This is a genomic window from Kitasatospora sp. NPDC096077 (assembly GCF_040303245.1).
Lineage (GTDB): Bacteria > Actinomycetota > Actinomycetes > Streptomycetales > Streptomycetaceae > Kitasatospora.
Genome location: NZ_JBEOSV010000036.1, coordinates 1 through 57,671 on the forward strand (window position 1 = coordinate 1; position 57,671 = coordinate 57,671).

Below are 57,671 nucleotides of genomic sequence, written 5' to 3' on the forward strand. Positions count from 1 at the left end.
GTGATTTTCAGACTGCCAACGGCGGTCGGGCATAAGCGGACAGGGTCGGCAGTCCGAAAATCACCCAGCCCCCGGAGCACCCACCCCCGGAACCGCCCCCGGCGTCACCCACCCTCCCGAGAGCCCCCCGAAGAAGACCCCCGCAACGCCCGCTCCAGATCCCGAAGGGCCACCCCCACCAACCGCGTCCCCGCCCGCACCACATCCCGCTGCACCCCTGCCGCCCCCGCCTCCAACCCCGCCTCCAACCGCGCCTGCGCCTCCCGCACCGCCCCGAACTCCACCGGCCGCCCCGTCAGCAACGCCCCCGCCGCCAGCGCCGTCGCCAACCGCAGCTCCTCCGCGTACTCCGCCGCCCCCGGCACGGGCTCCGCGTCGGCGGCCGGCAGATGCGCCTCCAGCAGCACGGCCGCCCGCCCCAGGTGCCCCACCGCCGCCCGCGCCCGGTCGATCTGCCGCCGGCTCACCCCGGTCAGCCCGGACTCGTGCCGCCCCGGTTCGGCGTCCGCCCGCTGCATCGCCTGGAGCAGCTCGGACCGCGCCTCCCGCGAGTCCAGCAGCGCCGACCGCACCACCCGCCCCCGCGGCGTGGCCGGCTGCTCGTAGCAGGCGACGACGGCCGCCGCGTACCGTCCGGCCGCCGCCAGCCACTCGGCGAGCCGCTCCCCGAGCCGGGCGGTCTGCCAGGTCGGGAACAGCGCGTACGTCAGCAGCGCCAGCGATCCGCCGAGCAGGGTGAGCCCGACCCGTTCGAAGGCCGTCTGCAGCGGGTCCCCGGCCTGCAGCCCGAGCAGGAACACCACGTACGAGGAGATCCCGACCGTGGTCAGCGCGTACCCGGTCCGGAACGCCAGGTAGGCTCCGCCGATGCAGAGGACGGCCAGCGCGGCGAGCACCCATTCGCCGGGGTGGGTCAACTGCACCACCAGCGTGGAGACGGCGACCCCGACCACCGTCCCGGCCAGCCGGGCGACGCCCCGGCTGTAGGTCTGGGCGAAGTCCGGCCGCATCACCATGGCCGCGGTCATCGGCGCCCAGTACCCGTGGTGGAACCCGGCCAGCCGGGCCAGCAGGTAGGCGCCGGTGACCACCGCGGCCAGCCGGACGGCGTGCTGGAAGATCGCCGAGCGCGGCCGCAGCTGCCGCCGCACGGCCCGCAGCGCGACCGGCAGCATCCGGGAGATCGACGGCTTGTGCAGCGCCCCGCCGGCCCCGACCACCGGCGTGGTGATGGTGTCCTCGTCGCCGCGGTCCAGGGTGTCCGCGGCCTTGCGCAGCAGGCCGCCCAGCCGCCGGGCCGAGCGCCGCGCCGCGCCCTGGAGCTGCACGCCCTGGTCCGGCCGGACGAGGGTCAGCGTCGGCGCCGAGCGGGGGAGTCGGACCGGGTCGCCGGTGCGGACGGCCCGGGCGAGGGCGTCCATCACCTCGGCGGCGGCGGCCAGCACCTCGCGGGCCCGGTCGCGTTCCGGGCCCTCCTCGGGGGCGCCCACCTTGGGGTCGGCGAGCGCGGCGAGGGTGGGGCGGATGCGTTCGGCGATGCCGCGCAGGCCGCGCAGTTCGGGCGGCCGGTGGCGGTCCTGCCAGGGGGTCACGGCGGAGGCGTGCCGGGCGGTCATGAACGGTTCGGGGTCCACGTGCGCGGTCGGGTCCTGCCGCAACCGGCGCGCGTAGTCGGCGAGTTCGGCGTAGGTGTCGGCGAGGGCGGCCCGCTGGGCGGTCCAACTCCCGATCGGCCAGAGGGTGATGACGACGGCCTGGACGACCCCGCCGAGCGTGGCGACCAGCCCGTGGCCGAGCGCCGCGGTCGCGCTGACCGGGAGTTGGACCACGATCAGCATCACCGAGAGGGTGTTGGCGGTGACCACTCCGGCGGTCGGCCCGATCGCCCAGGCGAGGCCGGCGCCGAAGGCCCACACCGCGAGCAGCACCGGGAACAGCCCGTACACCCCGGCCGCCAGGTAGCCGAGGAAGGTGCTGACCCCGAGCCCGACCCCGGCGGCCACGGCCAGGCTGGCGCGGGGCCGGAAGCTGCGCTGGAAGGTGGCCGAGCCGGCGATGAACGCGCCCATCGCGGCCGAGGTGGCGAGCCCGACCCCGCCCAGGGCGAGGGTGGGGAAGAGCACCAGCGCCACGGCGACGGCGCCGCGCAGCGCCCGCTTGGGGTCGGTGAGCGCACGGTCCAGGGTGAGTCCGGTCCGCGCGGTGTCGCGAAGGGCGGCGAACCAGGACATACCGACATCCTAGGCGGCGGGTGCCCGCACCATCCGCCGCCGTACCCGGTCGAGCCGCGCCGCCGCCCAGAGCAGTGCTCCGGTCGGCAGGAACACCGCGTCCGCCGCGACCATCGCGAGCGAGAACACCGGCAGCCCGAGCACCACCGCTATCCCGAGGTGTTCGACCATCAGCACCGCCAGCAGCACGTTCTTGACCCGCCGGTTGAGCAGCGTGAACGGGAAGCCGACCTGGAGGATCACCGTGCCGTACGAGATCAGGAAGACCGGCAGCAGGGCCGCGCCGAACAGCCCGGACAGCCCTGGCCAGGGGGTGAAGTAGTCCAGGTGCAGCGGGTAGTACAGCGCCGTGCCGTCCTGCCAGCGCGAGCCCTGCACCTTGTACCAGCCGGCCGTGGCGTAGACCAGCACCACCTCGACGACGATCACCAGCATCGCGCAGTTGTGCACCATGTTCGCCAGCGCGTCGAGCACCGCCCGCGGCTCGCCCTCCGGCCGCAGCCGGCCGAGCACCCACCAGAGCCCGGCCACCGCCCAGAGCCCCCAGAACAGCGGCGCCCATCCGAGGTACGGGAAGGTCGGTGCGGTCCAGGTGAGGCTGTCCCCGGAGAAGTCACCGGCCTGACAGACCGCCAGCGCCGCACCGAGCACCACCCAGAGCACCGCTCCGGCCCGGCCCGGCCGGGGCCGTCGCGCGTCCAGCGACCAGACCTCGGCGCAGCGGGTGAAGACCAGGTAGACCGCCATCAGGTGGACGATGTTGTCCCCGCCGTCGCCGAGGAAGACGTTGCGGTTCTGCAGCGACAGCACGGTGACCAGGAACAGCACCGTGGCCGCCCTGGTCCGCCAGCCCAGCAGCACCGCCAGGGCGGCCAGCAGGGCCAGCAGGTAGACCAGTTCGAACCAGGGCCGCCCGCCGAACCAGGGCAGCACGGTGAACGCCCCGTTGTCGGCCAGCAGCTGCCGGGCGAGCCCGGTCGACCAGGGCGAGCGGTCGCCGTACAGCACCCGGCGGTTGGGCCACTCGCGCAGCAGGTAGGCGAGCCAGACCAGCCCGAAGCCGATCCGCACCGCCGCGGCCTGGTGCCGTCCGAGCGCCCGCCCGGTGAACGCCGCCATCGCCCGCCCGAGGACCGCCACCGGCCCGCGCGCCGACGGCACCGCGGCGGGCGGCACCGCGACGGCCGGCGCGGCGGCGGACCACGGCCCGCCCTGCCGCGGGATCCCGTCCACCGTGCTCGCCGTCACCGGCCCGACCGGCCCGACCGAATCAACCGGCCCGACCGGATCGACCGGATCGACCGGCGCCGAAGCCTCGTTCACCCCAACCCCCGGTAGTCCTCGTCCCCGACCGGCCACCACGGCAGCTCCCGCACCGTGGGCGCGGGCGGCGCGGCCTCCCCGCTCCAGGCCGGTGGCGGCACGATGGCGGTGGTCACCCGGAACTCGATCTCCAGGACCCGCTCGCCGTCCACCGTCCGCCCGATCCGCTGCAGCGCGATCCGCTTGAGGTACTCCTCGGCGAGCCGGCCGCGCGGGTTGGTGAGCCGCTCGTCCTGCGGGTCGTGCGAGCCGTCGTAGAAGTCCCAGGCGCGGCGCAGCAGGTTCTGGTCGACGTGGCTGGGCGCCGGGTTGTCCCGGATCGCGGCGATGTCCCGGGCGGTCAGCCCGATCCAGTCCCGGGTCCGGGTGGCGCCGCCGTCCGCGACGGTGCGCACCCGGGCGTCGACGTACGCGTTCTGCTGCAGCGGGTTGGGCGCGAACAGCTTCCAGTTCTGCTCGAACTCCGGGTACACCACCCCGTCGACCTCGGCCTGGTACTGCCGGGACAGCGTGTTGGCGGGCGCGACGTGCAGGAACACCGCGGCCAGGAAGAGTCCGGTGCCGGTCGCCAGCACCGCGGCGGCCAGTCCGAGGACCAGCTGGGCGGGCCCCGACCAGACGCGTCCGGGGGCGGCCCGGTCCGTACTCTCCGTCATGGGCCCCCGCCCGATCGGCGCGCCGCCGGCCGGCACCGGCGCGTCGCGCGCCCATCCTGCCCTACCCGTCACCGGACGGGCGCCGCGCCCTACAGGACGAAGGCCGCCTGACCGGTGCTGCTGACCATCGGACGGCCCGCGCCCTCCCAGGCGTACATCCCGCCGTCCACGTTCACCGCTTCCCGGCCCTGCTGCACCAGGTACTGGACGACCTGCGCGGAGCGGCCGCCGACCCGGCAGAGCACGTACAGCTTCTCGTCCGGCAGCTCACCGATCCGGGCGATCACCTCGCCGATCGGGATGTGCAGCGCGCCGTCCACGTGGCCGGCGTCCCACTCGTCCTGCTCGCGCACGTCCAGCAGGGCGGCGTCGGCCGGCACGGAGGCGGCGTCGGTGGTGGGGATCTGCGCGAACATCGTGTGGCTCTCCTGGGCTCGGTACGGATCGGTGCCATTCTCGCCCACCGTCGGCGCCCCGTGGGCACCGAGCAGCCGCTCCAGCTCGGCCTGCTGGGCGGCGGCCTTGGCCAGCAGCTCCTCGGCGAGCTGCTCCAGCAGGCGGTCCGGGTCCTGCGGGGCGAGGAGGAGCAGTTGGCCCATCGGGGTCTGCTCCAGCCGGACCTGCTCGGTGGCGGTCTCGGTGATCTTGGCGGTCAGCCAGTCCAGCCGGCGGCGCAGCCAGCCCAGCCGGTCGGGGGAGTCCACGGCGGGCGCGGCCTCCGGTGCGGTGGACCACTCGGCGGACAGGTCCGCCAGCGCGGCGGTGTCCCCGTACGCGTAGGCCTCGTTGACCCGGACCAGGAAGTCCGCCCGGCGCTGCTGCTCGTCCCGGTCGGTGGTCAGGTCCGGGTGGGCGCGGCGGACCAGCTCGCGGTAGATCCGCTGGGCCTCCTTCCCCGGCCGGACCCGGGCCGGGGCCGCGGGCGGCGGCGGGGCGACCTCGTCGGCCCCCTCGCCGGACCGCTTCTCCCGGTTCTCCCGGACGGAGTCGAACAGCGCGTCCAGGTCGGGCAGTTCCTCGACCTGCCGGCGCGCCTCGGCGGCCCGGCGCCGGTCCTCGGGGTCGCCGGTGCGGGCCGCGACGGCCTCGGCGACCAGCGCGTCGAGCTCGTCCAGCCGGGCGTACAGCGGGCCGAGCAGCTGGTGGTGGATCAGGGCGAAGTTGTCGATCTCGACCCGCAGCGTCTGCACGTCGACGTCCATGGTCAGCCAGGCGAGCTCGGCCGCGGCGACCCGCTCCTCCAGCTCCTGCTGCTCCGGGTCCGTCCAGCGAACGGGGCTCTCCGCGGTCACGATCTCGCCTCTGTCTCGTCCGGCCGGCTGGGTCCTGCGGAGCCGCCGCACGGGCGGCCCGGCCTGCCACCCTACCGCCGCGTTCCGGGGCTCCGTCCGGGTGAAGCGGGCGTACGAACCGGCGCGCGGCACGTGACACGCAACCGATCCTGATGAATCTCCCCGTTTCGGTGTCGAGCCCGGCCCGGTCCGTGCTTCGCTGGTATCCGCACAGCGTGCCTTCCTCCGGAGAGACGGTCGCCTCCAGGCGTGGCGGCCAGGCGGGAGCAGACCGAATCCATGGTGGCCGAGTCCAACTCCACACCGCTGCCGGCGGGCGCCGGGACCGCGCCGGGCGACCCTCCGACCGGAGTGGCCGCCCTGGTCCGCCTCGCCCTCGTACTGGTCGACCGGAGCGGCCGGATCGCCCTGTGGAGCCGGGCCGCCGAGGAACTCTTCGGGCACCGCGCCGAGGCCGTCACCGACCGCCCGGCCTCCGGCCTGCTGCCCGCCCTGGAGTCCCGGGTGCTCGACCGCTGCGCGGTCCGCCGGCGCTGCGACGCCCTGGACACCCTGGCCGAGCTGACCGCCGCCGGCCGCCCCTGGGCCGGTGGGCTGACCGTGACCGACCGCGAGGAGCACCGGCGCGACGTGCTCTGGTGGGCCTACCCGCTGCCCGGCCCGTCCGGCGGGCTGCTCGCCCTCGCCGCGGACGCCCGTCCGCTGCGCACCACCGGGCCCCGGCTGGCGCTCGGCGAGCGGCTGCTGCCGTTCGCGGCCGCGCCCGCCGCCCGGGGCGGCTTCCACGGACTGTCCGCCGCCCTCACCCGGCCCGTCGCCGAGCTGCCCGAGCCGCTGGCCCGGCTGCTGCCCGCCGCCCACCGGGCGGCGCTGCGCGCGGCGGTGGCCCCGGGCGGGCTGCCGGCCCTGCGGCTGGACCCGGTCACCGTGCTACCGGTGCTGCCCTCCGACCCGCAGACCGGCACCGCACACGTGGCCGCCGGCCTGGGCCGCCGCTACCCGACGCCCCAGCAGCGCGCCGCCCGGCTCGGTCCGCCGCCCCAGGCCGAGCACTCCGCACCGGGCCGCCGCCCGCTCGGCCCACTGCCCGCCCAGCGCGAACCGGTCCCGCCCGAACCGGCCGCCCAGTCACCGGCCGGCCAGTCGCCGACGGCCCAGACACCGACCGCCCCCGAGTCGAGACGGCGCGAAGCCCCCGCCCGCCCCGCCCCGTCCCCCGCCCCCGTCCGGGAGGCGCCCCCACGCACCGGAGGAGGAGCCGCCATCGAGCAGCAGGCCGCCGTCGAGTCGTCCGTCCACGGCCTCCCGCCGCGCCGCGCCGACCAGGCCCCGCCCGGCACCGTCCCCGCCGGTGCCGAGGCCCCGTCGAGCGGCCGGCTGAGCCCGTTCCTCACCAACGGGCAGGCCGGCGAGCAGCTGGCCCTGCTGAACGAGGTCGGCGGCAAGGTCGGCACCACCCTGGACCTCGGCTTCACCGCCCACGAGCTGTGCCAGGTGCTGGTCCCCCGGGTCGCCGACTTCGCCTGCGTGGACCTCGTCGACGGCCTGATCTCGGACTCCGAGCTGCCGGTCGCCCGCCCGGACGACGACACCATGCTGCGCCGGGTCGCCCTGGTCTTCAACGAGGCCGGCGGCGCCTGGGACCACGTGCTCTCCGAGGGCTCGCTGGTCAGCATGCCGCGCCGGACCCCGCCCGGGATGGCCCTGCAGCTGAACCAGCCGGTGCTGGTCCCGGTGGTCAGCGCGGACGTCGCGGTCGACTACGCGATCGCGCTCGGCGGCGCCCGGCTGGCCCCGGTGGTCTCCGGCCGCTCGATGCTGGTGGTCCCGCTGTCCGCCCGGGGCACCGTGCTGGGCATCCTCAAGCTGCTCCGGCTGCCGGACCGCGCCCCCTTCGACGAGAGCGACGCCGCGACCCTGAAGGAGCTGGCCGTCCGGGCCGCGCTGTCGCTGGACAACGCCCGGCTGCACCGCGCCGAGGCCAGGGTCGCCACCACCCTGCAGCGCTCGATGATCCCGACCCGGCCGCCGCAGATCCCCGGCGTGCAGATCGCCCACCGCTACCTGCCCGGCGATCCGAAGGCGGAGGTCGGCGGCGACTGGTTCGACGCGATCCAGCTGCCCGGAAGCCGGGTCGCCCTGGTGGTCGGCGACGTGATGGGCCACGGCATCCACTCGGCCGCCGCGATGGGCCGCTTCCGCACCGCGATGCAGACCCTGGCCGCCCTCGACCTGCCGCCCGGCCAGCTGCTGCGGCACCTGGACAACCTGGCCCAGAAGCTCGGCGACGACCACCTGGCCACCTGCCTGTACGCGGTCTACGACCCGATCAACCGCACCTGCGAACTGGCCAGCGCCGGCCACGTCCCACCCGTCCTGGTGCACCCGGACGGCACCGGCGAGCTGCTGGAGATCCCGGCCGGCGCCCCGATCGGCGTCGGCGGGGTGCCGTTCGTCGCCAAGACCATCGACGTCTCGGACGGTTCGATGCTGGTGCTCTGCACCGACGGACTGGTCGAGGTCCGCGGCGGGGACATAGGAGCCGGCCTGGCCGCGCTCTGCGGCAACCTGATCGACCCCCAGCAGAGCCCCGAGCAGGCCTGCGACGAGGTGCTGCGGCGGCTGCACTCGGACGACCGCAAGGACGACGTCGCCCTGCTGGTGGCCCGCTTCGACGGGGTCGCCCCGTCCGAGGTGGCCACCTGGGACCTCACCGTGGACCAGCGCGAGGTCCGCCGGGCCCGTTCACTGGTCCGCGAGCAGCTGGCCGCCTGGCACCTGGAGGCGCTCAGCGACACCACCGAGCTGCTGGTCAGCGAGCTGGTCACGAACGCCGTCCGGGTCGCCCGGGACCGGGTGCAGCTCCAGCTGATCCGGGTGGACAAGCTGATGGTCGAGGTCAGCGACGACAACCACAACCTGCCCTCGCTGGAGCCGGCCGAGCAGCTCGGCGAGACCGGCCGCGGCCTCACCCTGGTCGCCAAGCTCGCCGAGCACTGGGGCACCGCCCGCAAGGCGGTGGGCAAGGTCGTCTGGTTCGAGCTGCCCCTCCCGCACGCGTGACGGCCGCGCACCGGAGACATCCGGTACGCGGCCGACGGACGGGAGGGAGCGCGGCTCAGGGGATGAGGGCCCCCGCCGAACGGCGCCGGGCCTCCGCCGCGACCTCCCGGGAGGCGGCGGTGGCCACCGAGGTGGCGGCGCCGACCCCGGCCAGCACCCGCGGCCAGAAGTCCCCGAAGACCTCGACCGAGACGGCGATCAGCAGCGCGGTGATCACCGCGACCACGTGCTCCAGACCGGCCAGGTTCGGCAGCACGACCGCCTCGCCGACCATCAGGACGACCACCGTGCCGGCGGTGAACCAGGCCCGGGTGCGGAACGCGATGCAGATCGCCAGCGCCACCACAGCGGCCGACGGCCCGGTGTCCCGCACGTAGGCGACCCACTTCGGGAAGCCGAACACGTGGCCCGGCCCGATCGCCACCCCGACCCGGGCGAACAGCGTGCCCGCCAGGGTGCAGGCGTAGGCGACCACCAGGGTCATCCGCCGCCCGAGCACCACCTCGGCGATCGCGAACACCACGAACACCTGGGCCAGCGCCCCCCAGACCGGCAGGTCCAGCGCCGGCACGTACAGCGACAGCGGAGTGCGCAGCAGCGAGACGTCCAGTGGCAGCGAGGCCCGCACCACCCCGATGTGGTTGACGAAGCGCTCGCCGCCCGGCAGGTGCTGGACGATGCTGAACAGCAGGATCAGAAACGTCGCCACCGTGGCCAGCGGGAAGGCCGCGAACCGCTTGCGCAGCACCGCTTCCCGGACCGTCAGGTACAACGTTCCCCACTCGGCGACAGCGGCCGCTCTGACTCGCGTCAGCGGCCCCTTTCGCACGCCCCCCGCGTGGGTCCTGTGAATCACAACCGTTTCTCCTGAATCCCCGAACTCGTCAGCTACTCCAACATTAGAAGCCTGTTAACAAATCCACATCGGCATGGATGGGGATCGAGGTCATCCTCAGGAGGGAGAAGGATCCCCCCTCCGGACCCCCCTTATGGCCGATGGCCCCCCTCCGCCCCCCGACGGAGGGCTACCCCTTCCCGTCCCGCGCCGACACCGGCACCCGGGGCGCCACCACGGTGGGCCCGGCGTGCCGACGACGGAACAGGGCGGGCAGGCTCGGCGCGACGATGAATCCCTCGGCGCGCGCGCTCGCGATGCCGATCCGCGGAATCTCGCTGCTCTTCTCGAACAGCAGGTACCGCGGTTCCCAGATCGGCCGGTACTTGGCGTTCGCGCGGTACAGCGATTCGATCTGCCACCAGCGCGAGAAGAACCCGAGGACGGAGCGCCACAGCCGCAGCACCGGGCCGGCGCCGAGCCGCGAGCCGCGCTCGAAGACCGAGCGGAACATCGCGAAGTTCAGCGAGACCCGCTTCAGCCCGACCTCCTCGGCGCGCTGCAGCAGCTCGATCACCATGAACTCCATCAGGCCGTTCTCGGTGTCCCGGGCCCGGCGCATCAGGTCCAGCGAGAGCCCGTCCGGGCCCCACGGGACGAAGCTCAGCAGCGCCTTGAGCTCGCCCTCGCCGTCACTGCACTCCAGCATCACGCAGCGGCCGTCGCCCGGGTCGCCGAGCCGGCCCAGCGCCATCGAGAAGCCGCGCTCGGTCGCCCCGTCGCGCCACTCGTCGGCCTTGGCCACCAGCGCCGCCATCTCCGCCTCGGAGATGTCCTCGTGGCGGCGGATCCGCACCGTGTACCCGGCCCGCTTGACCCGGTTGTACGCCTGCCGGACCACCCGCATCGCCCGGCCGTCCAGCGAGAACTCGTCCAGCTCGACGATCGCCTCGTCGCCCAGTTCCAGCGCGTCCAGGCCGTGCCGGGCGTAGATCACCCCGGCCTCCTCGGAGGCGCCCATCACGGCCGGCGCCCAGGCGTGCTCGCGGGCCTCGGACAGCCAGGCCTCGATCGCCCCCGGCCAGGCCTCCGGGTCGCCGATCGGGTCGCCCGAGGCCAGCGAGACCCCGCCGATCACCCGGTAGGTCACCGCCGCCTTGCCGCTGGGGGAGAAGACCACCGCCTTGTCCCGGCGCAGCGCGAAGTAGCCCAGCGAGTCCCGCTCGCCCTGCTTGTCCAGGAGGCCGCGCAGCTTGGCCTCGTCCTCGGGGTTGAGCAGCTCCTTGCCGCGCGGGCTGCGGAAGGCCACGTAGAGCACCAGCAGGAACAGCACCGCGCCCATCGCGTTGATCGCCGCGTTCACCCAGGTCGGGGCGGCGATCACGGAGCGCAGGTGCTCGGTCGGGGTGATGGTGATCATCCGGCCGACCGAGTAGCGGAAGAGGTCCCACCAGCCGGCGCCGTCCAGCTCGTTGGTCAGCCAGACCAGCAGCGCGCCGACCGCGCCGCCGAAGAACAGCCCGCCGACGAAGGTGGCCGCCGCGGTCTTCGGGTTGGAGCGGTCACCCTTGGAGGTGAACTCCTTCCGCCCGATCAGCAGCGCCAGCACGAACAGGCAGGTCAGGATGGTGGAGATGTAGTTGAGCGGGTGCTTGTTGAAGCGCTCGCCGGGCAGCAGCATGACCGCCAGGTAGAGCACGGCGAAGAGGCTGCCGAGCGCCGCGTTGAAGATCCACGCGGCCCGCTTGCGGCGCCGCATCGCGACCGCGAGGAAGATCGAGAGCACCGCCGCGGCCAGACCGGAGGTCATCAGGTACGGGGTGAAGTACTCACCCTCGTTGTGCTCGGAGACCTGGTCGCGCCACGGCACCAGCAGCACGGTGGTCACGTTCAGCAGCGCCAGCAGCCGGAGGTACCAGACGGATGCGGCGGCGGCCCTGGGGCGCCAGCGGTCGAGCGGCCCGGTGGGACGCGGACCGGCGGAGGTTGCGGACGGCTCCGACTTCACAATGGACGACACAGCTCAATTCCAAACGATCAGATGGTGGGGCGCATCCGCACACGGCCCGGCGCCGGGCGCCCGCACGGGCCCGACGGACTGACCGGCCGCCCCCGCCCACCGACCGCCCGCTTCGAGCGGCAGGCCGGAAAAAGGCAGCCAACTCCATGGTTCCGCACCATTCCTGAGAATTGCGTGAACCGGGTAGCGGATTCCCACCCCCGCCGTTCGGCGGGGGTGCCGATCCCGCACGGGTTCGGCGCCCCGCACCGGCTACCCCTACCCTCAAAAGCGACCCCCGCGGACCGACCGAACCCGGCCGCCCGAACCGAGGAGGCACCATCACCACCACCCGCGTGCTGATCGTCGACGACGAGATCCTGGTCCGTTCGGGCCTCGGCCTGATCGTCGGGTCCGCCCCCGACCTGGAGGTGGTCGGCGACTGCTCCGGCGGGCAGGCCGAGGAGCACGTCCACCGCCTGCGCCCGCACGTGGTGCTGCTCGACATCCGGATGCCGGACCTGGACGGCATCTCCGTGCTGCGCCGACTGCGCGCCCTGCCCGACCCGCCCGCCGTCGCGATGCTCACCACCTTCGACAGCGACGAGTACATCGGCACCGCGCTGCGGGCCGGCGCGACCGGCTTCCTGCTCAAGGACACCGCCCCCGAGCAGCTGGTGCACGCCGTCCGGGTGCTCGCGGCCGGCGGCAACATCCTCTCCCCGACCGTCACCCGCACCGTGATCGGCGGCTACGTGGACGGCGGCGGCCCGGACGCCGAGGCCACCGTGCTGGCCCGCACCCTGACCGGCCGGGAGCTCGACGTGCTCGCCCTGCTCGGCGAGGGCCTGTCCAACGCCGAGATCGCCGACCGGCTCTTCCTCGGCACCGGCACGGTCAAGGACCACATCAGCGCGATCCTCGGGAAGCTCGGTGCCGCCAACCGGGTGCAGGCCGCGGTGCTCGCCCACCGGGCCGGCCTGGTGCGGCCCAAGCCCGGCGACGGGGCATGACGGCCGCCGACCAGCTGCCGTCCCGCCGGCTGCCGGCCTGGTGCACCGCCCCCTGGCTGATGCTGCTGCTGCCCGTCCTGTACTCCCTGCTGGACGCCGCGCTGGTGGCCCGGGACGCCACCTGGTGGCAGGTGACGCTCTCCACGCTGGCCGCCGTCGCGCTGTTCTGGCGCCGCCGCTTCCCGGTGGCGGTGCTGCTGCTCACCATGCCCGGCACCTGGGTCGAGGCGATCTGGCTGGCCCCGATCACCGCCGTCTACACGGTGGCCGCCGAGCGCCCCAGACCCCGGGTGCTGTTCCCCTGCGCGGCGCTGTTCACCCTGGTCGACTTCTTCCACTGGCCGCTGCCGAACCCACTGATCGACCTCAGCCGGAGCACCGCCCTGGACGCCATCCAGGCCGTGATGCTGGCCGCCGGCCCGGCCGCCACCGGCCTGCTCTCCCGCACCCGCCGGGAACTGGCCGCCCGCCTGGACGAGCTGACCCGCGGCCAGGAACGGGAGAGCCGGCTGCTCGCCGAGCGGGTGCTGATCAGCGAGCGCGGCCGACTGGCCCGGGAGATGCACGACGTGGTCTCGCACCAGGTCAGCCTGATCAGCATCCAGGCCGGTGCGCTCCAGGTGAGCACCGCCGACCCGGCCGCCGCGACCGTCGCCCGCACCATCCGCGAACTGTCCGTACGGACCCTGGACGAGCTGCGCCAGATGGTCGGGGTGCTGCGCGGCACCGGCGGACCGCGGCCGGACGCCCCGCTCGCCCCGCAGCCCCGGCTGGCCGACCTGCCCCGGCTGATCGAGGAGAGCGGCCTGACCGCCGACACCGAACTGAACCCGGGTGACCGCCCGTGGCCGGAGGCGGTCGAGCGGGCCGCCTACCGGACGGTCCAGGAGGCGCTCACCAACATCACCAAGTACGCGCCGGAGGCGGTGGTGCACGTGAAGGTCCGGGCGAAGGGCCGCCGACTGCGGGTCGAGGTCCGCAACGAGGCGCCACCGGTCAGCCCGGCCGAGATCCTGCCGGGCGGCGGCCACGGCCTGGTCGGCCTGCGCGAGCGCGCCCAGCTCCTCGGCGGCACCCTCACCGCCGGCCCCACCCAGGACGGCGGCTTCGAGGTCCGCGCCGAACTCCCGGCCAGCCCCTCCTGACCCGGTGCGATCGCCGGTCCGACCACCGGTCCGGGCGGCCGGCCGTCCGGACAACGAGAAAGCCCCGCAGATCCGAAGATCTGCGGGGCTTCGCTGTGCGCGAGGGGGGAGTTGAACCCCCACGCCCTTTCGGGCACTGGAACCTGAATCCAGCGCGTCTGCCTATTCCGCCACCCGCGCAAGGGTGTTGTCTTCGTTGCCGTCCGATCCTCGGAACCGCTCGGTACCATGTGGCCCTCGGCGCTTCCTCGGTCCGGCTCCCTTTTGGGCGGCCCTTCCGACGTGGAAAACATTAGCACGACCTGGGGGGCTGCTCCGAATCCGTTTCCCGGGGAGACCGACCACGTCCGAACGGCTGCGCGACGAACGGGCGACCGAACGGCGGCGGGCGGTTCCGACGGACACGCCTGGCGTCCCGCACCCGGAATGCGTCACCCTGTGTGTCCGAGCCCACCCCCCGGCACCACGCGGTCCGGGAACCGTACGGAAGGGCCCGGCGTGGATACGATCAGTACGGAAGTACCGCAAGTAGGCACGACCGGCCTCGCGGAGGAGCACTCCGCGGCGGGGCCGGACCGGCAGGCAGGCGAACGAACCCTGGAAGGGGGTGCCCCATGGGGATGCTGAAGAAGTTCGAGCAGCGGCTGGAGGGTCTCGTCAACGGCACCTTCGCCAAGGTGTTCAAGTCCGAGGTCCAGCCCGTGGAGATCGCCGGCGCTCTGCAGCGCGAGTGCGACAACAACGCGAGCATCTGGAACCGCGACCGCACCGTCGTGCCGAACGACTTCATCGTCGAGCTCAGCCCGCACGACCACGAGCGGCTCAGCCCCTACTCGGGACAGCTCGGCACCGAGCTCGCCGGCATGGTCCGCGAGTACGCCGAGGCCCAGCGGTACACCTTCATGGGGCCGCTCCAGGTGAACCTGGAGCAGGCCGACGACCTGGACACCGGCCTGTACCGGGTGCGCAGCCGCACCCTGGCGGCCGAGGAGCCCCAGCAGTACGCCCCGCCGCAGCCCGGCTACGACCGCCAGCCGGCCGCACCCGCCCCCGGCGCACCGTGGCAGCAGACCGGCGCCGGACAGTACGGCGCGCCCCCGCAGCCCCCCGCACCCCCCACGCCCCCGGCGATGCCCCCGGGCCCGCCGGCCGGCGGCAACGTCCGCGCCTTCCCGGGCGCCGGGCACGGCGCCTCGGTCCGCCGCTGGGTCGAGGTGAACGGCGCCCGCCACCAGATCACCGGTGCGGCCTGCGTGCTCGGGCGCTCGACCGAGGCGGACGTGCGGATCGACGACCCCGGGGTCTCCCGCAAGCACGCCGAGATCCGTCCGGGCACCCCTTCGATGGTCCTCGACCTGGGCTCCACCAACGGCATCGTGGTGGACGGACAGCACACCCAGCGCGCTACGCTCCGCGACGGCTCCCGAATCGTCGTGGGCTCCACCACCATCGTCTACCGGCAGGTCGAAGGGTAGTGTCCGAGTTGTTCGCGCGCCTCGCTCACCAACTGGCGGGACGGCCATGTCAGAACTGACCCTCACGGTCATGCGGCTGGGCTTCCTGGCCGTGCTGTGGCTGTTCGTCATCGTCGCGATCCAGGTGATCCGCAGCGACCTGTTCGGTACCAAGGTGAACCCCCGCACCTCCCGCCGCGGTGCCGGCGCGGGCGCCCCGGCCGGCAACGCCGCCGCGGCCACCGCGCCCCCCCGCCGGGCCGCCGCACCCGCCCCCGGCAACGCCGGCCCGGGGCAGACCCAGGGCGGCGGCGGCCGCCGCCGCGGCGCCCCGACCCAGCTCGTGGTCGTCCAGGGCTCGCTGGCCGGGACCACGGTCGCGCTGCAGGGGCAAACCATCACGCTCGGCCGGGCCCACGACTCCACCATCGTGCTGGACGACGACTTCGCGTCCTCCCGGCATGCCAGGATCTATCCGGATCAGACTGGGCAGTGGACGGTCGAGGATCTAGGCTCCACCAACGGCACCTATCTGGACCGGCAGCGCCTGACCGCGCCCACCCCGCTCCAGCCGGGCACGCCGATCCGTATCGGTAGGACCGTCATCGAACTGCGGAAGTAGTAGCGCATGAGGGACAGCATCCCGTCCATGACCCAGAGGGGGGCACAGGCCGCATGACCCTGGTGCTGCGCTTCGCCGCCGGCTCCCACAAGGGACTGATCCGGGAGGGGAACGAGGACTCCGGCTACGCGGGGCCGCGGCTGCTGGCCGTGGCCGACGGCATGGGCGGCGCCGCGGCCGGCGAGGTCGCGTCCTCCGAGGTGCTCGGCTCGATCGTCCGACTGGACGAGGACGTGCCGGGCGCCGACCTGCTGACCCTGCTCGGTGACGCCGTCCAGGGCGCCAACGACCGGCTCCGGCAGATGGTCGAGGAGGACCCGCAGCTGGAGGGCATGGGCTGCACCCTGACCGCCATGCTGTGGACCGGCCAGCGGATGGGCATGGTGCACGTCGGCGACTCCCGCGCCTACCTGCTGCGCGACGGCTCGCTGGTGCAGATCACCCAGGACCACACCTGGGTGCAGCGGCTGGTCGACGAGGGCCGGATCACGCCCGAGGAGGCCGAGACCCACCCGCAGCGCTCGCTGCTGATGCGGGCGCTGGACGGCCGCGGCCAGGTCGAGCCCGACCTGTCGATCCGCGAGGTCCGGGCCGGCGACCGCTACCTGATCTGCTCCGACGGCCTCTCCGGCCCGGTCAGCCACCAGACCCTCCAGGACACCCTCGGCAGCTACTACTCGCCCGAGCAGACCGTGCAGGAGCTGATCCAGCTCGCACTGCGCGGCGGCGGTCCGGACAACATCACCTGCATCGTGGCGGACGTCATCGACGTGGGTGCCACGGACACCATGAGCGGCCAGTTCAACGACGTCCCGGTGGTGGTCGGCGCGGTCGCCGACACCCCGCCGTCCTCGGCCGCCGACCACTCGATCGCGGACACCCCGGCCGGCCGGGCGGCCGGCCTGGGCCGCGGCCCGCAGGGCGCCTTCGGCCCGGCCGAGGGCTACGGCGCCGGCCAGGGCGGCTTCGGCCCCGCCGAGGGCTACGAGGGCGAGGACGGCTACGGCTACCCCGCCGAGCCCTCGGTGTACGGCACCGAGGAGTTCGACGAGGAGCAGCCCCCCAGGCGCAAGCGCCGGGGCCTGACCGTCTCGCTGGCCGTCCTGGTCACCCTCGGCCTGCTCGGCGGCGCCGGGTACTTCGGCTACCAGTGGACCCAGGACCAGTACTACGTCGGCGAGGACGGCGACCACGTCGCCATCTACCAGGGCGTCAACCAGAACCTGGCCGGGCTGAGCCTGTCCTCGGTGCACGACTCGTACACCGACACACCGCTGAAGTGGCTGCCGCAGGACCAGCGGGCGCAGGTGAACCGGACCATCACGGTCGGCAGCCTCGACGAGGCCAAGAAGACGGCGGGCGGCCTCCAGGACTGGGCCAAGCTGTGCCAGAAGGCCGCCACGGTCGGCAGCGGCGGCACGGCCCCGCAGGGCGGCCAGCCGGGCCAGGCCACCAAGGCCGCGTTCGTGGCCGCCACCCCGGCCACCCCGGGCGAGCGGGAGAAGCCCCGCAACCCGACGGCCGCGCCGACCACCTCCCCGTCCCCGACCGCCCCGGCCGCCGGCGCCCCGACGCCGAACGCCACCCCCCCGGCGGCCGCCGCCCCGACCGAGCAGCCCCAGCAGCCCCAGCTGTCCGACGACGAACGCAGTCGGGCCGAAGCCTGCCCGAAGCAGTGACGTCCGTGATCCGACATAGGTCCGCCCGGAGCGGGCCCGCCGGCCGGCAGGGAGCGGTCACCACGTGAGCAGCTACGACCTGAGCGGTGACACCGAGCACGTCGGCGGCCGACGCCGGGCGTCGGCCGGGCGTGCCGTGCCGCGGCGCCGGGCCAACACCACGATCTCGCTCCAGGGCGCCCCGAACCGGCGCAACACCGAGCTGGCCCTGCTGGTCTTCGCGGTCCTGCTGCCGATCCTGGCGTACGCCAACGTGGGCCTGGCGATGGACTCCCGGATGCCCGCCGGAATGCTCGGCTACGGCCTCGGCATGGGCTCGCTGGCACTGGTCGCGCACCTGCTGGTGCGCCGCTTCGCGCCGTACGCCGACCCGCTGATGCTGCCGATCGCCACCCTGCTGAACGGGCTCGGCGTGGTGATGATCTGGCGGCTGGACAAGGCCGGGCACCTGCTCAGCGGCAACTTCCCGGCGGCCCGCAACCAGCTGATCTGGTCCGCCCTCGGGGTCGCGCTGTTCATCGGCGTGATGGTCTTCCTGAAGGACCACCGGGTGCTCCAGCGCTACACCTACATCTCGATGGTGCTGGCGCTGGTGCTGCTCGCCGCCCCGGCCTTCTTCCCGGCCCGGGCCGAGGACTTCGGTGCGAAGATCTGGATCCGGATGGGCGGCTTCTCCATCCAGCCCGGCGAGTTCGCCAAGATCATCCTGACCGTGTTCTTCGCCGGCTACCTGATGGTCAAGCGGGACGCCCTGGCGCTGGCCAGCCGCCGCTTCATGGGCCTGTACCTGCCGCGCGGCCGCGACCTCGGCCCGATCATCGTGATCTGGCTGCTCAGCCTGCTGATCCTGGTCTTCGAGAACGACCTCGGCACGTCCTTCCTGTTCTTCGGCCTGTTCGTGGTGATGCTCTACGTCGCCACCGAGCGCACCAGCTGGATCCTGTTCGGCCTGCTGATGTCGGTCGGCGGCGCCGTGATGGTGGCGATGACCACCAGCCACGTCAAGGTCCGCATCGACGCCTGGCTCGACCCGATGGCCGCCTTCTCGGCGCACCCGCCGAAGGGCGCCACCGAGCAGATCGGCCAGTCGCTGATGGCGCTGGGCTCCGGCGGGATGACCGGCTCCGGCCTGGGCCAGGGCCGCTCCTGGCTGATCAACTTCGCCGCCAAGAGCGACTTCATCCTGGGCTCCTTCGGCGAGGAGCTCGGACTGACCGGCCTGATGGCGATCTTCCTGCTGTACGCCCTGCTGGTGCAGCGCGGCCTGCGCACCGCCGTCGCCGCCCGCGACCCCTTCGGCAAGCTGTTCGCCGTCGGACTCGCCTCGGCGATGGCACTGCAGGTCTTCGTGGTGGCCGGCGGGGTCACCGGACTGATCCCACTGACCGGTATGACCATGCCGTTCCTCGCACAGGGCGGTTCGTCCGTGGTCGCCAACTGGGCGCTGGTCGCGATCCTGCTGAAGATCAGCGACAGCGCCCGCCGTCCCGGGGTCGAACCGACCCCGGTCACCGAGGGCCAGGGAGGACCCGCCCGATGAACAAGCCGATCCGACGGGTCTCGATCTTCTGCCTGGTGCTGATCCTGGCACTGATGGTGCGCACCAACTGGGTGCAGGGCGTCCAGGCCGACTCCTGGGCCTCCAACGTGAACAACAAGCGCCAGCTGTACGACCGCTACGCCCACCCGCGCGGCAACATCATCGTCAGCGGCCAGCCGGTGACGAACTCGGACTTCGTGAACGGCCTGCGCTACAAGTACAAGCGCTCCTGGGTCGACGGCCCGATGTACGCCCCGGTCACCGGCTACTCCTCGCAGGCGTACGGCTCCAGCCAGCTGGAGAACCTGGAGGACGGCATCCTCTCGGGCACCGACGACCGACTGTTCTTCCGCAACACCCTGGACATGCTGACCGGCGAGCAGAAGCGCGGCGGCGACGTGGTCACGACCATCAACGCCAAGGTCCAGAAGGCCGCCTTCGACGGCCTGGGCGACAAGAAGGGCGCGGCGGTCGCGATCGACCCGAAGACCGGCGCGATCCTGGCCCTGGTCTCCACCCCGTCCTACGACCCGGGCACCTTCGCCGGCGGCGACAGCGGCGACACCAAGGCCTGGCAGGACCTCAACGCCGACCCCAACAAGCCGATGCTGAACCGGGCGCTGCGCGAGACCTACCCGCCCGGCTCGACCTTCAAGCTGGTCACCGCCACCGCCGCGTTCGAGAACGGCCTCTACCAGGGCATCGACGACGTCACCCAGACGCCGGACCCGTACACCCTGCCCGGCACCCAGACCGTGCTGAAGAACGAGAGCCCCAACGAGCGCTGTGAGAACGCCACCGTCAAGTCCGGGATGGACCAGTCCTGCAACACGGTGTTCGCCAAGATGGGCGCGGACCTCGGCAAGGACAAGATGCGCGCGCAGGCCGAGAAGTTCGGCTTCAACAGCACGATCGACACCCCGGTCCGCTCCGAGAAGAGCATCTTCCCGGACAGCCCCAGCAAGGACGGCACGGCCCAGGACTCGATCGGCCAGCACGACACCCGCGCCACCCCGCTGCAGATGGCCATGGTCTCCGCGGCGATCGCCAACAACGGCAGCCTGATGCAGCCGTACCTGGTCGACCAGGAGCGCTCGGCCTCGCTGACCACCATCTCCAAGCACACCGAGAAGCAGTTCTCCCAGGCGATGAGCCCGGCCACCGCGCAGAAGATGCAGGACCTGATGGTCTCCGTGGTCGAGAACGGCACCGGCGGCAACGCCAAGATCCCCGGCCTCCAGGTCGGCGGCAAGACCGGTACCGCCCAGCACGGCGAGGACAACGCCGGTCTGCCGTTCGCCTGGTTCACCTCCTGGGCCAAGACCCCGGACGGCCAGTCGGTCGCGGTCGCGGTGGTGGTCGAGGACGGTTCCCAGAACCGCGACGGCATCAGCGGCGGCCGCCTCGCCGCCCCGATCGCCAAGGCGGTGATGCAGGCCGCACTCGGCAAGTAGGGGTGAGGCGAAGGTCACGATCGGCACCCCGGTCCGGATACCGGTCTGATATCGGCCGACGGCTGACTCCGGTCCGGTGCGGTGCGACCGGTAGCGTATCCGCCAGCAGCGGGTGTGCCCGTTGCCGCCCGCGAGGCGGCGCACGGCCCGGCCGGAGAACCGGTCGGGGCTCGCGCGGCGTCACCCAGAGCGTGCGGGGACACCTACGTCACAACCTCACCGGCGGGTGAGGGAGAGGGTCGGAACTATGGAAGAGCCTCGTCGCCTCGGCGGCAGGTACGAGCTCGGCGGCGTCCTCGGGCGCGGCGGCATGGCCGAGGTGTACCTCGCCCATGACACCCGGCTCGGCCGTTCCGTCGCAGTGAAGACGCTCCGGGCCGACATGGCCCGGGATCCGTCGTTCCAGGCCCGCTTCCGCCGCGAGGCACAGTCGGCGGCGTCCCTGAACCACCCCGCGATCGTCGCCGTCTACGACACCGGCGAGGACTACATCGACGGGATCTCCATCCCGTACATCGTGATGGAGTACGTCGAGGGGTCGACGCTGCGCGAGCTGCTGCACTCCGGCCGCCGGCTGCTGCCCGAGCGGGCGCTGGAGATGACCATCGGCATCCTCCAGGCCCTGGAGTACTCGCACCGGGCCGGCATCGTGCACCGCGACATCAAGCCGGCCAACGTGATGCTGACCCGGCAGGGCAACGTCAAGGTCATGGACTTCGGCATCGCCCGTGCGATGGGTGACGCCGGGATGACCATGACCCAGACCTCGGCCGTGATCGGGACCGCCCAGTACCTCTCCCCCGAGCAGGCCAAGGGCGAGCAGGTCGACGCCCGGTCCGACCTCTACTCCACCGGCTGCCTGCTCTACGAGCTGCTGACCGTCCGCCCGCCGTTCGTCGGCGACTCCCCGGTCGCGGTGGCCTACCAGCACGTCCGGGAGGAGCCGCAGCCGCCGTCGGTCTTCGACCCCGAGGTGCGCCCCGAGATCGACGCGATCGTGCTCAAGGCGCTCGCCAAGGACCGCGACTACCGCTACCAGAGCGCCGACGAGATGCGCGACGACATCGAGCGCTTCCTCGACGGCCTCCCGGTCGCCGCCGCCCAGCAGGCCGCCGCCTACGGCATGGGCCCGGCCGGCTACGGCTACGACCAGAACGGCTACCCGCAGCAGCACGACCCGTACGGCCAGACCAACATGATGCCGCAGCAGCCCGGCGGCGGCCCGACCACGCTCCTGCCGCAGGCCGCGGGTTACCAGGACGACGGCTACGGCCAGACCTCCGGCGGTGCCCACGGCGGCGGCCACGACGGCTACGACGACGGCTACGGCCAGGGCGGCGGCCGGCGCGGCGACGACCGGCAGAAGAAGAGCAACACCTCCTGGATCGTGCTGGCGGTGGCCGCCGTGCTGGTCCTGGTCGGCACCTTCTTCGTGGCCCAGGCGATGTTCAGCGACAAGGGCACCAAGGACACCCCGAAGGTGTCGGCGCCGAACCTGGTCGGCAAGAGCCTGGCGGACGCCAAGACCGCCGCCGCCGCGGTCGGCCCGAAGCTCGTGGTCACCGAGGGCGACAAGATCGCCTGCCCGGACACCAACATCAAGAAGGACCAGGTCTGCACCCAGACCCCGACGGCGGGCACCTCGGTCTCCGAGGACGCCCACATCACCGTCCAGGTCTCCTCCGGTCCGGCCAAGACCCAGATCCCGGCCGTGACCGGCAAGACCAAGGACCAGGCGATGCAGGCCCTGGCGGCGGCCGGCTTCACCAACGTCGGCCAGCCCGACTACAAGGACGACGACACCGCCCCGCAGGACACCGTCCTCTCCCAGGACCCCGCGGCCGGCACGCCCGCCGACCCGAGCGCCCCGGTCAAGCTGACGATCTCCCAGGGCAAGGCCAAGCAGACCGTCCCGAACGTGGTCGGCGCGCAGAAGGAAGACGCGCAGAACACCCTGCAGACCGCCGGCTTCCAGGTCGACGCCTCCAAGACCACGCCGACCAGCGACCCCACCAAGATCAACACGGTCGCCCAGCAGTCGGTCACGCCGAACACCAAGGCCCCGGTCAACACCAAGATCATCCTGACCATCTACAAGGCGCCGGACAAGTCCACCGTCCCGCCGCTGCAGAACCAGAAGCTGTCGGACGCCGTCGCGGCACTGACCAAGGCCGGCCTCGGGTACACCGTGGTCGTCGGCCCGCAGGACAACAACGCGATCGTCATCCAGAGCGTCCCGGGGGCCGGCACCCAGCTGGACCCGAACACCCAGGTGCAGCTGATGACCCGGCCGGCCGATCCGGCCAAAGGGGGGGACACCAACACCACACCCCCCAACAAAGGGGGCAACAACTAAGCCCTTCTTCCCCTGGTTCTGAGACCGGGGCGCAGGAGCGGTGAAACGGCCCGAGGGCCCGTCGCGGTGATCGCGGCGGGCCCTCGGGCCGTTTCCGGCCCGTTCGGGTCAGCGCAGCTCCGGCGGCGGGGTCCGCCGGGCGTCCATGGCGTCCACCCGCACCAGGCTCCCCCAGACCGCCATCCGGTACCGCGAGGTGTACACCGGCGTGCAGGTGGTCAGCGTGATGTAGCGGCCGGGGGCGGTGTAGCCGGAGCTCACCGGAACGGGAGCGACGATGCCGGTGTCGTACTTGGACGTCTCCGGCAGGGTGTTGTCGACCTTGTAGACGTACCACTTGTCCTTGGTCTCGACCACGACCGCGTCGCCCTTGTGGACGGCGTCCAGGTCGTGGAACTTGGCGCCGTGGCCGTCCCGGTGGGCGGCCAGCGCGAAGTTGCCCGTCTCGTCCCAGGGCATCGCGGCCTTGTAGGGCTGCTCGTAGACGCCCGCCACGCCCTCGTCCAGGACCTCGGTGGAGGTGCCCATCCGGATCAGCACCTGGAAGTCCCGGCCCATCGCCGGGACGTGCAGGAAGCCCACGTCGTCCCCGATCGCGGGCGGGGCTGCGGTCGCCCCCGCGCCACCGGGGGGCGTCGGACCGGCGGTCGGGCCCGCCGACCAGGAGTTGCGCAGCTTGTCCCCGGCGGCCGCCGCGGAGCGGTCCGCCTGCACATTGGTCCACCACAGCGAGTAGGCCACGAACAGGCCCAGCACCAGGCCCAGGGTGATCAGCAGTTCGCCGAACACGCCGAGCACGGCCAGCGCCCGGCTGCGGCCCTTCCGCGCCCCCCGTCCGGGCGGGGGGAAGGCCTCCTGGCCCGGCTCGGCCGCCTGCACGGCCCCGTCGTCCTGCATCTGCGGTGCTCCCCCTCCGTAACCGGGCCCGCGGGCTGCTACCCGCCCGTGATCGCGGCCGGCTTGCCCTGGCTGCGCGGCCGGTCCTCGATCATCTTGCCAAAGAGGATGAGGCGGTACTTGGAGGTGAACTCCGGGGTGCACGTGGTCAGCGTGATGTACCGGCCGGGACCGGCGTACCCGGAGCCGTTCGGCACCGGCTTGATGACGCTCACGTTGCTGGGCGGGGTCTGCGGGATGCCCCCGGTGATCTCGTAGGTGTAGTAGCCGGCGGCGGTCTCGACCACGACCTTGTCGCCCTTGCCGAGCTGGTTGATGTACCGGAACGGCTCGCCGTGGGTGTTGCGGTGCGCGGCCAGCGCGAAGTTGCCCGCCTGGTCGCCGGGCATCGCGGTGCCGGGGTAGTGGCCGACCAGGCCCTTGTCGAGCACCGCCGCCTTGTCGGTGCCCTCGGCGATCGGGAACTTCAGCCCCAGCTTGGGCAGGTAGATGATGGCGAAGCCCTTGCCGGGCGCGAACGCCTCCGGCTTGTTCGGGTCCGTGGCGGGCTGGCCCGGGCCGGGCGGCGGCTGGGCGTCCCACTGCTGCTCCAGCTGGTCCCGGGCGCTGCTGGCGGCCGCGTCGGCCTGCACGTTGGTCCACCAGAGCTGGTACGCGACGAACAGCAGCATCACCACGCCGAGGGTGATGCACAGCTCCCCGACGCACCGGGCGGCCACCACGACCGCGGACTCCTTGGGGCGGGCCCCCGCCGCTCCCCGGCCCTTCGCCCGGCGCCGTCCGCCGCCCGCCCGGACCGAGGTCCGGCCCTGGGCGGCCCGGCGGCGCTCGGCCCGGCCGCCGGTGGGCGGGGCGGCCTCGACGTCCGGCTCGCCGCCGCCGTCGAGGGGCAGCCGCAGCTGGAGGGTCTGGTCGGGCAGCCAGGGGTACTCGGGCCCGTCCAGGACGGGCTGCTCGGCCTGCTCGTACACGCCCCAGGCGTCCTCGGCCCCGACCCGGGCCGGCTGCTCCGGCGGGTACGCCCCGCCGTGCTGCGGGGCACCGTACTGCGGGGTCTGCGGGGCGCCGTGCGGCCCGCCGTACTCGGTGCCCTGGTACTGCTGCGGACCTCCGTACGGCCCGGCCTCGGGCTGGTACCGCCCCTCCGGGCGTACCGCGGTCACGCCGCTCAGCCCCGGCCGATCACCGGGGCGAGCCCGGCCGACCGGTCCACGGCCTGCGGGAAGCCGCACTCCGCCAGCCAGTTGGCGAGCATCCGGTGCCCGCCCTCGGTCAGCACCGACTCGGGGTGGAACTGCACTCCCTCGACCAGGAGTTCACGGTGCCGCAGGCCCATGATCACGCCGCTTCCGGTCCGGGCGGTGACCACCAGTTCGTCCGGCACGGTGGCCGGGTCGACGGCCAGCGAGTGGTAGCGGGTCGCGGTCAGCGGCGAGGGCAGGCCCTCGAACACCCCGCCGTCCTCGTGCTCGACCGGCGAGGTCTTGCCGTGCAGCAGCTCCGGCGCCCGGCCGACCACCGCGCCGTACGCGACCGCGATCGACTGCAGGCCCAGGCAGACGCCGAACACCGGCAGCCCGATCCCCGCGCAGTGGTGCACCATCGCGATGCAGACCCCGGCCTCCTCGGGCGATCCGGGCCCGGGGGAGAGCAGCACCCCGTCGAAGCCCTCCTCCCCCGCACGGCGGACGGCGTGTTCGACGGTCACCTCGTCGTTGCGCACCACCTCGCAGGTGGCGCCGAGCTGGTACAGGTACTGGACCAGGTTGAAGACGAAGCTGTCGTAGTTGTCCACGACCAGGATGCGGGGCGGGGTCGACTGGGTGGTCATGCGCGCGTGGTCTCCGTGGGATGCGGTGCTGGGGGGTGTTCCGGGCCCGCCGGGTCAGCCGGCCGCGGCTCCGTCGCCGCCGTCCACTGTGACGTCGCCGAAGGGGAGCAGCGGTTCCGCCCACGGGAAGACGTAGGTGAAGAGGAGGTAGACGATCCCCAGGATCAGGAGCAGCGAGACGACGGCCCGCACCAGGGTGTTCCCCGGCAGGTGGCGCCAGATCCAGCCGTACATGGTGCTCCCTCTAGCTAGCGGACTGGGGACAAGAGTAGACCCGGGATCAACGGCCGCGAGGCCGGTCCGGCACTGCTGTCACCGCTGTCACGTCCGCCCGTCCGCTACTGTCCGCCCGCCGAGCGCAGTTCGGTGGTGCCGGAGTATCCGGGCAGCGTCAGGTCGCCGCTCTCCTGGACCTTCCAGCCCAGGCCGTACGCCTGGACGTACTGCAGGTAGTTGCGGATGGTCGGGTCGGCGTCGACGGCCGAGCGCAGGGCGTCGGTCCTCCCCACCGCCTTGACCACGTACGGCGGGGAGTAGACCCGGCCCTGGAGCAGCAGGGTGTTGCCGACGCAGCGCACGGCGCTGGTGGAGATCAGCCGCTGGTCCATCACCTGCACGCCCGCAGCGCCGCCCCGCCACAGCGCGTTGACCACGGCCTGGATGTCCTGCTGGTGGATGACCAGGTCGTTGACGCCGGGCTCGGGGACCCCGGGGATGCGGGCGGTGGCGTTCGGCGGGGCGTCGTTGAGGGTCACGGTCAGTCCGCCGCCCTGCAGCGGCTCCAGCGCCGCGCCGAGCCGCAGGCCGTCCAGTCGGGCCGCGTCGGCGGGGTCGTGGCCCTGCTGTTCGGTGAGCTCCTGCGCCCGGGCCTGGAGGTCGGCCAGCTGGGCCTGCGACTGCTGGTTCTGCGAGCTGCGCTGGCGGATCACGTCGCCCAGGCTGAGCAGCGAGTTGTCGGTCCGCAGGTCGGTGCCCCGGGCGGTCTGCGCGCTGATGTAGAAGAGCAGTCCGGCGAGCGCGAACACGGCACAGGTCAGGACACGTCCGACAATTCGGATGCCGGAACGGGGGGTGACGGCCTTCTCGGGGGGAATCGACAAATTAGTCACCGTACCCTTATCTCCTTGAGACCCGCCGAGCCACTACGCTAACGGACGCCGGTGGCAGGTCGGGGAGCGGTCCCAGGGCCCTCTCCACGTCCGACCGTCGGCGTCTCGCCCGCTGCACCTCTGCGCGGTCTCACAGCGCATCGACAGGAGAGCTCCTCGTGCCGAAGTCTCGACTCCGCAAGAAGTCCGACTACACCCCGCCCACGACGGCCGCGGTGAAGATCAGTTCGGGCCGCGGTTGGGTCGCACCGCTGATGCTGGCACTGTTCCTGATCGGCCTGGTCTGGATCGTCACCTATTACGTGACCAGCGGCAGCTACCCGGTCGAGAGCTGGCGGAACTGGAACATCCTGGTCGGCTTCGGCTTCATCGCGGCCGGGTTCGGCGTCTCCACCCAGTGGAAGTGACGCCCCGCGCGTCCTGAGGTTCGAATTCGAGCCTTTTCCGCCGCTTCGGATCGCGGGCCCCGGAGCGGCGGTCAGGCATGCCCGGAGCCGGTCGGCGATGCGGTCGGTTATCCCCACCATCACACCGTCAGGCTTATCCACATGGTTATCCACACTGGGGAAAAGTCCCCACCGCCTGTGGATAACTTTCCCGGCGCGAGTCGTCCACAGCTGTGCACAACCTTCCGGAAACGCGGAAACCGCACAGCAGGACACGCGTAGAACAACAGTCCACAGACCGGTCGGCGCACAGCCTGTGCACAACCCCGCACCCGCTGTGGACAAACGTCCGGGCCGTCACGCGCCGTAGAGGGCCATCCCGGTCAGCAGCACCGCCGCCTCCAGCACCAGGACCGCCGCCACCGTCAGCCCCTGGACCAGGCCGCGGCGCTCACGCGGGGCGTACATCAGGCCGAAAGCCGTCAGGGCGCCGATCACCAGGCCACCGAGGTGCGCCCGCCAGTCGATGCTGGGCCCGGCACCCCCCGGACCGCCCCGCGCCCCCGAGAAGGTGATCACCAGGTTGAAGACCAGCAGGGCCAGCACCGGGCCGAGCGGGCCCCGGTTCCGCAGCTGCAGCACGACCGTGGCGCCGATCAGACCGAAGATCGCCCCGGACGCACCGAGCGAGACCACCCAGTCGCCGGCCACCAGGAAGGTCAGGGTGCTGCCGCCCAGCCCGGCCAGCAGGTAGAGGGCCAGGAACCGCAGCCGGCCGAGCGCCTGCTCCAACGGCGGGCCGAGGAACAGCAGCGCCACCATGTTCATCCCGACGTGCCACCACTCCAGGTGCAGGAAGGTCGCGGTCAGCAGCCGGTACCACTGCCCGGGGCCGTCGGCGACCCCGTACGGGCCGCCGAGGCGGTCCCGCCCGGCGCTGGCCAGCGACCAGACCTCGCCCAGTCGCGGGGTGAGCACATAGGCGGCCAGGACCCAGACCACCAGGTTGATCCCGATCAGCACCCGGGTGACCAGTCCGCCGTCCCCGGTCGGCACCCCGCCGAACCGGGTGGTCGCCCGCCGCGCCCCGGCGTGCCCCTGACCGACGCACTCGGGGCACTGGAAGCCCACCGAGGCCGCCACCATGCACTGGGGGCAGATCGGCCGCTCGCAGCGGGTGCAGGAGATCCCCGTGGCCGTCCCGGGGTGTCGGTGACAATCGGGCAGCCCGCCCCCGTGGGACGGCTCCGTCGACTGCCGCGGCTCGTCCGGGAGCATCAGCGCGTTCCCCTTCCCCTACCCGACCACCGGAGCCGCCAGCCTACTGCGCCCCCGTTCCGACGCCCCGCTCCCGCAGGAGCCCGCGTACGGCCCACCCGGCGTGCCGGAGAACAAATCCGGATGCATGATCAGCATTCAGGTGGATATGTGCATAAAGGACGCCACCCAGGAGGAGAGACTCGTGAGCTTTTCGGACTCGGCCCGTGACACCGCCACCAGGACCCGGGACACCGCCGCACAGTTCGCGGACGGCGCCAAGCAGCGCCTCGGGCCCGCCCTGGACGCCCTCGGCCCCAAGGCCACCCAGGCCGCCCACCACCTCCGTGTCCACTACGACAAGCACCTCGCCCCGCAGTTCGGCCAGGCCTTCGCCGGCCTGTCGCCCGAGGCCCAGCAGAACGCCCTGAGGGCCTTCCACCGGGCCCAGGAGGCCGCCCTGGCGGCCCGCCTGTCCGCCGCCCGCGCCGCCGACCAGGCCCGCTGCACGGTCGCCCCCAGGGTCGCCCAGGCCGTCGAGGATGCCCGGGCCGCGGTCTCCCCGGTCGCGCACGAGGCCCACTCCCGCGGCGCCGCCGCGCTGACCGCCCTCCAGGGCCACGTCAGCTCGGCCGAGATCAGCGAACTCGCCGCCCGGAACGCCGGGCGACGGCAGCGGTGCGGCGGCTGGACGGCCGGCCTCGCGGTGGCCGGCGTGCTGGCGATCGGCGGCGGCCTGGTCGCCTGGCAGTGGTGGCGCCGGCACAGCAACCCGGAGTGGCTGGTCGAGCCCCCGGCCCCGCAGCCGGAGCGGCCGGCCGGCGCGACCGCCGCCACCGCCCCGGTGAACGGCACCGGTCCGCAGGACGCGGAGCCCACCGGGGACGACGGCCCGCAGTCCTGACCGGCGGGCCCGGAAACGCCGAACGGCGGTCGCCCCGTTTCCGGGTCGACCGCCGTTCAGGCGCTGTGGAGCATAGGAGACTCGAACTCCTGACATCTGCCTTGCAAAGGCAGCGCTCTACCAACTGAGCTAATGCCCCTCGACGGCACGGCGCGTGCCGACGGGCACTAGCGTACCGGGTTCCGGCGTCGTTCCGACCGCCGTCCCCGCGAGCAACCTGCCGGTCCGATCGGGTGAGCGGGCCGACCGGTCCGGGAGACGCTGATCAGCGCCTCCCGAAACCGTCGATCGTCGGATCGTCCGGGGTCAGCGACCGGCCGGAACCGGGTCGGTGGCCTCGGTCCACAGGTCCTGCTCGGCGCGGTCCGCCTGGACCTGACGGTAGACAAAGAAGCCGCCGAGGGCGACCAGGGCGACCAGGAGGAGCTTCTTCACCGCGGGACCTCGTCCTTCTTGCGTTGGCGGACTCAAGAGCCGGTGCTCCGGCCGGACGGACCGGGCCGACGAGTCCAGATGTGTTTCGAGCGCGAACGGGCTGCCGGGTGCCAGACTGCCCTTGCGGCCGATGATACACACCGGTGTCCCAATCGTGACCAGCCACCGGCGCCGTCAACCCGGCGGTCCGGGCCGAGGATTGACGCCGCACCTCCTGCCATACGGATCGTCCGCACGCGGTCGGCTCTGCCCGGGAACGCCGAAGGGCCCGGAGTGGATCACTCCGGGCCCTTCGGGGCGGTGGGCCTAACAGGACTTGAACCTGTGGCCTCTTCCTTATCAGGGAAGCGCTCTAACCGTCTGAGCTATAGGCCCTCGCTGCACAGCAGAGCGTACCGGAAGCCGCCCGATCTGCGAAAACAACGCCGAAGGGCCCGGAGTGGATCACTCCGGGCCCTTCGCGGTGGTGGGCCTAACAGGACTTGAACCTGTGGCCTCTTCCTTATCAGGGAAGCGCTCTAACCGTCTGAGCTATAGGCCCTTGCCGCACTGAAAGATTAGCGGACCGAGCGCCGATCCCCCAAATCCGTTCCGGCCGGGGTCGCGGCGGTGACCTCGACGGCCGGGCGCACCAGCCACTCCTCGCGGGTCGGCGGCAGGCCCGAGCCGCCCTCCTCGGTGCTGCGGACGGCGAGGATCTGGTTGACCCCGATCCGGTTCTGCTCGAAGGCGAGCGCGCAGGCGGCCATGTACAGCCGCCAGACCCGGGCGCGGCCGAGGCCGACCAGCCGGACCGCCTCCGTCCAGTGCGCCTCCAGGTTGGCCACCCACTCCCGCAGGGTCAGCCCGTAGTGCTCGCGCAGCGCCTCGACGTCCCGGACCTCGAAGCCCGCCTCCTCCAACCGGGCCATGGTGGAGCCGACCGGGGAGAGCTCGCCGTCAGGGAAGACGTAGCGGTCGATGAAGGGGCTGGTGCGGTGCGCTTCACCCGGGTGGTCGGGGCGGCGGGCGATCTGGTGGTTGAGCAGCCGGCCGCCGGGCGCCAGCAGCCCGTACAGGCCCTCGGCGTAGACCCGGTACTGCACCTCGCCGACGTGCTCGGCCATGCCCACGCTGGAGATCGCGTCGAAGGGGCCGTCGGTGATCTCCCGGTAGTCCTGGAGCCGGACCTCCACCCGGTCGGCCAGACCGGCCTCCTCGACCCGCCGCCGGGCCAGCGCGACCTGCTCCTCGGAGATCGACACGCCGACCGCGGTGACGCCGTAGTGCTTCGCGGCGTGCAGCAGCAGCGAGCCCCAGCCGCAGCCGACGTCCAGCAGCCGCATCCCGGGCCGCAGGCCGAGCTTGCGGCAGATCAGGTCGAGCTTGGCCTCCTGGGCGGCCTCCAGGCTCTTCGCCTCGGGGGTCCAGTAGGCGCACGAGTAGACCATCGACGGGCCCAGCACGAGGCCGTAGAAGTCGTTCCCGACGTCGTAGTGGTGACTGATCGCCGCGCGGTCCCGGCCGCGGCTGTGCAGCCGCCCCGGGGCCCGGCGGACCTCCTCCGGCGGCGGGGTGGGCTGCGGGCCGAGCGCCCCGGCCCGCAGCACGGCGGCGAGCGCCCGGCGGCCCTTGGCGCCGAGGGCGTCGCGCGGCCCGAGGGCCATGGTGCGGATCTCCGGGAGCTCGGCGAACTGGGCGACCGCGTTGAGCGTCTCGTACAGGTCGGTGCCGGGGGCGAGGTCCAGGTCCCCCGCGACGTAGGCCCGGGCCAGGCCCAGCTCGTCGGGCTGCCAGAGCAGTCGGCGCAGGGCCCGACGGTTGCGCAGGACCACGGTGGGCGCCCCGGGCGGCCCGGCGACGCTGCCGTCCCAGGCCTGCACCCGCAACGGGATCGGGACACCCAACAGCCCGTCCACTGCCTCGACCAGTTGACCTGCGAGCTTCGCCACCGCGCGCCTCCGTCCAGCCGTCCTGCGGAACCTCACCCGACCCGGTCGGCCGACCGGGGGCGGCCTGTGGCGCTCCCGGGGGCGGGAGCGGGCGGCGTCCAGCTAATCCCACCGCGGACGGCCCGATTCCGGGCGGCACGCCGCGGGGTGCCGGTGTCACCCGAATGCGACGGGCCCCGCAGGCTGCAACAGCCTGCGGGGCCCGTACATTCCGTCTGCGGACGGCGAACTGACCGGGGGTCAGGATCCGGCCGGGATCAGTCCTCCTCGGCCAGGGTCAGCTCGACGCCGCCGGTGAAGCCGGCCGCCGCGTTGTAGATGAAGGCGGAGAGCGTGGACAGCGCGGTCAGCAGGACGACGTCGACCACGGCGATCAGCGTGGTGAACATCATGACCTTGCCGAAGCCGATGTAGTCCATCAGGTTGAGCTGGCTGCTGGCGTTGTCCGCGCCGCCGCCGGTGACGTCCTTGAGCGTCTTGGTCAGCGAGTCGAAGACGCCGAGCGAGTCCAGGGTCATCCACAGCACGGCCGAGGCCACGATGATGATGATCCCGACGGCCAGCGACAGCAGGAAGCTGACCTTCATGACCGACCACGGGTCGACCTTGGTCACCCGCAGCCGGGCCTTGCGGGTCCGGCCGAGACCGCCCGTGACGGTGGCCGGCCCGCCGGCCGGGCGGCGCGCCGCACCGGGCACCGGGGTGCCGCCGGCCGGGGTGTTGCCCCCGGTCCGGGTGCCCCGGGGCGGGGTCGGCTGCCCCTTGGTGTACGTCGTCGGCTGCGAGAAGCCGCCCGCGCCGGAGGCCGGGCTGCCGGCCGGGGGCGGGGTCTGGCCCCCGTAGGTCGCACCGGCCTGGCCCGCTCCGCCGACCGGCGGCATCAGCGAGGTGGACGCGGCCGAGTGCTCGGTCGGCGGCTGTCCCGGCACGCCGTACGAACCCCCGCCCTGCGCGCCCGGACGGCCGCCGGAGGGTCCTCCCGCAGCACCCGTGGCTCCACTCACCTGGTCCTCCCGCACTTCCCACCAGGGCGGGGCCGCCCTGATCCGTCACTCGTCATCCAGCGCCCGGCGGGTTTGCCCGGTACTGGTGCGCCCGGTGCCGCCGTGTCCCTTCTCAGGACGCGACGGCACCGGTCTGCGGTTCGGTTCAGACCTCGGCGTCGCCGCCGACCGCCGTCCCCGTACCTTCGGTCTGCTCGGTGGAATCGGCGGACTCGGTGCCCGAGACCTCGTCCTCCGCCGTCTCCTCGTCCTCGGCCTCCGCGTTGCGGGCCATGCCCACGACCGCGTCGCGCTTACCGAGGTTGATCAGTTGGACGCCCATCGTGTCACGTCCGGTTTCACGAACCTCGGAAACCCTCGTGCGGATCACCCCACCCGAGAGGGTGATCGCCATGATCTCGTCGGTGTCGTCGACCACCAGGGCGCCGACCAGCGAGCCCCGGCCCTCGACGATCTTCGCCGCCTTGGTGCCGTAGCCGCCGCGTCCCTGGACACGGTACTCGTCGACGCCGGTTCGCTTGGCGTACCCGCCGTCCGTGGCGGTGAAGACGTACGTCCCCGGGCGGACGACGTTCATCGAGAGCATCTCGTCGTCCTCGCGGAACGCCATGCCCTTGACGCCGGAGGTGGCACGGCCGGTGGGCCGCAGCGCGTCGTCGGTCGCGGTGAAGCGGATCGACTGGGCCTTCTTGGAGACCAGCAGCAGGTCGTCCTCGGCGGAGACCAGCTCGGCGCCGATCAGCTCGTCGTCCCGGCCCTCCTCGTCCTGGCGCAGGTTGATCGCGATCAGGCCGCCGGAGCGCGGGGAGTCGTAGTCCTTCAGCGGGGACTTCTTCACCAGGCCGGCCCGGGTGGCGAGGACCAGGTACGGCTTGTCCTCGTAGGTGCGGACGGCCATCACCTGGGCGATGTGCTCCTCCGGCTGGAAGGCCAGCAGGTTGGCCACGTGCTGGCCGCGGGCGTCGCGCCCGGCGTCCGGCAGCTCGTAGCCCTTGGCGCGGTAGACCCGGCCCTTGTTGGTGAAGAACAGGATCCAGTTGTGGGTCGTCGTCACGAAGAAGTGGTCGACGATGTCGTCCTGCTTGAGCTGGGCACCGCGCACGCCCTTGCCGCCGCGCTTCTGCGAGCGGTAGAGGTCGGAGCGGGTCCGCTTGACGTAGCCGCCACGGGTGATCGTGACGACGATGTCCTCCTCGGCGATGAGGTCCTCGATCGAGAGGTCGCCGTCCGAGGGGATGAGGGTCGAGCGCCGCTCGTCGCCGTACTTCTCGACGATCGCGGCGAGCTCCTCGGAGATGATCTCGCGCTGGCGGACCGGGGAGGCCAGGATCGCGTTGTACTCGTCGATCTTGCGCTGCAGCTCGTCGTGCTCGTCGGTGATCCGCTGGCGCTCCAGGGCGGCCAGCCGGCGCAGCTGCATCTCCAGGATCGCGTTGGCCTGGAGCTCGTCGATGTCCAGCAGGCCCATCAGGCCGGTGCGGGCGGCGTCGGCGCTGGCCGAGGCCCGGATCAGCGCGATGACCTCGTCGATCACGTCCAGGGCCTTCAGCAGGGCGCGCAGGATGTGGGCGCGCTCCTCGGCCTTGCGCAGCCGGAAGGTGGTGCGCCGGACGATGACCTCGACCTGGTGGTTGACCCAGTGCCGGATGAAGGCGTCCAGCGACAGGGTGCGCGGCACGCCGTCGACCAGGGCCAGCATGTTGGCGCCGAAGTTGGTCTGCAGCTCGGTGTGCTTGTACAGGTTGTTGAGCACGACCTTGGCCACCGCGTCGCGCTTGAGCACGACGACCAGGCGGGTGCCGGTGCGGGACGAGGACTCGTCCCGGACGTCGGCGATGCCGGCGATCTTGCCGTCCTTGACCAGGTCGGCGATCTTCAGCGCGAGGTTGTCCGGGTTGACCTGGTACGGCAGCTCGGTGATCACCAGGCACTGGCGGCCCTGGATCTCCTCGACCTCGACGACGGCCCGCATGGTGACCGAGCCGCGGCCGGTGCGGTAGTAGTCGTCGATGCCGCGGCGGCCGACGATCAGCGCGCCGGTGGGGAAGTCGGGGCCCTTGATCCGCTCGATCAGGGCCTCCAGCAGCTCCTCGGCGGAGGCCTCGGGGTTCTCCAGGTACCAGAGCGCGCCGGAGGCGACCTCGCGGAGGTTGTGCGGCGGGATGTTGGTGGCCATGCCGACCGCGATGCCGGTGGCACCGTTGACCAGCAGGTTGGGGATGCGCGCGGGCAGGACGGTCGGCTCCTGCGAGCGGCCGTCGTAGTTGGGCGCGAAGTCGACGGTCTCCTCGTCGATGTCGCGCATCATCTCCATCGCCAGCGGCATCAGCTTGCACTCGGTGTAGCGCATGGCCGCGGCCGGGTCGTTGCCCGGGGAGCCGAAGTTGCCGTTGCCGTCCACCAGCGGCATCCGCAGCGACCACGGCTGGGCCAGGCGGACCACGGTGTCGTAGATCGAGGTGTCACCGTGCGGGTGGTAGTTGCCCATCACGTCGCCGACGACGCGGGCGCACTTGTAGTAGCCCTTCTCGGGGCGGTACCCGCCGTCGTACATCGCGTAGAGCACCCGGCGGTGCACCGGCTTGAGGCCGTCGCGGACCTCGGGCAGCGCCCGGCTGACGATCACGCTCATCGCGTAGTCGAGGTACGAGCGCTGCATCTCGGTCTCGAGCTCGACCGGCTCGATCCGCATCGTCGTCTGGACGGTGGCCTCGGCGGCCTCGGGAGTCTCGGGCTGGTCGCCTTCGGGACGGTTGTCGTCGACCACTGGTGGTCAGTTTCCTTTCACGCGGACTGGTACGTGCGGGGCCTGGGTCGCAGGCGTCACACGTCCAGGAAGCGGACGTCCTTGGCGTTGCGCTGGATGAAGGAACGGCGGGCCTCGACGTCCTCGCCCATCAGCACGGAGAACAGCTCGTCGGCGCGGGCGGCGTCCTCCAGGGTGACCTGGAGCAGCAGCCGGTGCTCGGCGTCCATGGTGGTGACCCGGAGCTCCTCGGCGTTCATCTCACCGAGACCCTTGAAGCGCTGGATCGCGTCGTCCTTGGGCAGTCGGCGGCCGCCCGCCACGCCGGCGGTGATCAGCGCGTCGCGCTCGCGGTCCGAGTAGGCGTACTCGAAGTCGTCCTTGCCCCACTTGATCTTGTACAGCGGCGGCATGGCCAGGTAGACGTAGCCGGACTCGACCAGCGGCCGCATGAAGCGGAACAGCAGGGTCAGCAGCAGGGTGCGGATGTGCTGTCCGTCGACGTCGGCGTCGGCCATCAGGACGATCTTGTGGTAGCGCAGCTTGGACTCGTCGTAGTCCTCCTGGATGCCGCAGCCGAAGGCCGAGATCAGCGCCTGGACCTCGGTGTTCTGCAGCACCTTGTCGATCCGGGCCTTCTCGACGTTCAGGATCTTGCCGCGGATCGGCAGGATGGCCTGGGTTCGCGGGTCGCGGCCCTGCTTGGCCGAGCCGCCGGCGGAGTCACCCTCGACGATGAAGATCTCGCACTCGGACGGGTCCTTGGACTGGCAGTCCGAGAGCTTGCCCGGCAGCGAGGCGGACTCCAGCAGGCCCTTGCGGCGGGTGAGGTCGCGGGCCTTGCGGGCGGCGACGCGCGCGGTGGCGGCCTGGATGGACTTGCGGATGATGTCCGAAGCCTCGTTGGGGTTGCGGTCCAGCCAGTCGTTGAGCTGCTCGTGGACGACCTTCTGGACGAAGGTCTTCGCCTCGGTGTTGCCGAGCTTGTCCTTGGTCTGGCCCTCGAACTGCGGCTCGCCGAGCTTGACCGAGATGATCGCGGTCAGACCCTCGCGGATGTCCTCGCCGGAGAGGTTGTCGTCCTTCTCGCGGAGCAGCTTCTTGTCCCGCGCGTAGCGGTTGACCAGGCCGGTCAGCGCGGCGCGGAAGCCCTCCTCGTGGGTGCCGCCGCCGTGGGTGTGGATGGTGTTGGCGAAGCTGTAGACCCCCTCGGTGTAGGAGGAGTTCCACTGCATCGCGATCTCCACCGAGATCGCCTTGTCCTTGTCCTCCGCCTCGAAGTCGATCACCGAGGGGTGGATGACCTCGCCCTTGCGGGAGTTGAGGTGGGCGACGAAGTCGGCGATGCCGCCGTCGTACTTGTACGTGACGGAGAGCGGCTTGCCCTCCTCGTCCACGTGCTCGGGGCGCTCGTCGGTCAGCGAGATGGAGAGGCCCTTGTTGAGGAAGGCCATCTCCTGGAACCGCCGGGACAGCGTCTCGAAGGAGTAGACGGTGGTCTCGAAGATGTCGGGGTCGGCCCAGAAGGTCACCGTGGTGCCGGTGCGGTCGGTCTCGGCACCCTTGACCAGGGCGGCGGTCGGCGCGCCCATCTTGTAGTCCTGGGTCCAGATGTGGCCGTCCTTGTGGATCTCCACCGCGAGCCGGGTGGAGAGCGCGTTCACGACCGAGACGCCGACGCCGTGCAGACCACCGGAGACGGCGTAGCCGCCGCCGCCGAACTTGCCGCCCGCGTGCAGGACGGTGAGCACGACCTCGACGGCGGGCTTGTCCTGGCCCGGGACGATGTCGACCGGGATGCCACGGCCGTTGTCGACGCAACGGATCGCGCCGTCGGCCATGATCGTGACGTCGATGGTGTCGGCGTACCCGGCCATCGCCTCGTCGACGGAGTTGTCCACGACCTCCTGCACCAGGTGGTGCAGGCCACGCTCACCGGTGGAGCCGATGTACATGCCGGGGCGCTTGCGGACGGCGTCGAGGCCTTCCAGCACCTGGATGTTGCTACCGGTGTAGGAAGCCTGGTCGGTCTGGTCTGGGGTCTGGCTGGGGTTGCCGGAATCGGCCACGAAGCGCCCTCTCTGGCACAGCACGGGCCGCATTCCCGCCCCGTGCGGGCAGGCGTGCGACCACAGCGTTTCGACTCGGTTGCCACTAGCAACAGTGTTTGGCTTTCAGTCTACCGGTACGACTGACAGAGATGGGCGTTTGGCAGCCCTTGAAGGCAGATATGCCGCCCTGAATCCCCTCGGGACATGTCCCGATACTCGCCCGGGGGGCCCGAGGCGCCTGGAAGGGCCGTCAGGGGTTCCGGAAGATCGTGGTCCGATCCCGGCCCGGCCCGGCCGCCGTCGGCCGGGCTCAGCCCCAGGTGTCGCCGGGGCCCTTGCTGCCCGGCGCGCGCAGCCGGCCGTAGCCGCGGGCCGGTGCGGCGGGGCCCAGCACCTTGATGGTCCGCACCGTGCCGTGGCCCAGCTCGTGGTTCAGACGCGCCACCAACTGGCGTGCCAACCACCGTAGTTGAGTGGCCCAGGCGGTGGAGTCGCACTGCACGGTGAGCACCGCCTCGGCCTCGTCGTAGGAGGAGGGGTGGCAGTGCGCGGAGATGTCCGGGCCGACGATCTGCGGCCAACGCCCCATCACCCCGCCGACCGCGGCCGAGGACTCCCAGCCGCGCTCGGTCAGCAGCCGGTTCAGCGCCGCGCCCAGCGGCACCGGGTCACGGCCGTCCGAACGGGCGCCGCTGCGCAGTCCGTGCCGCTTCGCCTCGCGCTTCTGCTGGACCTGCTCGCCGCGCTGGCGGGCCTGGGCCCGGGCCGCCCGCAGGGCGGAACGCGCGAGGTCGGCCCCGGTCGGCTCGCCGGCTCCGGGACCGGGGGAGGTCTCCGCCGAATCGCTCACGGCGATCTCCTTTCCCCAGCCTGTGGACAACCGATGAGCCGTCCAGCCTACGGGAGCGCGGGCACGCCGGACGTCGGCACCTGCCGTGCCGGGAGTAGGGGGAGCGGGTGGATCAGGCGTCGATCCGGCGGACGGCGCCGTCGGCGACCGCGAACCGGGCGCCGGCCAGCGCCTTCGGCACGTCCTCGGCCACCGCCGCGGTCACCAGCACCTGCTCGCCGTCGGCCACCAGCTCGGCCAGCCGGTCCCGCCGGGCGGCGTCCAGCTCGGCGAACACGTCGTCCAGGATCAGCACCGGCTCGCCGCCGTCGGCGCGCAGCAGCTCGTACGAGGCCAGCCGCAGCGCGAGCGCGAAGGACCAGGACTCGCCGTGGCTGGCGTAGCCCTTGGCCGGCAGCGGCCCGAGCTTGAGCCCCAGCTCGTCGCGGTGCGGGCCGACCAGGGTGATCCCGCGGTCGACCTCCTGCTTGCGGACCGTCCGGAGCGCCTCCAGCAACTGCTCCTCGGCCTGCTCCCGGCTGGTCGGCAGCTCGCCCTCGAAGGAACTGCGGTACTCCAGCGTGGTCTCGCCGCCGCCCGGGGCCACCCGGCCGTACGCGGCCGTCACCAAGGGCTGCAGCGCCGACACCAGTTGGATCCGGAAGGCCGTCAACTCGGCCCCGGCACGGGCCAGATGACCGTCCCAGACCTCCAGGGTGGACAGGTCGGCGCCCTTGCCGCCGCCGGCCCGGCGGGCCATCGCGGCGGTCTTCAGCAGGGCGTTGCGCTGCTTGAGCACCCGCTCGTAGTCCTGCCGGACCCCGGCCAGCCGGGGGGCCCGGGCGGTCAGCAGCTCGTCCAGGAAGCGCCGGCGCTCGCCCGGATCGCCCTTGACCAGGCTGAGGTCCTCGGGGGCGAACAGCACGGTGCGCAGCAGGCCCAGCACGTCCCGCGGGCGGACGTTGTCGGAGCGGTTGATCCGGGCCCGGTTGGCCTTGCCCGCGGTGAGCTCCAGCTCGACCAGGGTGGACCGGCCGCGGTCCACCACCGAGGTGCGGATCACCGCCCGCTCGGTGCCCAGCCGGATCAGCGGGGCGTCGGTGGCGACCCGGTGGCTGCCCAGGGTGGCGACGTAGCCGATCGCCTCGACCAGGTTGGTCTTGCCCTGGCCGTTGGGCCCCACGAAGGCCGTCACGCCCGGGTCGAGGGGAACCTCGGCCCGGGCGTACGACCGGAAGTCGGCGAGCGACAGGTGCGCGACGTGCATGGCTGTGGACTGCGCTCGCCTTCTGGTGGTGAGGGGACTACTTGGACTCGACCGCGTGGCCGCCGAACTGGTTGCGCAGCGCGGCGATCATCTTCATCTGCGGCGAGTCGTCCTGGCGGGAGGCGAAGCGGGCGAACAGCGAGGCGGTGATCGCCGGCAGCGGCACGGCGTGGTCGATCGCGGCCTCGACGGTCCAGCGGCCCTCGCCGGAGTCGGCGGCCCAGCCGCGCAGCTTGTCCAGGTGCTCGTCGTCGTCCAGGGCGCGGACGGCGAGGTCCAGCAGCCAGGAGCGGATGACGGTGCCCTCCTGCCAGCTGCGGAAGACCTCGCGCACGTCGGTGACCTCGGGGGCGGCCTCCAGCAGCTCCCAGCCCTCGGCGAAGGCCTGCATCATGGCGTACTCGATGCCGTTGTGGACCATCTTGGCGAAGTGGCCGGCGCCCACCGCGCCCGCGTGCACCGAGCCGAAGTCGCCCTCCGGCTTGAGCGCGTCGAAGACCGGCTGGACCTCGGCGACGTGCTCGGCGTTGCCGCCGTACATCAGCGCGTAGCCGTTCTCCAGGCCCCAGACGCCGCCGGAGACGCCGCAGTCCACGAAGCCGATGCCCTTGGCCGCCAGCGCCTCGGCGTGCTTGATGTCGTCGGTCCAGCGGGAGTTGCCGCCGTCGACCACCACGTCACCGGGGGAGAGCAGCTCGGCGAGCTCGTCGACGGTCGCCTGGGTCGCGGCGCCGGCCGGAACCATCACCCAGACCACGCGCGGGCCCTGGAGCTTGCTGACGAGCTCCTGCAGGCTCTCGACGTCGGAGATCTCCGGGTTGCGGTCGAAGCCGATGACGGTGTGGCCGGCGCGGCGGATCCGCTCGCGCATGTTGCCGCCCATCTTGCCGAGACCGATGAGGCCGAGCTCCATGACCAAATCCTTACTGTGGGGACGTGCCTGGCGGCGGCGCCGTTGCCGCACTCCCCGAGCCTACGCTTTCGGGGAATCCGGGCTCCCTGCGGTCGGGGCCGACCGGGGGAGACGTCCACAGGCTGTGCACAGCGGGTGTGCACAGCCTGTGGGAAACCTCGGCGGCCCCGGACCGTCGGCGGCCGGGCGCCGGCAGCCGACGGTCAGCCGTCAGCCGTCAGCCGGAGAGGCGGACCGGCATGATCAGGTACTGGTACGCCTTGTCCTCCTCGGCGTCCACCGAGACCTTGCCGCTGAGCAGGGCGGGCTTGGTCGGGGTGGTGAAGCTCAGCTGGGCGAAGGGGGAGTCGATGGCCTTGAGGCCCTCCTCCAGGTAGCCCGGGTTGAAGGCGATCGAGATGTCGTCGCCCTCCAGGTCGGCCTCGATCCGCTCGGTGGCCTGGGCGTCGTCGCCCGAGCCGGCCTCCAGGGTCAGCACGCCCTGCTCGAAGTTGAGCCGGACCGGGGTGTTGCGCTCGGCGACCAGCGAGACGCGCTTGAGCGCCTCCAGGAAGGGCTGGGTCTGGATCGCGGCGACCGCGCTGAACTCGGTCGGGAACAGGCTGCGGAACTTGGGGAACTCGCCCTCCAGCAGCCGGGTGGTGGTGCGACGGCCGGCGCCCTCGAAACCGATCAGGCCCTCGCCCGCGCCGCCCGAGGAGAGCGCGATGGAGACGGTGTCGCCGCTGCCCAGGGACTTGGCGATGTCCTGGAGGGTCTTGGCGGGCACCAGGGCGACCGCCGAGATGTCCGACTGCTCGGGCTTCCACAGCAGGTCGCGGACGGCGAAGCGGTAGCGGTCGGTGGCGGCCAGGGTGATCCGGTCGCCCTCGATCTCGACCCGGACACCGGTGAGCACCGGCAGGGTGTCGTCCCGGCCGGCCGCGACGGCGGCCTGGCTGACCGCGGAGGCGAAGACGTCGCCGGCGACGGTGCCGGTGGCGGTCGGCATCTGGGGCAGGGCCGGGTACTCGTCCACCGGGAGGGTGGGGAGGGTGAACCGGGAGCTGCCGCAGACCACGCTGACCCGCTGGCCGTCGGTGGAGATCTCCACAGGCCTGTTGGGAAGGTTGCGCGAGATGTCGTTGAGCAGGCGACCGGAGACCAGGACGGTGCCGGCCTCCTCGACGTCCGCCTCCAGCTCGACCCGGGCCGAGACCTCGTAGTCGAAGCCGGACAGCGCCAGGCTGCCCTCCTGCGCGGTCAGCAGCAGGCCGGCCAGCACCGGCACCGGCGGCCGTGCCGGGAGGCTGCGGGCAGCCCAGGCCACCGCCTCCGCGAGGACGTCACGCTCCACCCGGAACTTCACCGGTAACCGCCTCCTGGTTCGAGCGCTCCCGCTCGCACTCTGGTTCGTCTGATCTTGATCGTCGGTCCGCCTGTCCGCCGAGCGCTAGCACTCCGCTTCCAGTCGCAAAGGACAGTCTGACGTACTCCGCCGACAGACGGGGCAGACGGGCGGAAGCGAGGCCGAACAGATGTCGGGGAGCGCTTGTCCACAGATTTCGGGCCCACCCACTTTGAAAGCAGGTTCACGGTCTATCTGTGTAGCGGTAGTAGTAGGGCCTGTGGAAACCGTGGATAACCCCGTTTCCGCAGGTCAGCGCCCGAATTTTGTCCACAGTGGGTGTGGACGGCGGCTGTGGACGGACGGGCCGCGCTGTGGACAGCCGAGCGTTACCCACAGGGCACGCTGGGTATCCACAGGTTATCCCCAGGACTGTCCCCAGATCCGGGCCCGGTTATCCACGGGCGCCGGTCAACTTTACGTGACGCCTTTCACACCAGGGTATGAACGGGCGCCCAAGGTTGTCGAACTGTGGACCCGGCTGTGGACAACCTGGGGATAACCGCCCCGACCCTGGGGACAACCGGTGGATAACCCGGACGGCCCACTGGTGGCCCGTCAATTGTCCACACCCTGTGGATAACCGTTGTGCACAAGTCCACAGGCACCTGACCTGCGCGGAAGAGCGTAGCGGCGACGAGCCTGTGGACGAATTCTGGATAACTCCGGGCTCCCCGGCCTGTGGACTGTGCGGAAGGGGCCCGTCCTGTGGACAACTGCCCTGCGCGCCCTCGGTTTTCGAATCACCGGTCAGTTGTTCGGCGCCGGCTGTGGACCGGTGGGACGTCCGTCGGTCGGATTCCTGCCCAGCCGCCACCGGCGACACACCTGTGGATGCGCGAAAAGGGCGTCAGGATCGCTCCTGACGCCCTTTTCGCGGCCCTGCCGGACCGGCGCTAGCTCTTGATGCGGTTGGTGAGTTCGGTGACCTGGTTGTAGATCGAGCGCCGCTCGGCCATCAGCGAGCGGATCTTGCGGTCCGCGTGCATCACCGTGGTGTGGTCGCGGCCGCCGAACTGCGCGCCGATCTTCGGCAGCGACAGGTCGGTGAGCTCCCGGCACAGGTACATGGCGATCTGACGGGCTGTCACCAGCACCCGGCTGCGCGAGGATCCGCAGAGGTCGTCCACGCCCAGGCCGAAGTACGCGGCGGTCTGCTGCATGATGACCTGCGCGGTGATCTCCGGCCCGGCGTCCTCGTCGCCGCCGGGGATCAGGTCCTTGAGGACGATCCCGGCCAACTCCAGGTCCACCGGCGCCCGGTTGAGGTTGGCGAAGGCGGTGACCCGGATCAGGGCGCCCTCCAACTCCCGGATGTTGCGGGTGATCCGGGACGCGATGAACTCCAACACGTCGGCGGGAGCGTTGAGTTGCTCCTGGATCGCCTTCTTGCGCAGGATCGCGATCCGGGTCTCCAGCTCCGGCGGGGTGACGTCGGTGATCAGCCCCCACTCGAAGCGGTTGCGCAGCCGGTCCTCCAGCGTGGTCAGCAGTTTGGGCGGCCGGTCCGAGGACAGCACGATCTGCTTGTTCGCGTTGTGGAGGGTGTTGAAGGTGTGGAAGAACTCCTCCTGGGTGGACTCCTTGCTCGCCAGGAACTGGATGTCGTCCACCAGCAGGATGTCCATGTCCCGGTAGCGGCGGCGGAAGGTGTCCGCCTTGCCGTCCCGGATCGAGTTGATGAACTCGTTGGTGAACTCCTCCGAGGACACGTACCGCACCCGGGTGCCCGGGAAGAGGCTGCGCGAGTAGTGCCCGATGGCGTGCAGCAGGTGGGTCTTGCCCAGCCCGGACTCGCCGTAGATGAAGAGCGGGTTGTACGCCTTGGCCGGGGCCTCGGCGACGGCCACCGCCGCCGCGTGCGCGAAGCGGTTGCTGGCGCCGATGACGAAGGTGTCGAACAGGTACTTGGGGTTCAGCCGGGCGGCCGGCTCGTCCTTGCGGGAGCCGCCGGCCGGGGGAGCGCCGGGCGGGGCGGGCACCCCGGGGACGGCGGGGCGCTCGGTCGGCGGCTCGGCGGCGGACTTCTCGGCCGGGCGGCCGCCGGTGGGCCGGGAGCCGTGCCCGCGGCGGCCGGCGCCGGCGCGGGGCTGCTCGCCGGGACCGGGACCGTAGGCGCCGCCGAAGAGGTCGCCCTGGGTGGTCGAGGGCGGGCTGGGGAGCGGCCGCGGGGCCTGGCGGGGCGAGGGGTCCTCGGGCTCGTGGTACGGCGCCTGCGGCTCCTGGAAGCCGGGCCAGGGCTGGGCCGGCTGGCCGCCGTAGTGCGCGGGGCGCTGCTCGTAGCCGCCGGTGTCGTAGCGGGGGCGCTCGTAGTCCTGCTCGTACGACTGCCGCTGGTAGTCCTGGCCGCCGTAGTCGGCGTCCTCCTTGACCGGGCCCGGGTAGGGCTCGGCGGGGGCCTGGGGGGCGGGCGCGGGGGTGGTCGGCACGGCGTTGGCGTCGACCATCACGGCGATCCGGACCGGGCGGCTGAGCTCGCGGCTGAGCGCGTCGGTCAGCTGCGGCAGCAGCCGGCCCTCCAGCACCTGCTTGGCCCGCTCGTTCGGGGTCGCCAGCAGGGCGGTGTCGTGCATCATCCACATCGGCTGGGTGCGCTGCACCCACTGCTTGTCCATCTCCCCGATATCGGGGTCGTTGACCAGCCGCTCGACGACCCGAGCCCAGACCGGGACGAGGTCGCTGTTGCCATCAGCCACTGGTGCACGCTTTCCAAGAACAAACCAGACAAGTCCTGCAACGGTAGTCAGCGAACAGGAACGGATCAAGTCGTTGTCCACAGGCTGTGGGTAAGCGGCCCCCGAACGACCGGTTTGACCCTCGTGCCCCGTCCCGCGTACCGTAACCAGGTCGAGTTGTCGATGGCCGCTGCCGCATGTCCGCGGGTCCACCCGCTTCCATAAGGCGCGCAGCACGGGCGCCGTGGATTGCCCAAGACCCCAGCCGAACTGGGGCGATGGGCCGGATTTCCGAAACATAGGGAGATCACGCGGACGCACGGTGACGGCCAAGCGACCCCCCGTCATCCTACGATTCACCTCAGGAGCCCCCGAGTGAGCAAGCGCACCTTCCAGCCGAACAACCGTCGTCGCGCGAAGACCCACGGTTTCCGTCTGCGTATGCGTACCCGCGCCGGCCGCGCCATCCTGGCTGCCCGCCGTGGCAAGGGTCGCGCCGCCCTGTCCGCCTGATCCGCACCAGAGTCTGTTGTGCTGCCCTCCGAGAATCGGCTGCGGCGGCGCCAGGACTTCGCGACCGCGGTGAAACGCGGTCGCCGGGCCGGCCGGCCCCTTCTGGTCGTCCATCTCAGCAGAGACGGTGACCCGCAGGGGCAGACCGACCGGACCAGCGACTCCCGCCCGCACGTCGCCGAGGGGACTCCTTCGGCGCGTGCGGGTTTCGTCGTGAGCAAGGCCGTTGGCCCGGCGGTCGTTCGCAATCTGGTCAAGCGCCGGTTGCGCCATCTCATCCGTGATCGTCTGTCCAGGCTGCCCGCCGGTAGCCTGATAGTGGTGCGTGCGCTGCCCCAGGCCGCGACCGCCTCGTACCAGGAACTCGAACGGGACCTGGACGCGGCGCTCAAGCGGTTGCTGCGGGTGGAGCCCGCCACGACGGCGCCGACGGGAGCAGGGCGATGAAGTACCTGCTGATGGGTCTGATCAGGGTCTACCAGTGGACCATCAGCCCACTGCTCGGTCCGGTCTGCCGTTACTACCCCTCCTGCTCGCACTACGGCTTCGAAGCCGTGAAGGTGCACGGGGCGGTGAAGGGCGGCGGGCTGACCGTCTGGCGCATCCTGCGGTGCAATCCCTGGTCGCCCGGCGGGGTGGACCACGTTCCGCCGCGCAAGCACCCGGTGTGGCATCGCCGGCTGCGTGATCTGCTGAGCCCCAAGAGCGGGACCGCCGAGCCGGAGCCGGTGGCGAAGCCCGATGTCCAAGGAGTCTGACCGGTGACCTTCGGTTTTCTGAGTCCCCTCTACACAGCGGTGTCCTGGATTATCGTCCAGTTCCACTCGCTGTACAGCAACGTCTTCAACCCGGACGGCGGCTGGGCCTGGGGGCTCGCCATCGCCTCCATGGTGGTCGTCATCCGGATCTGCCTGATCCCGCTCTTCGTGAAGCAGATCAAGGCGACCCGGGCCATGCAGGCGATCCAGCCGAAGATGAAGGCCATCCAGGAGCGCTACAAGAACGACAAGCAGCGCCAGTCCGAAGAGATGATGAAGCTGTACAAGGATGCGGGTACCAACCCGTTCTCCAGCTGCCTTCCCATCATCGTCCAGGCGCCGTTCTTCACCGCCCTCTACGGCGTGCTGTCCAACGTGGCCAAGGGCCACGACATCGGTGTGATCCACGGTCCCCTGCTGGTGAGCGCCGGCAAGGCGCACATCTTCGGCGCCCCGCTCTCCGCGACCTTCGTCAGCAGCCCCGAGACCAGCGTCAAGATCGTCACCGCGGTGATGATCATCATGATGTCGCTGTCGCAGTTCGTCACCCAGCGCCAGCTGATGACCAAGAACGTCGACCTCACGGTGAAGACGCCGTTCATGCAGCAGCAGAAGATGCTGATGTACGTCTTCCCGGTGATGTTCGCCGTGATGGGCATCAACTTCCCGGTCGGCGTCCTGGTCTACTGGCTGACCACCAACGTCTGGTCGATGGGCCAGCAGCTGGTCGTCATCCACAACAACCCGACCCCGGGCAGCAAGGCCTTCTCGGAGCGCCAGGCGCGGCTGAAGAAGGCCGGCCGACTGCGCGCGGACGGCACGGAGATCAAGGGCCCGCTCTGGGGCATGCTGCCCCCGTCCAAGACGGCCATCGCCGAGGCGGCCTCCGCCGCCACCGTGGTCGAGGACGCGGTCCGGGCCAACCGCCAGCAGCCCCGTCGCCAGACCAAGGCCCAGCGGCAGCAGGGCGGTACCACCCAGGCCGTCGAGGCGGGCGAGGACACTGCGGTCGAGGCGCCTGCCGAGGAGGCCGCGGCCAAGCCCGGCGGCACCAAGCAGGGCACCCGGCAGCAGCCCAAGCGCGGCGGCCAGCGGCCGAAGAAGAAGTCCTGACCGACTTCTGCGAAGAGCTTCGTTCCCCGCCCGCCAGCCGGGCCCATCCCCGAAGGAGTCCATCAGTGACGGAAGGCACCACCTCCGCCATCGAGGCCGAGGCCGCCGGCAGCGCCGACGAGAGCATCATCACCCGCCTGGAGCAGGAGGGTGACATCGCGGCGGACTACCTGGAGGGTCTGCTCGACATCGCGGACCTCGACGGTGACATCGACATGGACGTCGAGGGCGACCGCGCCCTGGTCTCCATCGTCAGCGACGGCAACGACCGCGCGCTGCAGCGCCTGGTCGGCCAGGACGGCGAGGTGCTGGAGGCCCTGCAGGAACTGACCCGGTTGGCTGTCCACCGGGAGACCGGCGAGCGCAGCCGTCTCATGCTGGACATTGCCGGCTTCCGGGCCCGCAAGCGCGAGGAGCTGGCGGTCCTGGGCGCCGAGGCCGCGGAGCAGGCCAAGAGCAGCGGCGAGCAGGTCAAGCTGCGGCCGATGACGCCCTTCGAGCGCAAGGTCGTCCACGACGCGGTCGCGGCCGCCGGTCTGCGCAGCGAGTCGGAGGGCGAAGAGCCCCAGCGGTGCGTGGTCGTGCTGCCGGCCTGAGGCCGACGGACCGACGACCGGTCGCCGCGGCGGCCGGTGAGCCTTGCCTGACGCGACCCCGTCCGCCTCGTGCGGGCGGGGTCGTTGTTCCTTCTGGGATGTTTCACGTGAAACAGTGCGTTGAGCGGGTCGGTGGATCCGGAGATCGGAGAGGTCGAGATGGACACGGAGAGCGCGGCCACCGGCCGTCCGGGGGCGGACGTGAACCCTGACGCCGAGCAGCGGACCGAGGCGCCCGAGGCACCGGAGACGCCCGAACTGGACGTGCTGGCCGAGGCGCCGGCCGCCGCCCGGGTGGTCTTCGGCGACCGCTTCGACGCCGCCGTCCGCTACACCGAGCTGCTGGCCACCGCGGGGGTCCGGCGCGGCCTGATCGGGCCCCGCGAGGTGCCCCGGCTGTGGGACCGCCACGTCCTCAACTGCGCGGTGCTGGCCGAGCTGCTGCCGGCCGGCTCCACCCTCTGCGACGTCGGCTCCGGCGCGGGCCTGCCCGGCATCCCGGTGGCGCTGGCCCGTCCGGACGTCTCGGTGACCCTGCTGGAGCCGCTGCTGCGCCGGACCACCTTCCTGGAGGAGGTCGTCCGGGAGCTGGCCTTGGAGAACGTCACGGTGCTGCGCGGCCGGGCCGAGGAGATGGTCGGCAAGCTCGCGGTGGACGTGGTGACCGCCCGGGCGGTGGCGCCGCTGGACCGACTGGCCGGCTGGGGCATGCCGCTGCTGCGCCCGCACGGGCAGATGCTGGCGCTCAAGGGCGACAGTGCGGAGCAGGAGCTGGCCGACTCGCGCGCCGGGCTGGCCAAGCTGGGCGCCGTCGAGTGGTCCGTGATCTCGGTCGGTGAGGGCACCCTGGAGACCTCGACCCGGGTGGTCCAGGTCAAGGCGGGGGAGAGCCCCGGCGGGGTGAAGGCCGCGACCCGACGGGCCAAGATGGCCCGGGCCGGGCGCAACGCCGGTGCCAAGCCGGGCCAGGCCGGTGCCCGGGGTACGCGGCGCCGCAGCCGCTGACCCCGGCCCGCACGACGCCTGACGGGCGGACGGTTCCCCTTCTCGACGGGGGAGCCGTCCGCCCGTCGTCGTTCAGGTGACCGATCGGCCTCCGGCGGGAAACCGGAGTGTCGCAACGTCAGATTTCCGGCATAGCGGGCATGGTGTTTCACGTGAAACGTCGCTCCCTGCTCTCCGGAATCCTTGGTCGTGGTCGGGCGGCGACTGTTGCCGCTCCGGTTTCACGTGAAACACTGAGCCCCATGCAGGACTCGGAGACCATCGACCAGATCGATGACACGCCCATCGCGCGGGCTGCCCAGGCTGCGGTTCAGGCGATCGGCCGAGCGGGGGAGGGGCTGCCCCGGCCCGCGGCCACCCGGGTGATCGTGGTCGCCAACCAGAAGGGTGGGGTGGGCAAGACCACCACCACCGTGAACATGGCCGCTTCGCTGGCCATGCACGGGCTGCGCGTCCTGGTGGTCGACCTCGACCCGCAGGGCAACGCGTCCACCGCTCTCGGCATCGACCACCACGCCGAGGTGCCGTCCATCTACGACGTCCTGGTCGAGGGCAAGCCCCTGGCCGACGTGGTCCAGCCGGTCGTGGACGTGGAGGGGCTCTTCTGCGTCCCCGCCACCATCGACCTGGCCGGCGCCGAGATCGAGCTGGTGTCGCTGGTGGCCCGAGAGAGCCGGCTGCAGCGGGCCATCGCCGCCTACGAGCAGCCGCTGGACTACATCCTGATCGACTGTCCGCCCTCGCTGGGCCTGCTGACGGTCAACGCCCTGGTGGCCGGGCAGGAGGTGCTGATCCCGATCCAGTGCGAGTACTACGCGTTGGAGGGCCTCGGCCAGCTGCTGCGCAACGTCGATCTGGTGCGCGCCCACCTCAACTCCTCGCTGCACGTCTCGACCATCCTGCTCACCATGTACGACGCCCGGACCCGGCTGGCCGCGCAGGTCGCCGAGGAGGTCCGGACACACTTCCAGAACGAGGTGCTGAGCACGGCGATCCCGCGTTCGGTGCGCATCTCGGAGGCGCCCAGCTACGGGCAGACGGTACTGACCTACGACCCGGGTTCGACCGGGGCGCTCTCGTACCTGGAGGCCGCCCGCGAGCTCGCGCTGCGCGCGGTGGGCCAGGGCGGCGGCTCGCTGGTGGGTCAGCAGCGGGACGGCAGCGGTACGGGGCACGGCGCCCCGATGGCACAGCACGGTACGACGGAGGGTCATCAGTGAGTGGTCGCAGCAGGGGTCTGGGACGAGGGATCGGGGCGCTGATCGGCCCCGCCGCGCCGGCTGACGGCGGGTCGGCGCAGCCCGCCGCGGCCCCGTCCGCGCCGACCTCGGTGGTGGCGACCGGCACGACGTCGCCGGCCTCGGTGCCGGTGCTGCCGGGTGGTCGCGGCACGGTGGCGGCCCGGATCGCGGGGTTGAAGCGGGCCGAGCAGCTGCAGCCGGTCCCCGGTGCCTCCTTCGCCGAGCTGCCGGTGGACGCGATCACCCCCAACCCACGTCAGCCGCGCGACGTGTTCGACCCGGACAAGCTGGAGCAGCTGGTCAACTCCATCAAGGAGGTGGGCCTGCTCCAGCCGATCGTGGTGCGTCAGGTCGAGGCCGAGCGCTACGAGCTGATCATGGGTGAGCGCCGCTGGCGGGCCTCCCGGGAGGCCGGGCTGGAGCGGATCCCGGCGATCGTCCGGGCCACCGAGGACGACAAGCTGCTGCTGGACGCCCTCCTGGAGAACCTGCACCGGGCCGAGCTGAACCCGCTGGAGGAGGCCGCCGCCTACGACCAGCTGCTGCGCGACTTCTCCTGCACCCACGAGGAGCTGGCCGACCGGGTCGGCCGCTCGCGCGAGCACGTCTCCAACACGCTGCGGCTGATGAAGCTCACGCCGTCTGTCCAGCGCCGGCTGGTGGCCGGAACGATCATGGCGGGGCACGCCCGGGCCCTGCTCGGCGTGCCGGACGCCGAGGACCAGGAGCGGCTGGCCGCGCGGATCATCGCGGAGGGTCTCACGGTGCGCAACATCGAGGAGATCGTCAAGGTGATGCGGCTGGAGCAGAAGCCCAAGCGCCAGACGCCGAAGGCGGGCAAGATCATCTCCCCGGCCTTCAACGACCTGGCGAGCCGGCTGTCGGACCGCTTCGACACCCGGGTCAAGGTCGAGGTGTCCCAGCGCGGCGGCAAGCTCGGCAAGGGCAAGGTGGTGCTGGAGTTCGGTTCGGTGGAGGACCTCAACCGGATCCTGGACAGCATGGCTCCGGGCGAGGACGGTCTGCGGCTGTCGCAGGGCTAGGCCCTGTCCGGCCGATCTCGCCGGTCCACCGGATCGAGGGCAACGACCCGATGGGTGCATGTGCCACGTGAGCGCCGTTTCACGTGAAACATGCACCCATCGGCGTTCGTGGGGGAATGCTCGACCGTGAGAGGGAGGAGGAGGGAGGGCCATGGGACGCCGGATCGCTCCGCTGACGTTGGACAACCTCGTGGACCTGCCGACGGGCTGCCGCTCCTGCGTGTTCTGGGAGCTGGACCCGGTCAGCGGGAAGGAGGCGGTGGAGTCGGGGAAGCCGGAGCTGGAGAAGGAGGGGTGGATCTCTGCGGTGCTGCTGGAGTGGGGGTCCTGCGGACGGATCGCCTACGTGGACGACCAGCCCGCCGGTTTCGTGCTGTACGCGCCGCCCGCCTACGTACCCCGCTCGCAGTCCTTCCCGACCAGCCCGGTCTCACCGGACGCCGTGCAGTTGATGGTCAGCCGGGTGCTGCCGGGCTACCAGCGCCAGGGGCTGGGCCGGGTGCTGGTGCAGGCCGTGGCCAAGGACCTGCTGGGGCGTGGGGTGCGGGCGATCGAGGCCTTCGGCTCGGCGGGCCGGGTGCCGACCAGCTGCGTGCTGCCGGCCGACCACCTGCTCGCGGTCGGCTTCAAGACCGTCCGGCCGCATCCGCGCTACCCGAGGCTGCGGCTGGAGGCGCGGACCACGCTGACCTGGCGGGAGGACGTGGAGGGGGCGCTGGAGCGGCTGCTCGGCGGCGGGCGCAAGGAGCCCGCGCTGCGGCCGTTCTGAGCGGGGCCGCGGCACCGACCCCGGATGCACGACGGCGGCGGTGCTCCCCCGTCGGGGAGCCCCGCCGCCGTTCGGCCGCCGACCGGACGGGACCTAGATCAGGCCGTCCAGCTCGCGCAGCAGCGCGGCCTTCGGACGGGCACCGGTGATCTGCTTCACCGGCTGGCCGCCCTTGTACAGGATCAGGGTCGGGATCGAGATGACGTTGTACTCGGCGGCGGTCGCCTGGTTGGCGTCCACGTCGAGCTTGGCGATGGTCAGCTTGTCGCCCTGCTCGGCCGCGATCTCCTCCAGGACCGGGGCGACCTGGCGGCACGGGCCGCACCAGGTGGCCCAGAAGTCGACCAGGACGGGCTTGTCGCTCTCCAGGACGTCGGACTTGAACGTCGCGTCGGTAACGGTGGTGGTGGCGCCGGCCACGGGAACTCCTCGGGTTCGGACGGAGGGGGCTGCTGCCAGGTGAACAACGGGCGGGCCCGTTCTGTTTCTGCCTGGCCGGGGCGGGGGCGTTTCACGTGGAACACCCCCGCGGGGTTCGGTCGGTGGCGGGGAGGTCAGACCGCCACGGCGGCGGTCTTGTGCTCCGCGTCGTCCAGCGCGGCCAGGTAGCGCTCGGCGTCCAGCGCGGCGGAGCAGCCGGTGCCGGAGGCGGTGATCGCCTGGCGGTAGGTGTGGTCGACGACGTCGCCGGCGCCGAACACGCCCTCGATGTTGGTCCGGGTCGAGGGGGACTCGACCTTCAGGTAACCCTCGGCGTCGAGCTCCAGCTGGCCCTTGAAGAGGTCGGTACGCGGGTCGTGGCCGATCGCGATGAACAGGCCGGTGACCGCCAGCTCGCGGGTCTCGCCGGTGGTGGTGTCGCGCAGGGTGACGCCGGTCAGCTTCGGGTCGCCGTGGATGGCCTCGACCGCGCTGTCCCACTCGAAGCGGATCTTCGGGTCGGCGAAGGCGCGCTCCTGCATCGCCTTGGAGGCGCGCAGGCTGTCCCGGCGGTGGATGATCGTGACGCTCTTGGCGAAGCGGGAGAGGAAGGTCGCCTCCTCCAGGGCGGTGTCGCCGCCGCCGACCACCGCGATGTCCTGGTCGCGGAAGAAGAAGCCGTCGCAGGTCGCGCACCAGGAGACGCCGCGGCCGGAGAGCTTGTCCTCGTTCGGCAGACCGAGCTTGCGGTGCTGGGAGCCGGTGGTCACGATCACGGCCCGGGCCCGGTGCACATTGCCCTCGGAGTCGGTGACGGTCTTGATGTCACCGCTGAGGTCGACCGAGACGATGTCGTCCGGAATCAGCTCGGCGCCGAAGCGCTCGGCCTGCGCCCGCATGTTGTCCATCAGCTCGGGGCCCATGATGCCGTCCCGGAAGCCGGGGAAGTTCTCCACCTCGGTGGTGTTCATCAGCGCACCACCGGCGGTGACGGCTCCCTCGAAGACCAGCGGCTTGAGGGAGGCACGGGCCGTGTAGAGCGCGGCCGTGTACCCGGCCGGGCCGGAACCGATGATGATCACGTTACGGACGTCGCTCACTGCTTCTCCTGGTTCGCATCGCGACCCGCGTTTGCTGCGGGGAGGGCGGTCCTGCTCCGCCGCCCGGGACAACGACTGACCAGTCTCTCGCATTCCCAGGCGGATCAGTACCAGGCGCCCGGACTCCGGAAGCGGCGTGGCGTCCTGGTCGTCGATCGCATGGGAACGGCCGGTCAGTGGCCGGGGACGGTCCGGTGCAGCAGGACCGGGCCGCAGTCGGGGGAGCGCAGGTAGACGTCCACGAAATCGGGTCGGCCGGGTGTCGGGTAGACCAGGACCTCGACCGGGGAGCCCAGGTAGCTGCCCCGGTCGGTGGCCAGCGGAGTGCCCGGGGCGGGGGCCTGGCAGCCGGCCGACGGGGCGCTGGGGGAGGCCGTGGGGGAGCCCGGACCGGAGAGCTCCGGGCGGGCGCCGTCGACCGGGGCGGCGTCGGACTTGGCCGGGCCGGTGGCGCGCAGCCCGGGCTCGGTGCGGGCCAGCAGCTGCTGGACCTGTGCGGCGAGCCGGTCCTCCTGGTAGACGGTGCCGGGGCCCGCCGACTGCGGGGTGCGGGCGTTCGGGGCCCCGACGGCGGCGGAGGCGCCGGTGGCGGCCGAGACCGCGGCGGAGCCGGAGCTGTCGGACCGGTTCAGCAGCAGGGCCCCGCCGAGGCCGACGGCGGCCAGCGCGGCGGCGGCGCCGAGCAGCAGGGCGAACCGTCGGCGGCGGGGCCGGGGCCGACCGGGTCCGGAGGCCGCGGCGGGGCGGGACGGCGGCGCGGACGGGGCAGCGGGCGCGGACGGCCCGGAGGGGGCCGGGGCGCTCCGGACGGGCGTGGCCCGGGCCGGGCGCGGGCGCTCCCGGCCCTCCTCGGTGCGGTCTTCGGTGCGGTCCTCGGTGTGGCTCTCGGCGCGGCTCTCCTCGGCGGCGAGGGCGGCCCCGGCCAGGGCGGCGTCCAGCCGGGCGGCGACGTCGGCGGGCATCGGCTCGGGCTCGACGGTGCCGAGCAGCGCCTGCACCCCGGCCAGGGCGTCGACGGTCTCGCGGCACTCGGCGCAGCCGTCCAGGTGCCGGTGCAGCGCCCGGGCGGCCTCGGCGGGCTCGACCAGGCCCTCGGCGAGGTCGGCCAGCTCATCGACCGAAGGGTGGCCGCGGTGGGGATCGTGGCTGTGGTCGGGGTCGGGGGAGGAGAGGTGGGCGGTCATCGCGTGCTCGCGTCTCCTTCCAACATCGTGCGGCCGGTGCTCGGGCCCGTCCCTGTGACGGTGCGGGGGCCCGTCGGGTTCCCCTGGGCGTCGCGGTGCGGTGGTGGCGCCCCGCCGGACGCGCCGGTCGGCGAGCCCGGGGCCCCGCGTCCGGGCGTCCCGCGCCGCGGTGTTTCACGTGAAACGTTCCGTCCGTCGCCCGCCTCGCCGTCCGCCTCGCGCAGGTGCCGGACCAGCGGGAGCAGCCGGGCCCGGCCGCGCGCGCAGCGGCTCTTCACCGTGCCGACCGGTACGCCCAGCAGCTCTGCGGCCTCGGCGACCGGGTAGCCCTGCATGTCGACCAGGACCAGGGCGGCCCGCTGCTCGACGGGCAGTTCGGCGAGCGCGGCCGCGAGCTCCCGGTTCAGTTCGGCCCGGACCACCGGGGAGTCGGCCGGTTCGGCGGTGCCGACCAGTCCGTCCAGCCGCTGCGGGTCCTCGTCCAGCGGGGTGGTGCGCCGGGTGGCGCTGCGCCGGGCGCGGTCCAGGCAGGCGTTGACCACGATCCGGTGCAGCCAGGTGGTGACCGCCGAGCGGCCCTGGAAGCCGGCTGCGGCGCGGAAGGCGGAGACCAGGGCGTCCTGGAGCGCGTCGGCGGCCTCCTCGCGGTCGCCCAGGGTGCGCAGCGCGACGGCCCAGAGCCGGTCGCGGTGGCGGTTCACCAGGAGGCCGAAGGCGTCCGGATCGCCGGCGACGTGCCGGGCGAGCAACGCCGCGTCGTCGTCCGCCACTGTCACCCCTTGTCGCCGTCGTCCGTCGTCCGCCGAGTGCGGGCGCGGTCAGCCGAAGACCTTCACCTCGTTGACCACCCCGCGGTAACCGCTGCCCCCCGTATCCTTCGGCAGGCTGGTCAGCCAGATCAAGACGTAACGCGTGTTCGTCGGGCTGCTCAGGGTGAAGTCGACGTTGCTGCCGGACTGCTTGTCCAGCACGTTGAAGGACTCCGGCTGGGCGCCCTGGGGGTTGGCGGCGGCCTGGGCGTTCGGCACCCGCAGCTCGGCCGTGTGGGTGCCGGTGAACAGGACGTTCACCGAGCTCACCGACTGGACCGAGCCGAGGTCGATGAGCAGGCCGGTGCCGTCCTTGAACGGCGGCTTGGGGCCGAAGGGGTCGTTGTAGGTCTTGGTCACCCAGGAGGTGTTCGGGTCGCCGTCGAAGACCTTCGGGAGCAGCCAGACCGACTCCGGGGAGTCGCCCCGCGGGTTGTAGGAGAAGGCTTCCTTGATCTGGATCGGCACCGGGGTGTGCGCCGTCGGGTGCGCGCTCGGCGCGCTGGAGCTGACCGAGGGCTGGGGGTTGGCGACGGCCTGCCCGCTGTTGCGCAGGGTGCCGACGAACTGCCAGGAGGCGACACCGATCGCGCCCAGCGCGACCGTCCAGGCGGTGGCCTTGACCACCCGGCGCAGTCGGCGCTTGGTGCGCCGGGCGGCGGTCGGCCGGGAGGAGGCCGGCAGCGGGGCGACCGCCGGGTCGGCCACCCGGGTGGGGTTGGGCGCGGTGGGCAGGGCGTGGGTGTTGTGCCGGGGCGGGGCCTGGAAGACCGGCAGCTCCGGCTCGGGCTGGCGGATCCGGGGCATGGCCGCGATCGCCCGGACCAGCTCCTCCGGGGTGGTGATCGGCTCGGCGTGGTGCGGCGGGTGGTCGAACAGGGCGCGCGCGGCGAGCTCGGACAGGCCCTTGTGGACGCCCGCGCGGACCTGGTCCGGTGCGGCGTTCTGCAGGTCCTTGGGCAGGCCCTTGAGGTCGTAGCGGTCCTCGGGGTACGGCCAGCGGTGGGTGAGGGCGGCGAACAGCAGGGCGCCGATCGCCCGGGTGTCGGTGCGCTGGGCGTCCTCGGTGGAGTCCTCCGGGGGCAGTCCGCGCAGGGCCGCGTCCACCGCGATGCCGTTGATCCGGTACTGGCCGCTGTCGGTGCGCAGCACGCAGCGCGGGGTGAGTCGCAGGTGGGCCTGGCCGCGGCGGTGGGCGGCGGCCACCGCGTCGGCGACCTGGCGGACCATCTGGTACGCCTCGTGCGGCTCCATCGGGCCGTTCGCGAGCAGCTTGGCGAGGTCGGAGGCGTGCGGCAGCCACTCCCGCACGACGAAGACCAGCTCGCTCTCCTGGACGGCGTCCAGCACCTGGACGAACCGCGGGTCGCCGAGCAGGGCCGCGGACTTGGCGGCGGCCAGCACCTTGCGGGCGCGCTGGTGGCCGGAGGCCATCAGGTGGACGCCGACGGCCCGGCGCAGCTTCTCGTCGACGGCGCGCCAGCTGCTGAAGGTGTCGGTCTGGGAGATGCACTCCTCCAGCCGGTACCGGTTGCCGATCCGGTCGCCGCTGTGCCGCATCGGGGCGGGGAGGGTGCGCGGGAGGGTGGCGGTGTCGCGGGGGTCGACCGTGGGCTGCGGGTCGGTCGGGCGGCGCTTGTCGGACGCGGCCTCCGGGGCGGGGGCGGCCTTTTTGCCGGTCTTCTTCCCGGCGGAGCCGGCCGCCAGCTCGGCGGCGATCTCCTGGACCGAGAGCGGGGCGGTGATCTCCGAGGTCTCCTCGCCGACGGGGGACTCCGGGGCCGGGTCCGGCGCCGCGGGAGCGTCCTCGTCGGCCTCCTCGTCGGCGGCTGCGGAGGCGGCCTCGGGAGAGTCTGCGGGAGAGTCCGTGGAGGGGGCGTCGGCGGAGCCCGCCGGGGCGGTCCCGCCGCCCCCGAGCTCGTCGATCGCCGCGGCCAGCGCGGCCTCGTCCGCCGCCGCGTCAGCTGCCGACGTGTCGACGACCGCCTTGGTGCCATCAGCCACCGTGGTCCTGCCTCCCCTTGTGTCGCCCCGGCCTGAGAGAGTCGCTGGAGCGCGCGGATAGGCCGCCCTGTGCTCCAGGACAATTGTGCCCACTCTTCTCCACCGGGTACGACCGCTGAGGGGTCCGCTCGGTTGCACGGGGGTGGAGAGATGTGGTGCAGATCCGACACCGGGCCGCCACCTGGCGGTCCGGGCGGTTCCCGGCCGCGGGTGGCGGCCCAGAATTCGGCCGGACGGGCGGGGACGGTGTCCGCCCCGGTTGACGCCCGGTCAGGGCGTCCGTCCGTCCGGCCGGTTGTCGGTAAGGTCAGCGGCCCAGTCGGCCGCGGACCATGCCCAGCATGGCGTTCAGCTCCTCGATCCGCAGGCGCTTCGCGATCAGCACGAACACCAGCAGCTGGAGGCCGCCGGCCAGGACCACCGACAGCACGCTGCCCGTCCAGCCGTCGAGCACCTGCTGGACCGCCAGGCTGACGCCGAGGCCGACCACCGCGGCCGGGACGCAGGCGGCGGCCAGCCGGCTGTAGGTCTTGCCGATCCGCTTGGTGTCCAGCCCGCCGATCCGCTTCTTCAGCTTGGGCAGCGCGACCGTCACCCCGACGGCGTAGGCCAGACCGTAGCCGAAGGCCATCCCGGTCACGACCCACTGGGAGGGCAGCGCGACCCAGCAGACCAGCGAGAAGCCGGCCTGGCAGACCGCCACCCAGACGGTGTTGGAGAACGGCGTCCGGGTGTCCTCGTAGGCGTAGAAGCCGCGCAGCATCACGTACTGGGCCGAGTACGGGATCAGCCCGAGCGCGAAGGCCGAGAGCATCAGGCCGAGGTTGGTCGC

At 72.3% G+C, this 57,671-nt stretch carries 48 protein-coding genes and 4 tRNA genes (1 of these 52 running past the window's edge); 20 read left to right on the forward strand and 32 right to left on the reverse strand.

Translation table 11 applies throughout. The features are described 5' to 3' along the window. Nucleotides 1–104 precede the first annotated feature (104 nt). From ABTZ03_RS26920 to ABTZ03_RS26935, 4 genes are all read right to left on the reverse strand, one after another. Nucleotides 105–2,231 (reverse strand): FUSC family protein, encoded by a 2,127-nt coding sequence (locus ABTZ03_RS26920; protein WP_350515660.1) that lies wholly within the window; start codon nucleotides 2,229–2,231, stop codon nucleotides 105–107. A gap of 9 nt (nucleotides 2,232–2,240) precedes the next feature. After that, nucleotides 2,241–3,479: an HTTM domain-containing protein gene (locus tag ABTZ03_RS26925; protein ID WP_502894594.1), complete on the reverse strand. Its 1,239-nt coding sequence runs from the start codon at nucleotides 3,477–3,479 to the stop codon at nucleotides 2,241–2,243. A gap of 71 nt (nucleotides 3,480–3,550) precedes the next feature. Further along, entirely contained in the window at nucleotides 3,551–4,210 is a 660-nt protein-coding gene (locus tag ABTZ03_RS26930; protein ID WP_350515661.1) for a DUF5819 family protein, read from the reverse strand. An 89-nt stretch (nucleotides 4,211–4,299) separates the two neighbouring features. After that, the gene (locus ABTZ03_RS26935; RefSeq protein WP_350515662.1) at nucleotides 4,300–5,502 is read right to left on the reverse strand and encodes a rhodanese-like domain-containing protein; all 1,203 of its coding nucleotides are present in this window, start codon (nucleotides 5,500–5,502) and stop codon (nucleotides 4,300–4,302) included. A 249-nt stretch (nucleotides 5,503–5,751) separates the two neighbouring features. On the opposite strand from ABTZ03_RS26935, the gene ABTZ03_RS26940 reads away from it, so the two are divergent. Further along, nucleotides 5,752–8,565 carry an ATP-binding SpoIIE family protein phosphatase gene (locus ABTZ03_RS26940; protein WP_350515663.1) on the forward strand — a complete coding sequence of 938 codons (2,814 nt, stop codon included), beginning with the start codon at nucleotides 5,752–5,754 and terminating at the stop codon, nucleotides 8,563–8,565. A 55-nt stretch (nucleotides 8,566–8,620) separates the two neighbouring features. Here the strand turns inward: ABTZ03_RS26940 and ABTZ03_RS26945 are convergent, their stop codons facing one another. Both ABTZ03_RS26945 and ABTZ03_RS26950 read right to left on the reverse strand, forming a co-directional pair. Then, nucleotides 8,621–9,337 (reverse strand): hypothetical protein, encoded by a 717-nt coding sequence (locus ABTZ03_RS26945; protein WP_350515664.1) that lies wholly within the window; start codon nucleotides 9,335–9,337, stop codon nucleotides 8,621–8,623. A 253-nt stretch (nucleotides 9,338–9,590) separates the two neighbouring features. Continuing rightward, nucleotides 9,591–11,411: a phosphatidylglycerol lysyltransferase domain-containing protein gene (locus ABTZ03_RS26950; protein ID WP_350515722.1), complete on the reverse strand. Its 1,821-nt coding sequence runs from the start codon at nucleotides 11,409–11,411 to the stop codon at nucleotides 9,591–9,593. A gap of 347 nt (nucleotides 11,412–11,758) precedes the next feature. Between ABTZ03_RS26950 and ABTZ03_RS26955 the strand changes: the two genes are divergently transcribed. After that, the gene (locus ABTZ03_RS26955; protein WP_502894597.1) at nucleotides 11,759–12,412 is read left to right on the forward strand and encodes a response regulator; all 654 of its coding nucleotides are present in this window, start codon (nucleotides 11,759–11,761) and stop codon (nucleotides 12,410–12,412) included. Next, the gene (locus ABTZ03_RS26960; protein WP_350515665.1) at nucleotides 12,409–13,557 is read left to right on the forward strand and encodes a sensor histidine kinase; all 1,149 of its coding nucleotides are present in this window, start codon (nucleotides 12,409–12,411) and stop codon (nucleotides 13,555–13,557) included. The genes ABTZ03_RS26955 and ABTZ03_RS26960 overlap by 4 nt, the downstream gene beginning before the upstream one ends. Before the next feature lie 96 nt (nucleotides 13,558–13,653). Here the strand turns inward: ABTZ03_RS26960 and ABTZ03_RS26965 are convergent. Further along, nucleotides 13,654–13,737, reverse strand: a tRNA-Leu gene (locus ABTZ03_RS26965). A 434-nt stretch (nucleotides 13,738–14,171) separates the two neighbouring features. Between ABTZ03_RS26965 and ABTZ03_RS26970 the strand changes: the two genes are divergently transcribed. From ABTZ03_RS26970 to pknB, 6 genes are all read left to right on the forward strand, one after another. Continuing rightward, nucleotides 14,172–15,032, forward strand: a complete 861-nt coding sequence (locus ABTZ03_RS26970; protein ID WP_350515666.1) for an FHA domain-containing protein — start codon at nucleotides 14,172–14,174, stop codon at nucleotides 15,030–15,032. A 46-nt stretch (nucleotides 15,033–15,078) separates the two neighbouring features. Beyond that, complete coding sequence (locus ABTZ03_RS26975) at nucleotides 15,079–15,633, forward strand: FHA domain-containing protein FhaB/FipA (RefSeq protein WP_350515667.1); 555 nt, start codon at nucleotides 15,079–15,081, stop codon at nucleotides 15,631–15,633. A gap of 53 nt (nucleotides 15,634–15,686) precedes the next feature. After that, a complete protein-coding gene (locus ABTZ03_RS26980) occupies nucleotides 15,687–17,312 on the forward strand; it encodes a PP2C family protein-serine/threonine phosphatase (protein ID WP_350515668.1) in 1,626 nt (541 codons plus the stop codon). Between the two features lie 136 nt (nucleotides 17,313–17,448). Next, nucleotides 17,449–18,852, forward strand: a complete 1,404-nt coding sequence (locus tag ABTZ03_RS26985) for an FtsW/RodA/SpoVE family cell cycle protein (RefSeq protein WP_350515724.1) — start codon at nucleotides 17,449–17,451, stop codon at nucleotides 18,850–18,852. Beyond that, complete coding sequence (locus ABTZ03_RS26990) at nucleotides 18,849–20,306, forward strand: peptidoglycan D,D-transpeptidase FtsI family protein (RefSeq protein WP_350515669.1); 1,458 nt, start codon at nucleotides 18,849–18,851, stop codon at nucleotides 20,304–20,306. The genes ABTZ03_RS26985 and ABTZ03_RS26990 overlap by 4 nt, the downstream gene beginning before the upstream one ends. 247 nt (nucleotides 20,307–20,553) lie before the next feature. Next, nucleotides 20,554–22,662, forward strand: a complete 2,109-nt coding sequence (gene pknB / locus ABTZ03_RS26995) for a Stk1 family PASTA domain-containing Ser/Thr kinase (protein WP_350515670.1) — start codon at nucleotides 20,554–20,556, stop codon at nucleotides 22,660–22,662. 108 nt (nucleotides 22,663–22,770) lie between these two features. Here pknB and ABTZ03_RS27000 read toward each other — a convergent pair whose 3' ends face one another. The 5 genes from ABTZ03_RS27000 to ABTZ03_RS27020 all read right to left on the reverse strand — a co-directional run bounded on the left by ABTZ03_RS27000 (nucleotide 22,771) and on the right by ABTZ03_RS27020 (nucleotide 26,490). Next, nucleotides 22,771–23,559: a class E sortase gene (locus tag ABTZ03_RS27000; RefSeq protein ID WP_350515671.1), complete on the reverse strand. Its 789-nt coding sequence runs from the start codon at nucleotides 23,557–23,559 to the stop codon at nucleotides 22,771–22,773. A 38-nt stretch (nucleotides 23,560–23,597) separates the two neighbouring features. Continuing rightward, nucleotides 23,598–24,722 carry a class E sortase gene (locus ABTZ03_RS27005; RefSeq protein ID WP_350515672.1) on the reverse strand — a complete coding sequence of 375 codons (1,125 nt, stop codon included), beginning with the start codon at nucleotides 24,720–24,722 and terminating at the stop codon, nucleotides 23,598–23,600. 5 nt (nucleotides 24,723–24,727) lie between these two features. Next, on the reverse strand, nucleotides 24,728–25,390 hold the full coding sequence (locus ABTZ03_RS27010; protein WP_350515673.1) for an aminodeoxychorismate/anthranilate synthase component II: 663 nt from the start codon (nucleotides 25,388–25,390) through the stop codon (nucleotides 24,728–24,730). A 54-nt stretch (nucleotides 25,391–25,444) separates the two neighbouring features. Continuing rightward, on the reverse strand, nucleotides 25,445–25,624 hold the full coding sequence (locus ABTZ03_RS27015) for a hypothetical protein (RefSeq protein ID WP_350515674.1): 180 nt from the start codon (nucleotides 25,622–25,624) through the stop codon (nucleotides 25,445–25,447). Between the two features lie 104 nt (nucleotides 25,625–25,728). Next, nucleotides 25,729–26,490, reverse strand: coding sequence for a DUF881 domain-containing protein (locus ABTZ03_RS27020; protein WP_350515675.1), 762 nt, complete (start codon nucleotides 26,488–26,490; stop codon nucleotides 25,729–25,731). A gap of 167 nt (nucleotides 26,491–26,657) precedes the next feature. Here ABTZ03_RS27020 and crgA point away from each other — a divergent pair, with 167 nt between their 5' ends. After that, nucleotides 26,658–26,906 (forward strand): cell division protein CrgA, encoded by a 249-nt coding sequence (crgA, locus tag ABTZ03_RS27025; RefSeq protein WP_270145659.1) that lies wholly within the window; start codon nucleotides 26,658–26,660, stop codon nucleotides 26,904–26,906. A gap of 336 nt (nucleotides 26,907–27,242) precedes the next feature. Here crgA and ABTZ03_RS27030 read toward each other — a convergent pair whose 3' ends face one another. After that, on the reverse strand, nucleotides 27,243–28,163 hold the full coding sequence (locus ABTZ03_RS27030; protein ID WP_350515676.1) for a rhomboid family intramembrane serine protease: 921 nt from the start codon (nucleotides 28,161–28,163) through the stop codon (nucleotides 27,243–27,245). 184 nt (nucleotides 28,164–28,347) lie between these two features. Between ABTZ03_RS27030 and ABTZ03_RS27035 the strand changes: the two genes are divergently transcribed. Beyond that, complete coding sequence (locus ABTZ03_RS27035; RefSeq protein ID WP_350515677.1) at nucleotides 28,348–29,046, forward strand: DUF5324 family protein; 699 nt, start codon at nucleotides 28,348–28,350, stop codon at nucleotides 29,044–29,046. 66 nt (nucleotides 29,047–29,112) lie between these two features. On the opposite strand, the gene ABTZ03_RS27040 is transcribed toward ABTZ03_RS27035, so the two are convergent. The 13 genes from ABTZ03_RS27040 to dnaA all read right to left on the reverse strand — a co-directional run bounded on the left by ABTZ03_RS27040 (nucleotide 29,113) and on the right by dnaA (nucleotide 44,305). Then, nucleotides 29,113–29,185, reverse strand: a tRNA-Ala gene (locus tag ABTZ03_RS27040). Between the two features lie 167 nt (nucleotides 29,186–29,352). Beyond that, complete coding sequence (locus ABTZ03_RS27045; RefSeq protein WP_014137031.1) at nucleotides 29,353–29,481, reverse strand: DLW-39 family protein; 129 nt, start codon at nucleotides 29,479–29,481, stop codon at nucleotides 29,353–29,355. A 301-nt stretch (nucleotides 29,482–29,782) separates the two neighbouring features. After that, a tRNA-Ile gene (locus ABTZ03_RS27050) sits at nucleotides 29,783–29,856 on the reverse strand. A gap of 89 nt (nucleotides 29,857–29,945) precedes the next feature. Next, a tRNA-Ile gene (locus ABTZ03_RS27055) sits at nucleotides 29,946–30,022 on the reverse strand. A gap of 16 nt (nucleotides 30,023–30,038) precedes the next feature. Then, nucleotides 30,039–31,412 carry a class I SAM-dependent methyltransferase gene (locus tag ABTZ03_RS27060; RefSeq protein WP_350515678.1) on the reverse strand — a complete coding sequence of 458 codons (1,374 nt, stop codon included), beginning with the start codon at nucleotides 31,410–31,412 and terminating at the stop codon, nucleotides 30,039–30,041. Between the two features lie 257 nt (nucleotides 31,413–31,669). Beyond that, nucleotides 31,670–32,341 carry a DUF3566 domain-containing protein gene (locus tag ABTZ03_RS27065; protein WP_350515679.1) on the reverse strand — a complete coding sequence of 224 codons (672 nt, stop codon included), beginning with the start codon at nucleotides 32,339–32,341 and terminating at the stop codon, nucleotides 31,670–31,672. Nucleotides 32,342–32,561: 220 nt separating this feature from the next. Next, nucleotides 32,562–35,108, reverse strand: a complete 2,547-nt coding sequence (gene gyrA, locus ABTZ03_RS27070) for a DNA gyrase subunit A (RefSeq protein WP_350515725.1) — start codon at nucleotides 35,106–35,108, stop codon at nucleotides 32,562–32,564. A gap of 131 nt (nucleotides 35,109–35,239) precedes the next feature. Beyond that, a complete protein-coding gene (gene gyrB / locus ABTZ03_RS27075; protein ID WP_350515680.1) occupies nucleotides 35,240–37,255 on the reverse strand; it encodes a DNA topoisomerase (ATP-hydrolyzing) subunit B in 2,016 nt (671 codons plus the stop codon). Nucleotides 37,256–37,523: 268 nt separating this feature from the next. After that, nucleotides 37,524–38,069, reverse strand: a complete 546-nt coding sequence (locus tag ABTZ03_RS27080; protein ID WP_400928506.1) for a DciA family protein — start codon at nucleotides 38,067–38,069, stop codon at nucleotides 37,524–37,526. Nucleotides 38,070–38,175: 106 nt separating this feature from the next. Then, nucleotides 38,176–39,309, reverse strand: coding sequence for a DNA replication/repair protein RecF (recF, locus tag ABTZ03_RS27085; protein WP_350515682.1), 1,134 nt, complete (start codon nucleotides 39,307–39,309; stop codon nucleotides 38,176–38,178). Between the two features lie 37 nt (nucleotides 39,310–39,346). Then, entirely contained in the window at nucleotides 39,347–40,222 is an 876-nt protein-coding gene (gene gnd, locus ABTZ03_RS27090) for a phosphogluconate dehydrogenase (NAD(+)-dependent, decarboxylating) (protein ID WP_350515683.1), read from the reverse strand. A gap of 217 nt (nucleotides 40,223–40,439) precedes the next feature. Then, the gene (gene dnaN / locus ABTZ03_RS27095) at nucleotides 40,440–41,570 is read right to left on the reverse strand and encodes a DNA polymerase III subunit beta (RefSeq protein ID WP_350515684.1); all 1,131 of its coding nucleotides are present in this window, start codon (nucleotides 41,568–41,570) and stop codon (nucleotides 40,440–40,442) included. Nucleotides 41,571–42,505: 935 nt separating this feature from the next. Further along, the gene (gene dnaA, locus ABTZ03_RS27100; protein WP_350515685.1) at nucleotides 42,506–44,305 is read right to left on the reverse strand and encodes a chromosomal replication initiator protein DnaA; all 1,800 of its coding nucleotides are present in this window, start codon (nucleotides 44,303–44,305) and stop codon (nucleotides 42,506–42,508) included. A 354-nt stretch (nucleotides 44,306–44,659) separates the two neighbouring features. On the opposite strand from dnaA, the gene rpmH reads away from it, so the two are divergent. From rpmH to ABTZ03_RS27145, 9 genes are all read left to right on the forward strand, one after another. Further along, nucleotides 44,660–44,797, forward strand: coding sequence for a 50S ribosomal protein L34 (gene rpmH / locus ABTZ03_RS27105; protein WP_031067783.1), 138 nt, complete (start codon nucleotides 44,660–44,662; stop codon nucleotides 44,795–44,797). Between the two features lie 18 nt (nucleotides 44,798–44,815). Then, complete coding sequence (rnpA, locus tag ABTZ03_RS27110; protein ID WP_350515686.1) at nucleotides 44,816–45,244, forward strand: ribonuclease P protein component; 429 nt, start codon at nucleotides 44,816–44,818, stop codon at nucleotides 45,242–45,244. After that, a complete protein-coding gene (yidD, locus tag ABTZ03_RS27115) occupies nucleotides 45,241–45,555 on the forward strand; it encodes a membrane protein insertion efficiency factor YidD (RefSeq protein ID WP_350515687.1) in 315 nt (104 codons plus the stop codon). The genes rnpA and yidD overlap by 4 nt, the downstream gene beginning before the upstream one ends. Nucleotides 45,556–45,558: 3 nt before the next feature. Beyond that, nucleotides 45,559–46,668 (forward strand): membrane protein insertase YidC, encoded by a 1,110-nt coding sequence (yidC, locus tag ABTZ03_RS27120; RefSeq protein ID WP_350515688.1) that lies wholly within the window; start codon nucleotides 45,559–45,561, stop codon nucleotides 46,666–46,668. A gap of 65 nt (nucleotides 46,669–46,733) precedes the next feature. After that, complete coding sequence (locus tag ABTZ03_RS27125) at nucleotides 46,734–47,264, forward strand: Jag family protein (RefSeq protein ID WP_350515689.1); 531 nt, start codon at nucleotides 46,734–46,736, stop codon at nucleotides 47,262–47,264. Between the two features lie 159 nt (nucleotides 47,265–47,423). Then, nucleotides 47,424–48,269, forward strand: coding sequence for a 16S rRNA (guanine(527)-N(7))-methyltransferase RsmG (rsmG, locus tag ABTZ03_RS27130; protein WP_350515690.1), 846 nt, complete (start codon nucleotides 47,424–47,426; stop codon nucleotides 48,267–48,269). A gap of 269 nt (nucleotides 48,270–48,538) precedes the next feature. Further along, nucleotides 48,539–49,489, forward strand: a complete 951-nt coding sequence (locus ABTZ03_RS27135; protein ID WP_350515726.1) for a ParA family protein — start codon at nucleotides 48,539–48,541, stop codon at nucleotides 49,487–49,489. Next, complete coding sequence (locus ABTZ03_RS27140; protein ID WP_350515691.1) at nucleotides 49,486–50,553, forward strand: ParB/RepB/Spo0J family partition protein; 1,068 nt, start codon at nucleotides 49,486–49,488, stop codon at nucleotides 50,551–50,553. Before ABTZ03_RS27135 ends, ABTZ03_RS27140 begins: the two co-directional genes overlap by 4 nt. A 151-nt stretch (nucleotides 50,554–50,704) precedes the next feature. Further along, nucleotides 50,705–51,322, forward strand: a complete 618-nt coding sequence (locus ABTZ03_RS27145; RefSeq protein ID WP_350515692.1) for a GNAT family N-acetyltransferase — start codon at nucleotides 50,705–50,707, stop codon at nucleotides 51,320–51,322. Nucleotides 51,323–51,415: 93 nt separating this feature from the next. Here ABTZ03_RS27145 and trxA read toward each other — a convergent pair whose 3' ends face one another. The 6 genes from trxA to murJ all read right to left on the reverse strand — a co-directional run. After that, nucleotides 51,416–51,742 carry a thioredoxin gene (gene trxA / locus ABTZ03_RS27150; protein ID WP_350515693.1) on the reverse strand — a complete coding sequence of 109 codons (327 nt, stop codon included), beginning with the start codon at nucleotides 51,740–51,742 and terminating at the stop codon, nucleotides 51,416–51,418. A gap of 134 nt (nucleotides 51,743–51,876) precedes the next feature. Next, nucleotides 51,877–52,842: a thioredoxin-disulfide reductase gene (trxB, locus tag ABTZ03_RS27155; RefSeq protein WP_350515694.1), complete on the reverse strand. Its 966-nt coding sequence runs from the start codon at nucleotides 52,840–52,842 to the stop codon at nucleotides 51,877–51,879. A 173-nt stretch (nucleotides 52,843–53,015) separates the two neighbouring features. Next, complete coding sequence (locus ABTZ03_RS27160; protein WP_350515695.1) at nucleotides 53,016–54,026, reverse strand: RsmA family anti-sigma factor; 1,011 nt, start codon at nucleotides 54,024–54,026, stop codon at nucleotides 53,016–53,018. Continuing rightward, entirely contained in the window at nucleotides 54,023–54,796 is a 774-nt protein-coding gene (gene sigM, locus ABTZ03_RS27165) for an RNA polymerase sigma factor SigM (RefSeq protein WP_400928416.1), read from the reverse strand. The genes ABTZ03_RS27160 and sigM overlap by 4 nt, the downstream gene beginning before the upstream one ends. A gap of 48 nt (nucleotides 54,797–54,844) precedes the next feature. Beyond that, on the reverse strand, nucleotides 54,845–56,839 hold the full coding sequence (locus ABTZ03_RS27170) for a protein kinase family protein (RefSeq protein WP_350515697.1): 1,995 nt from the start codon (nucleotides 56,837–56,839) through the stop codon (nucleotides 54,845–54,847). Nucleotides 56,840–57,146: 307 nt separating this feature from the next. Continuing rightward, on the reverse strand, nucleotides 57,147–57,671 hold the end of the coding sequence (gene murJ / locus ABTZ03_RS27175) for a murein biosynthesis integral membrane protein MurJ (protein WP_350515698.1). It continues 1,941 nt past the right edge of the window; only the last 525 of its 2,466 coding nucleotides appear in the window; its start codon lies off the right edge, out of view; it ends in the stop codon at nucleotides 57,147–57,149.

What these genes read in the sequence shown, in the direction of transcription:
- ABTZ03_RS26920 (WP_350515660.1), bottom strand. Translation starts at nt 2,231, where the DNA reads ATGTCCTGGTTCGCCGCCCTTCGCGACACCGCGCGGACCGGACTCACC.
- ABTZ03_RS26930 (WP_350515661.1), bottom strand. Translation starts at nt 4,210, where the DNA reads ATGACGGAGAGTACGGACCGGGCCGCCCCCGGACGCGTCTGGTCGGGG.
- ABTZ03_RS26960 (WP_350515665.1), top strand. Translation starts at nt 12,409, where the DNA reads ATGACGGCCGCCGACCAGCTGCCGTCCCGCCGGCTGCCGGCCTGGTGC.
- ABTZ03_RS26970 (WP_350515666.1), top strand. Translation starts at nt 14,172, where the DNA reads ATGGGGATGCTGAAGAAGTTCGAGCAGCGGCTGGAGGGTCTCGTCAAC.
- ABTZ03_RS26975 (WP_350515667.1), top strand. Translation starts at nt 15,079, where the DNA reads ATGTCAGAACTGACCCTCACGGTCATGCGGCTGGGCTTCCTGGCCGTG.
- ABTZ03_RS26980 (WP_350515668.1), top strand. Translation starts at nt 15,687, where the DNA reads ATGACCCTGGTGCTGCGCTTCGCCGCCGGCTCCCACAAGGGACTGATC.
- ABTZ03_RS26990 (WP_350515669.1), top strand. Translation starts at nt 18,849, where the DNA reads ATGAACAAGCCGATCCGACGGGTCTCGATCTTCTGCCTGGTGCTGATC.
- pknB (WP_350515670.1), top strand. Translation starts at nt 20,554, where the DNA reads ATGGAAGAGCCTCGTCGCCTCGGCGGCAGGTACGAGCTCGGCGGCGTC.
- ABTZ03_RS27000 (WP_350515671.1), bottom strand. Translation starts at nt 23,559, where the DNA reads ATGCAGGACGACGGGGCCGTGCAGGCGGCCGAGCCGGGCCAGGAGGCC.
- ABTZ03_RS27010 (WP_350515673.1), bottom strand. Translation starts at nt 25,390, where the DNA reads ATGACCACCCAGTCGACCCCGCCCCGCATCCTGGTCGTGGACAACTAC.
- ABTZ03_RS27015 (WP_350515674.1), bottom strand. Translation starts at nt 25,624, where the DNA reads ATGTACGGCTGGATCTGGCGCCACCTGCCGGGGAACACCCTGGTGCGG.
- ABTZ03_RS27030 (WP_350515676.1), bottom strand. Translation starts at nt 28,163, where the DNA reads ATGCTCCCGGACGAGCCGCGGCAGTCGACGGAGCCGTCCCACGGGGGC.
- gyrA (WP_350515725.1), bottom strand. Translation starts at nt 35,108, where the DNA reads ATGCGGATCGAGCCGGTCGAGCTCGAGACCGAGATGCAGCGCTCGTAC.
- recF (WP_350515682.1), bottom strand. Translation starts at nt 39,309, where the DNA reads ATGCACGTCGCGCACCTGTCGCTCGCCGACTTCCGGTCGTACGCCCGG.
- gnd (WP_350515683.1), bottom strand. Translation starts at nt 40,222, where the DNA reads ATGGAGCTCGGCCTCATCGGTCTCGGCAAGATGGGCGGCAACATGCGC.
- yidD (WP_350515687.1), top strand. Translation starts at nt 45,241, where the DNA reads ATGAAGTACCTGCTGATGGGTCTGATCAGGGTCTACCAGTGGACCATC.
- rsmG (WP_350515690.1), top strand. Translation starts at nt 47,424, where the DNA reads ATGGACACGGAGAGCGCGGCCACCGGCCGTCCGGGGGCGGACGTGAAC.
- ABTZ03_RS27145 (WP_350515692.1), top strand. Translation starts at nt 50,705, where the DNA reads ATGGGACGCCGGATCGCTCCGCTGACGTTGGACAACCTCGTGGACCTG.
- ABTZ03_RS27160 (WP_350515695.1), bottom strand. Translation starts at nt 54,026, where the DNA reads ATGACCGCCCACCTCTCCTCCCCCGACCCCGACCACAGCCACGATCCC.